Raw genomic sequence first — 42176 nt, forward strand, 5'->3', positions numbered from 1 at the left:
AAGCGCGTGGGGGACACGCCGGCCCACGCGGTGAACAGCCGCTGGAAATGCGCCTCGCTGTAGCCCACGTGCCGCGCGACATCGGCCAGACCGGGCTGCTCCGCCGAGCGCTCACGGATGAAAGTGATCGCCTGCGCCACGGTTTCGTAGAAAAAAGGCTCGGACCGGGCCGGGAACCCGGCGGCTGCCTCAGACGGCCAACGGTTCATGCGACGCTCCAGGATGCGGGAAACCTCAGCCTATCCCAGCAATCCCAACCCGGCCACCCGATTCCTGCGCTTGCCCCCACCTGCGCGAACGATCCTGGGCACGCCGATTCGGTTGGCGTGCTCAGCCCGGCGCCTCGGTGGCGTAGGCATGCAGCGCCAGCGTACCGAAGACCCAGTTGCGATGAATCCGCTGCATGCCCTGACCGCCGGCAGCACCCAGGGCCACCAGAAAGGGCAGGTAGTGCTCCAGTGTGGGATGTGCGCGGCGGCCGTGGAGAAAGTGCCACGGGTCGCACAGCGCGGCCACATCGTTGGCCGCCACTGCCTGCTCCAGAGCGGTCATGAACTCGGCCGCCCAAATCGCCGCCTGGCCTTCGGCAGCGTGCCAGTCGATCTCGCGCAGATTGTGGGTGATACCGCCACTGCCGACGATGAGCACGCCGGCCTCGCGCAGCGACGCCAGCGCCTCGCCCAGCTGCAGGTGCCATGCAGCATCCTGGCCGGCGCTCAGGGAGAGCTGAAACACCGGGCAGGGCGGTCCTTCGGGCCACATGGCCTTAAAGGGAACCCACAGGCCGTGATCGAACGGCCGCTCGACGGCGGCGACTGGAACGCCACGGGCCGCGAGCGCATCGCGCAGCCATGCGCCGGTCATCGCATCGCCGCGGGTTTTCCACGTTTGCGCGTACAGCGCCGGCGGAAAGCCGTAGAAGTCGTGCTGGATCGCCGGCGCAGGCACAGCACCGGCGAGCGCCAGCGTGTCTGCTTCCCAATGGGCGGAAACGCACAGCACGGCGCGCAGTGCGCCCGCATACGACGGATCGAGCTGCGACCAGTACGCGGTCGTCCGGTTGGGTTCGGTCAGAAACGTCGGTGCGCCATGGGACAAGAACCAGACCGGTTGCCGCATATTTCCACTCCTCGGTTGATCTACCGCGCCTGCTCGCCCCCGCCCGCGTGCGATTAGCGGTCCTGCAGCGCTCGAACGCCGCGCCACTCATTGCGCAGGTACCCCATCATGCCGCGCAGCGGCCCCATGGCGGGATCGGGCGCCTGCCCCCGACCAATGCGCAGCAGTTGGACGCAGTACCACCCTTGCGCGTACATGTGGTTGAAATTGCGAATGCGGTTGATCGAGCTGGCCGGGCCCAGGACGCCGGGACCGATATTCAGCCGCTCCTCGTAGCGCGGCGCCTCGGTGCACTGCCCCGCGAGCAATCGTTTCGGCAGATCGGTCTGCACGCACATCGGTCGGCCCAGCCCGATCAGATCCAGCGCGTCTTCCGCCAGGGCCTGGTTCATGCCGGCCAGGCTGCGAAAACCACCGGTCACCATCAGCGGAATCCGGCACACCTGGCGCAAGCGCTCCGCATAGTCGAGAAAGTAGGCCTCACGAGCCAGGGTGCTCTGCGCCTTGGCCGGCGCCTTGTCGCCCTCCGCGCCGGTCCCGAAAAAGGAAAGCTGCTCATAGGTACCGCCTGAAATCTCGAGCAGATCGACGCCCGCCTCCTGCAGCCACTGCGCGACCTGCTGGGAATCCTCGTGACTGAAGCCGCCTTTCTGGAAATCGGCGGAATTGAGCTTGACGCAGATCGGAAAGGCCGGGCCCACACGCGTGCGGATCTCGCGCACCAGCGTGAGCAGCAGACGGGCACGGTTCTCGAGGCTGCCGCCCCACTGATCGGAGCGCAGATTGGCCTTCGGCGACAGGAACTCGCTCAGCAGATACCCATGGGCGGCATGCAGCTGAACACCGGTGAAGCCGGTCTGCTGCGCCACCGCGGCCGCCCGGACGAAGCGTTCGATCACCCCCTCGATATCTGATTCGCTCAAGGCACGCGGCTTGCCAAATGCGCCGCCGGGCAGCTTGACGGGAACCGCTGAAGGGCCCACCGGTTCGGCGTTGAGATAGCGGATGGTCTGGCGACCGGCGTGACTGAGCTGCATCCACAACTGGTTGCCGCCCACGGTGCCGGCATGGGCCAGAGCCGCCAGCGCCTCCTCTCCGCCGTTGTTGTCGATAGCGATGTTGCCGGGACGTTCCAGGTAGCGTCGGTCGACCTGTACGTTTCCGGTGATGACGAGCCCTGCACCGCCCTCGGACCATGCCCGGTACAAGCGCTGGTGCGCCTCGGTCGCCCGATTCTGGCCGTCAGACAGGCCTTCGGTCAGCGCCGCCTTGGCCAGTCGATTGGGTAAGGTAACACCGCATGGCAATGTCATCGGTGAGGCGATGGTCGTGGTCATGAATCCCCCTCCACATTTGGATCGGTGTGCCCCGGCATATCGGAGCCACTTGTGTTCACCTTGTCTTAAACGGATACACGAAAACGCCGGTCAGTCCGGGATGATCTTGCGGGATCGCGCCTGCAGCGCGCCCATATCGATCAGAAACGAGAGCAAAACCAGCGTCAGACCCACCCCCGCCATGGCCTGTACCCAGGCCGCTGAGAACACGGGCGCGAAACCCGCTGTGAGCAGGGCCGCATTGGTCACCCCGAAGACGGCGCGCCGCCGGCTTGGTGGCAAGGCACGGGACAGCGCCGGTTGCCATCGGCCAGCCAGCAGATAGCCATAACGCAAAAGGCCGCTGATGAGCACCCAGGCGCCCACCTGCCCGGTGCGCAGCAGCAAAAGGCCTGCCACCAGAACGAACAGCGCATCGACCTCCAGGTCGAAGCGCGCGCCGAAGGGCGACGCCGTTCCCTGGCGGCGGGCGATGGTGCCATCCAGTCCGTCGGCCAGTAGGAAGGCCGTTCCCAAAGCCACCGATTCCCATCCCAGAACCGGCTGCTCCCAGCCCCAGACCAGCCAGATCAGCAGCACGCAGCCCCGCCCCGCAGTCACGTGGTTGGCCCAGCCCCAATGGACATGCGGGGCATGCGCCGGCAGCTGGCGCCAGACCCAGATGGCCGCCGGTACGAAAGTCATCAGGAAGCGCACGGCCAGGGGTAGGGCATCCATCACCGTCGGCGCAGCCAGCGTCAGAAAGGTCAGCGCCAGCACTCCGGCGCCGAGCGCGCTACCCATCACCTCCCGGTGCAACGGCGCCGCCGATCCGATCAAGTTCGCCATGCCAGCAGATCACCATGAACGATGCGGATCCGCAGTGCGCCACTTGCGAGCTGGGCCCGCCGCTCACGCAGCCAGGCGCCCGCCTCCTCAGCCAGGCGCGGATTCTGCTCGCAGGCAGCCTTGACGTACCCCTCCAGCCAGGCTGCGGTCAGCAATGGATAGGCGGGCCCCAGTGACCACGCACTGCAGGCTGTATCCACCCGGTAGCCCGCCCGGGACAACGCCGCCGACCAACCGGGCAGAGCCCCGCCGCCCAGCGCTGGCCCGAAGCCCTTGTCGCGCCGCATGTGCGCAGAGAAGGCGCGGTCCAATGCGCGGTCCAATGGCTGTTGCGGGAGGCATTGCGCGCCATCGATCACATTCAGTGCGAGGTAGAGCGAATCCGTACCCGTTGCCGCGGCTTGCGCTGCGAAATCCGCAGCCCAGCGCCACGACACCAGATCGCCCCAAGCACTGGCGGCGATGGCGGAGACGCCTGCCAGATTCGGCTGCTCGCGCGCCAGATCGATGGTCTGCCACTCGAGCTGGCAATGCCCCTGCGGTCCGCACAGTCGGGTCACCTCGCCCATCTCGAAACGCCAGCCCGGATGACTCACGGCCCAGCGACCGAAGCGCTCCGCGCCCCGCGCGATCAGGTCCGAATCGACTTCCAGGGCCTCCCAGCGCAGCGGCCGACGCAGATAAGGCAAACAGGCGCGGAGCAGCGACCCGGTTCCCGCACCCAGCTCCACGACCCGGCCGTCGGCCGACAAACCGTCGAGCCAGCGCGCCAGCAAGCCCGTGTCACGGGCCTCGGTGTCGGCCGCCTCGCGCCAATACAACCAGTCGGCGTCGAATCCCGCTCCCATGGCGCGCGCCTCACTCATGCCGTGTCGATCGCGCAACAGCGCTGCACATGGCTTGCTCGAACACCGCGGTCGTTTCGCACCAGCCCCCCAATCGCCGGGCCTGCCGGCGCGCTTGCTTTGTCCAATGACGGCGCCGCCCGGGCTGTTCCATGGCCTGAGACAGCGCGCGGCGCAAATGGCGGGGCGCTGCACCGTGGATGCGCAGTCCGGCCGTAGGCGGAACGGTCTGAGCAATGGCACCGCCCCGGGTGGTCACGATCGGCAGGCCATGCATCAGCGCCTCTGCCAACGCCATCCCGTACCCTTCCAGACGGGATGCAGATACAAACAGATCCGCTTCATGATAGTGCCGCGACAGGGCGGCCGGATCCACCTCGCCGGTGATCCGGACGCGGCGGCGCCAGCCCGCGCGATCGCGTCGGGCGCGAATACGCCGCGCGTAGAGCTGATCACCACGGTCGCCACCGACACACACCAATTGCCACGCCACCTGCCGAACACCGCTCAAGGCGGCCAGCAACCGCAAATGCCCCTTGCGGGGGGTGAGGGTTGCCACGCACAGGAGGCGGACCGGGCCGGGCCGGGGCCGCTTCGGCAGGCGCCGCGTCACGCGCGCAGTGCCCGGTCGGGCCACATGAAGACGCGCCGCATCCAATTCCCCGCCGGCCAGCAGGGCGCGGGTCGCGGCGCTGGTGACCACCACTGCATCGACCCTGCTCAGCGCGGCGTGCTCGGCTTGGGCCAGATGCCGCGCGCGGTCGGGGTCGAGCCCGGTTTCCAGCGCCAGCGGATGATGAATCAGGGCGATGACGGGCCCGCGCGGATCGCTGCGAGCAAGCAGAGGCGCGAACGCGGGCAGCGCCAGGCCGTCGATGATCAGGCCGGCGCCCGCCGCAGCGCTGCCGGTCCAGGTGTGCGCCGCAGCGACCTGCGCCGATCCATCGGCATCGGGATGACGGCCGGCCAGCGCGTGGACATCCAGTGCCACGCCGCGCGCGCGCAGGCCAGACACCACCTCGGCATCATATCGATACCCGCCCGTGTACTGCGCCAACGGGCCGGGGACCGCCCAGTGCCACCTCATGGATGGAGCGGTCCCTCGAAGCTGGCCCAGGCCTGGGGATTTTCCCGCAGCACCACGCGCACCTGCCGGATCCGCTCGAGCTCGTCACGCCCCAGAGCACCCGCACGCAACTGCGCGCAGACATCGGCGTGAATCGCGGCCGCCAGGACTTCGCTGGTGGTGTTGCGTCCGGCAAAGCGAGGCAATTCGTCCAGATCACGATAGTTCAGGGGCGCCAGAACGGCGGCAAGTAACTGGGCCACCTGACCCATGTCCGCCACCACACCATCACCATCAAGCCGCTCGGCGAACAGGCTCAACTCCACCTCGAAGGTCGCGCCGTGCAACCGCTGCGCCGGCCCGAAACGTTCGCCGCGCATGCGGTGGGCGATCATGAGGTGGTTCGTCAGGGTCATTCCATACATCGGGATCGCTCCGTTTCGCAGCTCGAGTCATATCGTGGTTCGCGCGTCACTCGTAGGTGAGCACCTGGCACAGTGCACCGGGCGCCTCGCAGACCTTTGTCAGCGCACGCGGTGCATCGGCAAATGGCCAGTCCGGCTCGAGCAATCGGTCCAGGCGCGGATCGCGAAGCAGCGCCAACGCCAGCGCCAGCCTCCGCCCAGTGCCCCAGCGCGCGCGCCGCGAGGGGGCAACGTGGCCGACCTGAGAGGCCACGATGGCAAGCCGCTGGGCATGGAAAGCCGCGCCCAAGGGGAGCGGTACGGTCCGATCGCCATACCAGCTCAGCTCCAGCACCCGTGCCTCGAAGCCGGCCGAGGCGAGCGCGAATGCCAGTCCCTCGGGCGTACCGCTGGCATGGAACACCACGTCCGCCCCTGGCTGCGGCTCGGTGTCCGCGCCCATCCACGTCAGCCCCAGATGCCGCGCCAACGCCGCGCGCGCGGGATTCGTATCCACGAGGCTCACCTGCGTTCCGGCGATTTGCGCGCTGAGATACGCCACCAGCAGCCCGATGACACCCCCGCCCACGACCGTCACCTGATCGCCGATGCGCACGCCCGCATCCCAGAGTGCGTTGACCGCGGTTTCCATGTTGGCCGCCAGCACTGCGCGCCGGGGCGGCAGGCCCTCCGGCAGCCAATGTAAGGCATCGGGCAGCAGACGGCACCAGTCCTGGTGCGGATGCAGCGCAAATGCCCAGCGTCCCTGATCCGGTCCACTCTCCACCTGCCCGACCAGGCTGTAGCCGTATTTGACCGGGCCGGGGAATTCGCCTTCCTGATGCGGGCAGCGCATGCGTGTCCATTCACTCGCGGGGACACGTCCCTGAAACACCAGACTTTCGGTACCCCGGCTGATGCCGCTGAAGCGGGTCCGCAATGTCAGCGCATCGGGCGACGCGTGCGTGGCCGCCTCGCGCAGCGCCGCCTGCCCGGGCGCAAGGACCCACAACGCGGTCGGCCGGCTCAGGGGCACGACACGTCCAGCTCGAAGAGCACATCCCGACCCTGCAGATAGCGCGTGGCCTGGGGACGCCGCTGGCTCTTGCACACCCCACCGGCCAGATCGATCCCCAAGCGCCCAGCGCCCAGCAACACCGGCGCAACGGTGATCTGCAACCGGTCAAGACAGCCTTGTGCCAGAAAGCGCGAGACGGTGACGCCGCCGCCCTCGATGAGAACGCGCGACCAGCCGCGTTCGGTCAGGACGTTCAGCAGATCGGCCAGATCCAGTCCTTGCGGCCCACGACGGACCGGGAGCTGCAGCACATGTGCGGGAAGGTCGGGGTTGGGCGCGGTATCGTGCGCCCGGCAGTAGACCACTGGCGCGAGCCCGTCGCTCAGCATGCGATAATCGCCGCGCAACCGGGCCTCGGTATCGATGACCACCCGAACGGGATGACGGCCCGGCACTCGCCGCACGGTCAGTCGAGGATCATCGGCATACACGGTGCCGGCGCCCACGATGACCGCATCGACCAAGGCGCGCAGACGGTGCATGTGATCATAGTTCTCCGGCCCGGTCAGGCCGGCCGAGCGACCTCGTGCGGGGGCAATGCGGCCATCGAGGCTCTGGCCGAGATGGGCCACGACGAAGCGCCGCCCCGGTGGGCAGGCGGCCAGCGGAAGATACAGGTCGAGCAGCTGGGCAACCGCGCCCGGCAGCCCGGTCTCACTGCGCCAGCGACCATCAGCGAGCACCCGGATCCGCTCCGGATGCAGCCTGGCCATTGCATCGACTGGCTGCGCTGCATGCGCGCTCAGATCGAACGCCGCAGCCGAACCGGCCGCATTCAGCTGCGCGCGGAGTTGGCGAATCGCCGCCCAGGCCTGTTCCATGTTCCACGATCGGACCGGGTCGCAGGTCGGCAACAACATCCTTAACCCTCCCTGGTAATGGACGATGACCGCACTTTGGAAAATCGGCCAGACAGCACACTTCTGTCAAGAGCGCTGCGACCGAATGCATCCCGTTACGCGTCGCGGAAGCCGCGATGGGGCGGCGCTGGACGCTACATCCAGCGTGCGAGCATCCGGTCACGCCAAGGTCGCGGTCCCTAGAACACGCCGAGTGCCTGCAGACAGGCTTTGCCTAATGAGATCCGCCGGTCGGCATCCTGCTGGGTACGCACATCGAGATTCAGGGCAAAGGCATAGATGGCCCCGTCGTGCTCAACCCAACCGACCCACCAGCCGATACCCGGCCGGGGGGCATTTTCCCAACCCGTCTTGCCGTAAAGCGAGCCGGTATCCCGTTCTTCCAGAAGAAGAATTTCGCGGACAGACTGCTGCACGCCGGGATCCATCGGCAGCGTCCCCTTCGCCAATCTGGCCAGGAAAAGCACTTGTTCGACGGCGCTGATTTCAAGCGGCCCGGTTAACCAGAATTGGTCCACTTGAGTGCCGAGTCGGCGGTTTCCATACCCCAAACGATCCACCCCCGCCTGCATCCGTTTCAAGCCGATCCGGCGAGCCAGTTCCTGGTAAATGGCCACGTTCGACAGGCGAATCGCTTCTCGCAAACCCATGTCACGCTGCCATTGGGGATAGGGCTGCGGCTGACCACCGTACGGGAGCACCGCATCGACACTGGGCACACTGCCGGTTGACAATCCAATCAGGCTATTGGCGATCTTGAAGGTCGAGGCCGGGACGAAGCGGGTGTTCGCCCGCACCCGATTGTGCCCGATCAGCACATCGGCATCGACGTCATAGAGGACAAAGCTGCCCTCCACGCCAGCCGCCCGGAAGCATTCGGCCAGTATCGGACTCTCTTCCCAGATCCGACCGCAAGCGGTCTGACTGAACAAAACCATGCACAGAACGAGCGCGATGCGTTTCATGGCGGTTCCTGTGATATCGGGGGCTCAGTCGGTGGGCGTGTGCTTGCCGTTCAGGCCAGCGCAGTCCGGGATATCCGTTCAATACAGAAGGTCGAAAAACGAACAAGCCCATGTTTCATAAGGCGTCATTTTTGGATCAGCGTCATCATGGGTACAAATCTGGGTACAAATATGAGTGGATGCCTGCGGAACAGGCAAGAGCGTTGCGGAACAAAAAGCCTGCATTTACGCGGGCTTAGATCGTTATCGCGGAATATTTCAGACCGTTCCGGAAGGCATGTCATTTGCCGATGCAGAAACTGGAGAAGATGCGACCGAGAAGATCGTCGCTGGTGAAGGCGCCGGTAATCTCGCCCAACGCCGCTTGGACGAGGCGCAGCTCCTCGGCCGCCAGCTCGCCGGCGCGCTCCTGGCGCAGGCGCGCATCCGCCGCTTCCAGATGGGCCGCAGCATGATCGAGCGCATCCAGATGCCGGCGCCGCGCTGAAAAAACGCCCGAGCCAGCGCTGTACCCGGCGCAGGCCTTGAGATGATCACGCAAAGCATCGAGCCCCTCGCCGGTCGCCACCGAAAGACCGAGGTAAGGCGCCTCGCCGGGCACATCCCACAGGCCGGGCGCTGCCTGAGTGAGGTCGATCTTGTTGTACAGCACCGTCACTTTCAGATCGGGCGGCAAGTCATGCATGCCCAGCAGGTCCGCAGGCTGAGGCAAGGCCGCTTGCGGTTGGGTGCTGTGATCCAGCATCAGCAGCACCCGATCGGCGCTGTTCACGGCGGCGCGGGCACGGCGGATGCCTTCCTGCTCCACGGCATCGCCACTCGCATGCAGACCCGCCGTGTCGATCACATGCAGGGGCAGGCCGTCGATCGCGATGTGGGTCCGCAGGACATCGCGCGTGGTGCCGGCCTGTGCGCTGACAATGGCGGTTTCCTCGCCACTGAGCGCGTTGAGCAGACTCGACTTGCCCGCGTTCGGGGGACCGGCGATAACGACGGTGTATCCATCCCGCAGCACTCGACCCTGACCGGCATTGACGCGAAGGTTCGCGACGCTCGCGCGCAGCGCATCGAGCTGCCGGAACAGTTCGGCATCGGCGAGAAAATCGACTTCTTCTTCGGGAAAATCGATCGCCGCCTCGATATGGACGCGCAGCGTGATGACCTGCTCCGTCAGGACCTCGACCTGCCTGGAGAAGTCACCCTGCAGGGAGGCCATGGCCGCACGCGCGGCAGCCGCCGACCCGCTGGCGATGATGTCGGCGACCGCCTCGGCTTGGGCAAGATCGAGTTTCCCGTTGAGAAAGGCGCGTTCGGAGAATTCACCTGGACGCGCGAGGCGGGCGCCGAGCGCCAGAGCGCGGGCGAGCACCAGATCCAGCACCACCGGGCCGCCATGGCCCTGCAACTCCAACACGTGTTCCCCGGTAAAGGAATTTGGCGCCGGGAAATAAAGCGCTAAGCCTTCGTCCAGCGCCACGCCGTCATCACCGCGGAACCGCGCATAGTGTGCGTGGCGTGGAGATGGCAATTGGCCCAACAGGGCGCGAGCAAGATCCGGCACACCGGGGCCGGAAATACGGACGATACCCACGCCGCCGAATCCCGGCGGTGTGGCAATGGCGGCAATCGTCTCGGTGGCGGCGGGCATTGAACCCGATCAGGCAGCCGGCGCGGTCCGGGCTTTCTCGCCTTCCACCTTACGCGTGATGTACCACTGCTGAAGAATGCCCAGGGTATTGCTGACGACCCAGTACAGTACGAGACCCGCGGGGAACAGGGCGAAAAAGACGGTCATCAGGACCGGCATCATCATCATGACCCGTTGCTGCATGGGATCCATCGTGCCTTGGGCCGTACTCAGCTTTTGCTGGATCAGCATGCTGATGCCAAACAGGACCGGCAGCACGTAATACGGATCCTTGGCCGACAGATCGTCGATCCACAGAAAAAACGGTGCCTGACGCAACTCGACGCTCTCCAGAAGCACCCAGTACAGCGCGATGAATACCGGCATCTGCACGAAGATGGGGAGACAGCCGCCGAGTGGATTGAATTTTTCCTTGCGGTACAGCTCCATCATCGCTTCGTTGAGCTTTTGCTTGTCCTCGCCGTAGCGGTCGCGCAGGGCCTGGATGCGCGGCGCGAATTCTCGCATCTTGGCCATGGACCGGTATTGCGACTCGGACAATTTGTAGAACGCCAGCTTGATCAGCACAGTCAGTGCGATGATCGCCAAGCCCCAGTTGCCGAACAGCACGGCATGCAGCCAGGACATGACCCAGAACAGCGGCTTGGCGATGATGGTGAGGAAACCGTAGTCCACCGTCAGCTCCAGCCCGGGTGCGACGTCGGCCAGGATGTCCTGCTCCTTGGGCCCGAGGAACAGTTCGGTGTTCAGGGTCTGAACTGCTCCCGGGGCCAGCTCCACCGTGGGTTCGGTCAGACCGAGAATGATCTGACCCCCCGGAAGGAGTTTGCTGTAGTAGCGGTTTTGCGACGCCGCATCCCCCAGCAATGCGCCCAGGAAATAGTGGTCGACGAAGGCTGACCAGCCTCCCGTCGGGCGCAAGTCGATGGGCTCGGCCGTCAGCTTATCGAAGGTGCGCTTGTTGTAGCGCTCGCCGTCATAGAAGCCGGTGCCGGAAAAGGTATGAGGCATCAGGAAATTGCGCTTGGGCTGTGGTGGCGGAATGCGCTGCAGCTGGCTGTAGAGGCTACCGCTCCAAGCGGTGTCGCCACGGTTCTCCATGTCGAAAGCCACCTGGACCACATAGCTTCCGCGTTCGAACCGGTAGCGCTTGGTGACCGTCACCCCGGAAGCGTCGGTCCAGGTCAGCGGGATTTCAAGGCTGTCCTGTCCGTCCTGGAGTACGTATCGATCCGCCGCAGTTTGATAGCGCGTCCGGTGATCCGGGGCCGGGCTGTTCTGCGAGATGAGCCCGCTTTGGGCGATGTAAAACTGCCCATCCCGGTCACCCAGCAACTGAACCGACATGCCGGGGTTATCGGGGGAAACCGGATATTCGAGCAAGGCCAACTGCCGAAGGTCCCCGCCGAGCGCATCGATTTCCCCACGATACAGATCCGTTTCAAAGACGATGCGTTCGGCGCTCGCCATGACCGGGGTCGGTTGCTGGCTTTCACCCGGCGGCGGCGGATTCAATGTCGGCGCATCGAGCGCGGGCAAGTCCTGCTCAGCCGGCTCGGCGGGCGCGGTCACCGTGGGCGGCGACGGAATATCGGCCGTCTGGATGGCCGAATCCTCGATCCAGGCCTGCCAGATGAGAAACACGATGGCCGCGAGCACGGCATAGAGGGTAAAACGGATATTTTCCATGGCAAAAGGCCTAATGGCGCGCGGGAGTTGTCGAGACCGGCACTTTAGCCCGTGACGCCAGCCGTCGCCAGTGCCTGACCAAGGCACGGTGGAGATCTGCTCGTGCGAGCTGGCCTGCGCCATACCGAGCCATGATCATGACATCCCAGCCCGACAGCTCATCGTAGTGATGGCGGAAGCTTTCGCGGCAGATGCGCTTGAGTCGGTTGCGCGCCACGGCGTTTCCGGATGCCTTGACAGAGATCGCGAGACCAAGCCGCGCATAACCCACCTCATTCGGGCAGGCCAGGACGACGAATTCGGGGCTCCCCTGACGTTGACCCGTAGCGCGCACGACGGCGAACTGGGCAGAACGGGTCAATCGGTTGGCGGGGGGGAAGGTCCGCCTGCCCGAAGACGCGCCGCTCAATCAGACCGTCAGGCGATGACGACCCTTGGCGCGCCGGGCCTTGATTACCAGACGGCCATTCTTGGTCGCCATTCGGGCGCGGAATCCGTGGGTACGTTTGCGACGCAGTTCACTGGGCTGATAGGTTCTTTTCATGGCGGTAACCGTGTTCCGGCAAGTCGTTCGGCGTCCAGCGGGGCAGACGCAAGGGCTGGAGATGCTACTGCTCCAGCGGCGTGACTGTCAATCTCGGCGCCTGTGGCTTGCGGCTACAAAGCGGTATAGACTGGTTTGCCCGCGACGAAGCGGCGGGGATTCTTTGCTATTTACTTCTGTAATTACAATAAATTGGATCCTCTTGTGTCTGTGTGGAAAACCTGTCTTGATGCCTTGCAATCTCAACTTCCGGAACAACAGTTCGGAGTTTGGATCCTGCCACTGCAAGCGGTGGAGGAGAATGGCCGGCTGCGGATACTCGCACCCAACAGCTTCGTTCAGGAATGGGTACAAGCGCATTACCTCAACCTGATTCAAGACATCGTAGGCAGTCTGGCGCCAACTACGACGCCGCCGCGATGCATTGAAGTCGGCTCGGTCAAGCCTGTCACCCCGCTCTCGGCGCCGTCCGCTACGCCAGGCGAACCGGTCCGGTCGTCGCTGATGGCCCGCAGCGAACCGCTGACCGGAAATCGGATCAATCCGGCATTCACGTTCGACACCTTTGTGGAAGGCAAGTCGAACCAGCTGGCCTTCGCTGCCGCGCGCCAAGTCGCCGAGAATCCGGGAGAATCCTATAACCCATTGTTTTTGTACGGGGCAGTCGGTCTCGGAAAGACGCACTTGATGCATGCGGTTGGAAATGACCTGCTCCAGAAACACCACGGCGCGAAGGTAGTGTACCTGCACTCCGAACGATTCGTGAATGATATGGTGCATGCTCTGAAGAACCATAAAATAAATGAATTCAAGAACTTCTACCGTTCCTTGGATACCTTGTTGATCGACGATATCCAGTTTTTCGAGGGCAAGGAACAATCCCAGGAAGAGTTCTTCCACACCTTCAATGCCCTGCTGGAAGGACAGCGGCAGATCATTCTGACCTGCGATCGCTACCCCAAGGAGGTGCAGGGCCTAGAGGAACGCTTGCGATCCCGCTTTGGGTGGGGCCTGACGGTTGCGGTCGAACCGCCCGAACTGGAGACCCGAACGGCAATCCTGATCAAAAAAGCCGAGCAGATGGGTGTCGACCTTCCGGATCAGGTGGCTTTTTTTATCGCCAAACAGGTGCGCTCGAACGTTCGTGAACTCGAAGGTGCACTCCGGCGTGTCATTGCCCATAGTCAGTTCAAGGGTCTGACCATCAGCTTGGACGCAACCCGCGAAGCCTTGCGGGATCTCCTGCTCCTGCAGGAAAAACTGATCACGATTGAAAACATCCAGCGCACAGTCGCCGACTACTACAAGCTCAAGGTGAGCGACCTGACATCGACCCGACGCACACGGACCGTTGCACGGCCCCGTCAGATGGCAATGGCACTGGCCAAGGAACTGACGGCCCACAGCTTGCCGGAGATCGGCAAGCACTTCGGCGGACGCGATCACACCACTGTACTGCACGCCTGTCGCAAAACGACCGAGTTGCGGGAAAGTGACCTTCGGGTCAACGAAGACTACCAAATGCTGTTGCGTATCCTCTCGGCATGAAGACCGGGAAAACAGTGTGGATAAGCTGTCAGGAATCAGTGGACGAATCGGCGAAGAATCCGAAAAGCGAAGTTACCCACAGCTCCTCCACAGTCGATTCACAATCGTACTCAAATGGAAAATGCGTTAAAACCCATTGAAAGATCAGGGAAAATGAGCGTTTCTCCACTTATGCACATGCTCTACTACCTCCACAAGAAAACTCAAGACTTAGATTTAGATACACCCTCTGCCCGGGATGATGCGACATGAAATTCGAGTTGCTCCGTGAGGAATTCCTCAAGCCTCTGCAAACAACCATCGGCGTTGTCGAACGACGGCAAACCATGCCAATCCTGGCCAATGTTCTGATTCAGATCGAGAACGACGCGTTCCAGATCACTGGGACTGACCTGGAAATCGAGATGGTCGCTCGTGGCACCTGCAAGACCATCAGCCCAGGCAGTGCCACGGTGTCAGGACGCAAGTTGCTCGACATCGTGAAAAGCCTACCTGACGGCGCCAAGCTGCAGTGCGCGCTAACAGAAGACCGCATCGCTATCCGGACACAGGGAAGCCGATTCTCGCTCGCTACGCTGCCGGTTTCGGATTTTCCAGTCAGCCGCGGACAGGATGGCGGTGTGCGGCTGATGCTGGACCAGAGCAAGCTAAAGAATCTTCTCGATCTGACTCAGTTCAGCATGGCACATCAGGATGTTCGCTATTACCTCAATGGCTTGCTGTTTGATCTACGCCCGGGGTTGCTGCGGGCCGTAGCCACGGACGGACACCGCCTTTCGATGGCAGAGACCCGATTGGATACCGCGGGGGGAGTCACAGGACAACAGATCATCATTCCCCGAAAAGGCATCCTGGAATTGCAGAAATTACTGACGGAAGGCGAGATCGAGCTCGAAATCACCTCGAACCAGATCACGGCATCAATGGAAGGAATTCGATTCACCAGTAAACTTGTCGACGGCCGATTTCCGGACTACGAAAAAGTCATTCCACCAACCTTACCGCGATCGCTCGAGGTTGATCGGCTGGAACTCCGCCAGAGTCTTTCTCGAGCAGCAATCTTGTCGAACGAGAAGTTTCGGGGGGTTCGGCTCAGTCTCGACGCGCATGGCGTCACCATTCGTGCCCACAATGCCGAGCAGGAAGAAGCCGAAGAATCGTTAGCTGGAACGTACATCGGGGAACCGATGGAAATCGGATTCAATGTTGTCTATCTACTCGAACCGTTAGCTGTTTTGCGCACCGACACGGTACGCCTGCAATTCTCAGATGCAAACGGAAGCTGTTTGATCACCGCAACCGACTCGGAAGACGACAGCACACCGAATCAGCACGTGGTGATGCCAATGCGCCTTTAAGGGATTCGGATGACCATCCATGTGCTGAAAGGCCTTAATTTTCGGCGATTTGAGGCATTTCACCTGGAATGTCATCCGCACTTCAACGTCGTCATTGGCCCCAACGGCGCGGGGAAGACGTCCTTGCTTGAAGCCATTTATGTGTTGAGCCGGGGAAAGTCGTTTCGCACGACCCGTCGCCACAGGCTTTGGCGACATGGCGCAGACGCCTTTTCGTTACGCGCCGAGCTTTCGGATCCGCTGGGGCGACGACTGAAGCTCAAGCTGGATGCAGATGCCCAGGGTTTGAATGTACGGTTGCAGGACGAGCCGATCCGGGTTTTGAGCGCCATCTCGCCGCTGCTTCCAGTGCAACTCCTTGATCCGCGTGAAACTCCCCTGGTGGCTGGGAGTCCGCGGGACCGCCGGCGATTTCTGGATTGGGGATTGTTCCACGTGGAACCTCGGTTTCACCACCACTGGCAGATGTATGAGCGCGCACTCGGGCAGCGCAACGCCGCACTTCGGGCCGCAGCATCCGAATCGGTTCTGATTGGTTGGGAAAAAACGATGGTCACCCATGGCGAGGTGCTCGATCAGATGCGGCGTGCCTACCTGACCGAGTTGATGCCGCTGATGGACACGTATCGCGAGAAACTGGCATGTACGGCATCGCTCGAATGCCGTTACCAACCGGGGTGGCCGCGCGAACGCAGCTTTACGGAGTCGATTCATAGTCACCGTGCGCGGGATCGTCTTCAAGGATTTTGCTCGATAGGCCCGCACCGTGCAGACATCGACATTCGAATCGATGGTATAGCTGCTGCACATCACCTTTCCCGAGGTGAAGAGAAGCGCTGGACGTATGCCTTCTTATTGGCACAAATTGCCTATATGAAACACAAAACGGATCGGGAACCCATCGTTTTGATCGACGATCCGGTCTCCGAACTGGACGAACAGCATTGGGCGCGGTTGTCGGAGCTGCTGACCTCCCTTCCAGCCCAGCAATTCATTACGTTGATCGATTCCCGCTACGTTCCCAGAACCGCAGACTACGGTGTGTTCCACGTGGAACAAGAGCCGGCATCAAGAATGGTATGATGTGCTTTTCCCTAGGTATTCCCCTCGTATGAGCGCAACAAGCTACGACTCAAGCAGCATCAAAGTGCTGCGCGGCCTCGATGCGGTTCGCAAACGCCCCGGCATGTACATCGGTGATACAGATGACGGCTCGGGCCTGCACCATATGGTGTTTGAAGTCGTGGATAACGCCATCGACGAGGCTTTGGCCGGACACTGCTCGAACATCCTGGTCACGATCGAAACCGACAATGTCATGACCATTTCCGATGACGGTCGTGGAATTCCGGTAGACGTTCACGCGGAGGAAGGCCGATCGGCTGCGGAAGTCATCATGACCGTCCTGCATGCGGGTGGGAAATTCGACGACAATTCGTACAAGGTATCCGGAGGCTTGCACGGCGTCGGCGTATCGGTCGTCAATGCGCTCTCGGAGGTGCTTGAACTCACCATTCACCGCGACGGGAAAAGCTATTTCCAGCGCTACCACCTCGGCGTGCCCGACGCGCCGCTCGCGGTCATGGGCGAGACGACCCTGCGCGGCACCACAATTCGATTCAAGCCAAGCCCGTCCATCTTCAGCAACATCGAATTTCACTACGACATTCTAGCCAAGCGCCTGCGTGAGCTGTCGTTCCTGAATTCAGGCGTACGCATCGAGCTGCGCGACGAACGCGGCGAGGGCCGGAGCGCGACATTCGAGTATCAAGGCGGAATCCGCGCCTTTGTCGAGCACCTCAATCAGAAGAAGACACCGCTGCACGCAAAGATCTTCTACTTTTCCGGTGAACGCGACGGTATCGGCGTCGAAGTCGCCATCCAATGGAATGATTCTTACCAAGAGACCATGTTCTGCTTTACCAACAACATCCCCCAAAGGGATGGTGGTACGCATCTCGCTGGATTCCGGGCTGCGTTGACGCGCACGGTCAATGGGTACATCGACGAAGCCGGTCTCAATAAAAAGGAAAAGCTCAACTTGACCGGTGACGACGCACGCGAAGGATTGACTGCCGTGCTCTCCGTTAAAGTGCCGGATCCCAAGTTCTCATCGCAGACCAAGGACAAGTTGGTGTCTTCCGAGGTGAAGGCTGTTGTGGAATCACTGATGGCTGAGAAACTTCAGGATTTCCTGTTGGAACACCCGCATGACGCCAAAGTCGTCATTGGCAAGGTGCTTGATGCGGCGCGCGCGCGCGAAGCCGCGAAGCGCGCGCGAGAGATGACTCGCCGGAAAGGCGCGCTTGACATCGCTGGATTGCCGGGAAAACTCGCCGACTGTCAGGAGAAGAATCCCGCACTCTCCGAGATCTTCCTCGTCGAGGGTGATTCAGCGGGCGGCTCAGCCAAGCAGGCACGTGACCGTCGTACCCAGGCCATCTTGCCGCTGAAAGGTAAAATCCTGAACGTCGAAAAAGCCAGGTTCGATAAAATGCTTGCATCACAAGAGGTTGCAACGCTTATCACGGCGCTTGGCTGTGGCATTGGACGGGACGATTTTAACCCCGACAAGTTACGCTACCATCGAATAATTATCATGACCGACGCCGACGTGGACGGTTCCCATATCCGGACGCTGCTGCTGACGTTCTTCTATCGGCAGACCTATACTCTGGTGGAGCGCGGACATGTCTACATTGCGCAACCCCCACTGTACAAGGTAAAGAAAGGCAAGCAGGAGCAGTACCTGAAGGACGATGCAGCCCTGAATAGCTATCTGCTCAACATCGCCGTGGATGGCGCATCGGTCTGGCCGGCACCGGATCTTCCGGTTCTTCAAGGCGAACCATTGGCCCGGCTGGTCCTCATGCATCAGGACGTGGAACATGCAATCGAACGTTTGTCGCGATCTTATGATCCGCATGTCCTGACGGTACTATCGGAGGTGGAGCCGATCTTGCCGGTGCTGGCGGACGAGGCCGCGCGCAATCAGTGGCGGGAGATGTTCGAAGCCCGGCTCAATGCGACCGCTCCGGGTGCGAATCGCTATGTTGTGCCAACCAGTGAAGTCGATGGACTGTTCGTCATTCGCTATCGGCACGGCTTGGAGCACACCTATCACGTGAGCCACGAGCAACTCGAGAACGCGGAATTTCGCCCGCTTCACAAACTAGCCCAAAACCTGTCCGGGTTGTGGAGCGATCAGGCCCGTGTCGGCCGCGGAGAACGCAGTCAGAGCGCTCCGCGATTCCAAGATGCCGTGCGTTGGCTGATGGACGAGGCACGACGCGGCATGACCGTTCAACGGTACAAGGGATTGGGCGAAATGAATCCCGACCAGCTCTGGGAAACGACCATGGATCCCGAAACCCGGCGACTGCTGCGGGTAACCGCCGAGGATCTCGTGGCCGCCGACGACATCTTCACCACCCTGATGGGCGATCAGGTCGAGCCGCGCCGGGATTTCATCGAACGCAATGCCCTGCTGGTCAGCAATCTCGACGTGTGATTCGTGGTATGAAGCCCGAACATGACGCCGGCGCTGCGCCGATCTTCCTGTTCACCGATTTTGGATTGCCGGCGCCCTACGTGGGCCAGATGAAAGCGGCGATTCACCGCACCGCGCCAGCGGTTCAGGTAGTCGATCTCTGTCAGGATCTCACGCCGTTCCAACCCCGTCCGGCGGCCTACCTTCTGGCCGCACTGGTGCCGTATCTGCCGGTTGGCGCCAGTGTCGTCGCGGTCGTCGATCCTGGAGTCGGCACGGAACGACGGGGATTGGTGCTGAAAGGCAGCGGGATACGGCTGATTGGACCGGACAATGGCTTGCTGGCCATTACGGGACACCGACTGGTCGATGCCACCTGGGCCGCCTTGCCGGATCCGGAAAGTGATGCCTGCGCGACGTTCCACGGTCGGGACTGGTTCGCCCCCGCGGCCGCCCAATTGCACACCGGCCAGCCACAGATGTTGCACGATCTGGGTGACATCGCACCGGTGGGTGCGCCCTGGCCGGAAGACTGGGCGGCGGTGATCTACGTCGACCGATACGGCAATGCCATGACGGGTCTGCGTGCCGATCGGGGCATGCGCCAAGACCAGACCCTGAAAATCGGCGGACGGACGGTGCGCCCTGCGCGAACCTTCGCGGATGTTCCGGTGGGCGAAGCGTTCTGGTATGCCAATTCAATCGGCTTGATCGAGATCGCGATCAACCAAGGGAATGCAGCTCACCAACTCGGGCTGGAAGTGGGTCGCCCGCTTTTCGGCGGATGACCCGCTTCCGGCCCGAGGTCAGGCTATTTCAAGTGTTGTTTGACGGCATCTTCTAGGGTGGTAAGACCAGCGGCTTTTCCGAATTCGAGCGCTTGCTCGGCCGACTTGCCCTCGATCGCATGAGCCCGGATCGCCAGCAGCGCACCCACACGATTTCCGCTGGCGCAGTGGATCATCACCGGTCCAGGTTGCGCGTTGGCGAGCGCACGATCCAATCGGTGTGCATTTTCCTTCGACAAGTCAGCGGCGCCGCCGACCGGGATGCTGATGAAATCCATTCCCAGGGATTGAACCAAGCCCGACTCTTCGATATCCGGCAATTCCGAACTTGGACGCAGGTTGATTACGGTCTTGTACCCGGCCGCGGCTGCGGCGCGGAGATCCGCCTCCGTCGGCTGACCTCCGGTCAGCAGGTTCGGTGCGGGCTGTTTGGCGTTCGGAATTTGGATCAGCTTCGCTTGGTCGCTCACAGAAATGACTCCCTGTTGTGAGGTGTTTTGGGCCAGTAGTCCGGGAGAAAACGCCACGCAGACCAACAGAACCCAGCCAGAAATCGGCGTGCGAAGGATTGTAACGGTCATAAGCGGCCCTTTGGGAAGTCCGTTGGTTCACCAAGGCAGGCGACGCAGTCCATCCAGCGTCGTGGCTTGGAATGAAACCTCCAAATCAGCGTCCGGATGAGGCGTCTTTTGGCGGGATTCGATCGCCCATCGCGCCATCAGTCCCATCTCTCGCCCCATGCGAAAATTGATCACGGCCGGCGAGCGATGGCGATGACGAATGGGCCGATTCACTTGGCTGCGGCAGGCCGCCAGCACCAACGGCAGGGGAATCCATTGCCCAGACAGGGCCGAAACCGCTTGTTCAATGCATAGTTTAGCGCTGCACAGCGATTCGATCACCTCGGCAATCTCATGCGTAGCGATCAGGGGGAAGGCGTCGTCGCGATGCTGGGGAAAAGGCAGGATGCCGCGCCGAATCGCCTTGCGCATCGGGGTATTGAGCCAGCGCTCCAGAACCAGCGCCGTGGGCAACGCGATAACTGGACGATCGGTACTGGACCGCAGGCAGCCACGCGGTGATCCGGCCGGTACCAACTGAACAACCCGCCCGGGTAGGCGAGGCCAATAGCTCGTAGGCACCAGTCCGAGGTTAGGCGGCTTGGCCCCCAGGCGGTTACCCGGGAAAATCAACAGCCAATCCAGGGCGGGCACCTGCACTGCGGCGCTGGCTCGGGCTGCCTTTCTCGAAAGCGCGTGAATCGTCACGCCGCGGCGAGAGAGGCGCTTGGCCCATGAGGAATCACGATTGCGCGACCACGCGGTAATCGTCGCCCCCGCCTCCAGCAGGACCTGCAGGGTGGCTGCGGCTTCGGGCCCGTGGATCCCCACCATCCCGATCCGCATTGCACTGGGTAACGGTTTGCGTGCCGTCACATCATCCATGGTGTTCTCCGCCAAGCAGTCGCTGCTCGGCTCTTTCGATTTGCGAAGCGGTACCGAGCAATACCAACGTGTCATCGGCCTTGAGTTCTACATCTGGAGACGGATCCTGCCCGGTCACGGTGCCCCGCCGCAACGCTTGAACCCGGATTCCGATCTGCTCCAGATTGAGATCGCCCAAACGGTGGTTGACCGCATGGGCCGTCTCCGGCAGTGCCACCGGATGAACCACTTCAAGCGGCTTACCGGTCTCATCGGCAATGCGGGAGCGTTCGCCATGGAGATAACCATGCAGCAGGCGGTAGCGCTCCTCACGCGCCGTACGAATGTGTTCCTGAATTCGCTCGGTGGGCGTGCCGAGCAACTCCAGCACGTGGGAAACCAACATCAGACTGCCTTCCAGCGTCTCCGGAACGATCTCGGTCGCTCCGGCGGCCTGCAAGGCCTCCCAATGCCGGTCATCAGCTGTGCGCACCAGTACTGGCAGGTCCGGCCGCAGTGCACGGACCTCTTCCAGGATGCGTTGGGCATCACCGAATCCATCGAAGGCGATCACGACCAGACGGGCTTTGTCCAATCCAGCCTTGCGCAGCAGGGTGCGCTGGCGGGAGTCGCCATACAGCACGGGTTCGCCGGCCAGCAGCGCCTCGCGGACACGCAGGGTATCGCTGTCGATCGCGATATACGGAATCTGCTCGCGTTGCAGGAATCGCGCGATGGCCTGGCCGACCCGACCAAATCCGCAAAGAATGACATGCGGCTCGTCCGAATCTGCAGCCTGGGACAATGGAGGCGCGGATCCGGATCTGCGGTCTGCCCAGCGCGCCCAATGGGGATTCATTTTCAACAGTAGCGGGGTCAGCATCATGCTCAGCATGATGCTCGAAAAGACCAGGGACTGCTGCGCGGGCGCCACCAGATCCAGCGCGCCGGCCAAGGTCAGCAGCGCGAACCCGAATTCCCCGCCCTGGGCCAGGGCGAAACCGGCCTGCCACGCATTGCGCCGCTCTTCGCCGACCAACCAGGCCAGGGCAACCACGATGACCCACTTGATCACCATGAAGCCAATGGTCAGCAGGATGATCCAATGCAGCTTTTCCACCATGGGGACAGGGTGAATGAGCATCCCCACGGCCACGAAGAAAATGCCCAGCAGGACGTCCCGGAATGGCCGGATCTCCGCTTCGATCTGATGGCGGAAATGGCTTTCACCGAGCAGCATGCCAGCGACGAATGCGCCCAATGCCATCGACAACCCCAGCAATTGGGTCAGGGCGGCCGCAGCCAGGATGATGACCAGAACCGCCAGCACGAAAAGCTCTTCAATACGGGTTCGCGCCACCAGCGTGAACAGACGCGGCAGAATCCGGGGCCCCAAGATCGTCAGTCCGACCAGCAGGAGGGCCGATTTCACCAAGGTCCAGGCCAGCGACGACAGCAGCTGGTCCGTCTGGCCGCCCAGAGACGGTAGAAGCGCGAGAAAGAAAACAGACGCCATGTCCTGAAACAGCAGCACAGCGACGGCGATCTGACCGAAGCGCAGATGGAGCTGGTGATTTCGAGACAGCTCCCGACTGACCACCGCAGTCGATGAAAGTGTTAAGGCGGCGGCCAGAACCCAGCTGGTGGTGACCGAAAGATTCAATAACCAGCCAATGAGCCAAAAGCTCAACAAGGTCACCAGAACCTGCCCCAGACCGACGCCCAGCACCAGCCGGCGCATGGCCAGCATCTTGGGCAGTGCAAATTCGAGACCCAGGGAGAACAAAAGGAAGACGACCCCGAACTCGGCCAGCTGAGCAACCGATTCGGGGCTTGAAATCCACCCGAGTCCTCCCGGCCCAATCAGCAGACCGACGACGATGTAACCCAGGATGGGCGGAATCCGCAACGGATAGCACAGAGAAAGAACCACCAGCGAACTGGCCAGCAAGATCAGCAGTTCGAGGAAGAAACCATGAGCCATATCGGGCACCGACCGGAGATCAGGGGATGTTCGAACTATACCATCCCCGGTCGGCACGCCTTTTGTAACGCACTTACTTCTGGGCGGATTTTTGTTCCTTGGCCACCAGGAAATCAATGACCTTGAGCGTCTCGGTCAGCTTGTCTTCCTTGCGCGAGACATGCTGCTGGAAACCTGGAGAAACTACATACTTGCCATTGACCACGAAGGCGGGCGTGCCCAGCAGGAGGATCCCGAAACGCTGCCACTGTGCTTCCGCCTGTTTCAGCTTGGTGCGAACGGCGAAGGAATCGTAGGCCGCCGAAAAGGCCTTCTTATCGACGCCATATTGCGTGACGAATTTCGCCATTCTGGACTCGCTGTCGAGTCGTTCTTTGTCCTCGTGAATGGCCTTGAACAGGGGGGCATTCAGCTTCTCCGCCGCCCCGAGGGTTTCAAGCGCATAGAAGGACTGCCCGTAGACGCCCCAGCTGCGGCGAAAGAAATCCGGACCATGGGTCACGCGGACGAACGTGACCTGATCGGCGTTGGTTTTTTGCCAGGACTCCAGATATGGCTCAATGTCGTGGCAAATATGGCAACCATAGGAAAAGAATTCGGCCACCTCGACCTTCGCGCCGGGCGTAATGCGCTGGGGATTTTCCACCAGCCGATACTGTACGCCCTCCTTATAGCTCGGCGCAGCGCCGACGCTGGTTGCCACGAACCCCAGGCAAACCGCGAGGAAGATCCATGGTAAAAGCCGCAATCGATACCCCATGAGTCGTACTCCCTCGTTGGGTCGGTGTCAGTGTAGTCCTTCGATATAGGAAGAGACCGCTTCGATTTCCTGGTTGCTCATGCGCTTGGCCACGCTCTGCATGATTTGACCCGTGGGAGAGCTGCCACGTTCCCCACGACGGTAAGCTTCCAGTTGCATCTTGGTGTACTGCGCATGCTGGCCCGCCAGTTTGGGATATCCGGCCGGACCGTTTCCGGCGCCTCGAGGACCGTGGCAAGCCATACAGGCCGAGACCCCGGATTCCTTGTTGCCGCCCCGGTAGAGTTTACCGCCGGCTTCAGCCAAGGCCGGGTCGGCACCGCCGATCTGAGGGCGCTGCTTGGCGAAATACGCGGCCAGGTCGGCCATATCCTCTTCGCTCAATCCCATCGCCATGGGTGCCATCACGGGATTTTGCCGGTTTCCGTTCTTGAAGGCCTGGAGCTGGGACATGGTGTATTCGGGGTTCTGTCCTGCCAGCTTCGGCCATTGTGGATTGGTGCTATTGCCGTCGAGCCCGTGACAGGCCGCGCAGGGAGCGGCCTTTTGCTGTCCCGCTTCGGGATTTCCCGCGGCTGCCGCCGCGCCGGAAACGCACAACCCGATGAGCATCAAGCTCACGGCAAACAGTCTGTTCATAGGAAAGGTGCCTCCTGATCTGGCATGCTGGATGGCCGTGAGCCGGGAAAACGCGGCGTTCCAGACGAACGCGCCGGAGAACCGGACTCGCAAGCGCGCAATTCTACAACGTTGACACCAAACGGGGTCAACCGAAACGGTCAAGAGGACATCGGGCAAATCTCATGCGGGACTACAATGGCGCCGTTTTTGTCAAGAGTGTGGCTCAGCTAGTCCAGTTGCCAGCGGACGATCAGGCCGAAATCGCTTTCGCCGGCCGCTCCAACGCGGGCAAATCCAGCGCCCTCAACGCCATCACTCAACGGCGCGCGCTGGCGCGCACCAGCCGCACCCCTGGCCGGACTCAGCTGCTCAATTTCTTCGTGCTGCCCTGCGGCATGCGTCTGGTCGATCTGCCGGGCTATGGCTATGCGAGCGTGCCGCTTGCCGTACGCCGGGAATGGGCGGCGCTCGTCGAGGGTTATCTGCTTGCGCGCGCGAGCCTCAGGGGTGTCGTCCTGGTGATGGATGTGCGGCATCCACTGACCGAGTTCGATCGGCAGATGCTGGCTTGGTGCACCGCGGCCGGTGTGGCCTGTCATGTCCTGCTCACCAAGGCCGACAAACTGGGTCGTGGCGCCGCCGGCAACACGTTGCTAGCGGTGCGACGCAGTCTGGCACAGGAAGCGCCGGGGGCAACCGTGCAATTGTTCTCGGCCATCTCGCGACAGGGCGTCGATGAGGCCCGGGCGCAGCTGGAGCACTGGTTTGATGATCCGGTTCTTGCGGAATAAAAAAAACCGCGACAGCCGAAGGGGGAGCCATCGCGGTTACCGCGGGCTGCGGCTTTGGGGGTAGCCAGCGCGCCCACTTACTCAGGGTAGGAAGAGTATCGTTGCGATACTCGAATACATAGACTATGAAGACTTCCCGGAAGTTCCATCGAAGCCCTGATTTTTATCCCGGTGCCCTCGTGCCTGCGGTACCGCAGGCACGGGAATGCCCGGTGAAACGGCAGCGGACGTGTCGAAATCCACGGGTGCGGGCAGACCGGATCGGAGGCGACCGGGGCCGGCGATCTCGATGATTGCGAGAGAGGAAGTAATGATACGTGACTGGCTGAAACAGACATTCGCTGATCGGCGGATCGTGATGCTGATCGGCATGGTATTCCTGTTCATGGGGTTCATCATCTGGACGGCGCAGATGATGGCGCCCGTCTACGCCAGCGTAATCATTTCATTTCTGCTCCACCCCCGCGTGCGATGGTTGGAGCGCCGCCGCTTTCCGCACCTGCTCGCCGTCCTGTTGATCTTTGTCGTCTTCCTGGGCGGGCTGGTGTTGACCTTGTTCGCGTTCCTGCCGCTGTTCCTTCAGCAGCTGACGACGTTTGCCCAGCAGATTCCGTCGCTGATCTCCGCGGCGCAGACGACCCTCATGGACCTGCCAGAACGTTATCCGAGCCTGATCTCCACTTCGGAAATCGATGAGATTCTGGCCCAGTCCCGGGCGCAGGGCCTACAGTTGAGCCAGCGGCTTCTGGGATATTCGTTTTCCTCACTGGTGGGGGCCGCAACGCTGATCGTCTACATCTTCCTGGTGCCGTTCCTGGTGTTCTTCCTGCTCAAGGATGGCGATCGTATTCTCGCCTGGTTCGAGCGTTTCCTGCCGGATGATCGCGAGCTGGCCGTGCGCGTCTGGCACGAAGCCCAGCATCAGTTCAGCAACTACATCCGCGGCAAGTTCATCGAGATCCTGATCGTCGCCATGGCCACGTTCGTCATATTCAGCCTGATGGGTCTGAACTACGCCGTGCTGCTCTCGGTGATTACCGGCCTGTCGGTGCTCATTCCCTACGTCGGCGCGACGGTCGTGACCTTGCCGGTGGCGATGGTGGCGTACCTGCAGTGGGGCATGTCCCAGGAATGCCTGCTGGCGATCCTGGCCTACGGTGTCATCCAGTTCGTCGACGGCAATATTCTCGCCCCCGTCCTGCTCGGCGATGCGGTCAAGCTGCACCCTGTCGCCATCATCGTGGCCATCCTGTTCTTTGGGAACATCTGGGGATTCTGGGGCGCATTTTTCGCCATTCCCCTGGCCACGGTGGTGAATGCGGTGATCAACGCCTGGCCGGCTACCACCGCAGTCATCGATCGCGCACCGGAGGGCCCGCTCTGACCCGAACGGCGGTAAACCGGGGCGGGGCTGCCCCGAGGGTCAGCTCCCGTGGGCGGCGTCCCAGTTCTCACCGACCCCCGCGTCCACTTCAAGCGGAACGGCCAGCGCCGTCGCCCCCTGCATGCGCGCCAGAACCCCGGCCTTGACGGTATCGATGGCGTCGAGTGGAATCTCGAAGACCAGTTCGTCGTGCACCTGCAGGATCATTCGCGCCGGCACGCCGTCGCGCTCGATCCATTCGTCGATGGCGATCATGGCCCGCTTGATGATGTCGGCGGCAGTGCCCTGCATGGGGGCATTGATGGCGGTGCGTTCGGCGTACTGACGCTGGTTGCCGTTGCGGGCGTGGATGTCGGGCACATACAGCCGGCGGCCGAACACTGTTTCCACATAGCCTTGTTCGCGGGCTTTGGCGCGCGTCTGGTCCATGAATACGCGCACGCCCGGATAGCGTTCGAAGTACAGATCGATGTAGCGCTGAGCCGCTTCCCGCGCGATTCCGAGCTGACGCGCCAGCCCGAACGCCGACATGCCGTAGATCAGGCCGAAGTTGATGGCCTTGGCCGCCCGGCGCTGCTCGCCTTGCACCTGCTCCAGCGGCACGCCGAACACCTCGGCTGCGGTGGCCCGGTGCACGTCTTCGCCCTCGGCAAATGCCTGACACAGTCGGGCGTCGCCGGACAGATGCGCCATGATGCGTAGTTCGATTTGCGAGTAGTCCGCCGAGAGCAGGACGTGGCCCGGATCGGCGATGAACGCCTGGCGGATGCGACGGCCCTGGGCAGTGCGCACCGGGATGTTCTGCAGGTTGGGATCGGACGACGACAACCGCCCGGTAGCCGCGACCGCTTGATGATACGAGGTGTGGATGCGCCCGGTCCGCGGATCGATCTGAGCGGGGAGCTTGTCGGCATAGGTCGACTTGAGCTTCGCCAGGCCGCGATATTCCAGGATAAGGCGCGGCAAGGGGTAGTCGGCGGCAAGCTCCTGCAGCACGTCCTCGGCGGTCGATGGCTGTCCCTTCGGGGTTTTGCGCACCACCGGCAACCCCATCTTTTCGAACAGGATCTCCTGAAGCTGCTTGGGTGAATCGAGGTTGAAGGCGCTGCCGGCTTCGGTCTGGGCGGCCTCCCGCAGCCGGTCCATCTCGGCCGAGAGCTCGGCGCTCTGGGCCTTGAGCTGCGCGGCGTCGACGCGCACGCCTGTGCGTTCCATCCGGCCCAGCACCGGAAGCAGCGGCATTTCGAGGGTGGTATAGATGGACGCCAGCGTCGGGACCGCCTGCAGTCGCGGCCACATCGCCTGGTGCAGGCGCAGTGCGATGTCCGCGTCCTCGGCGGCGTAGCGCGTGGCCGTCTCGATCGGCACGGCGGCAAACGGAATCTGCTTGGCACCCTTGCCCGTCACGGACTCGTAGGCGATCGTCGAGACGCCGAGTTCGCGCAGGGCCATCGAGTCCAGATCGTGCCGCACCGTACTGTCCAGCACATAGGACTCGAGCAGAGTGTCGTGGCGGATGCCGGCCAGGCGGATGCCGTGGTTTTCCAGCACCGCGCGGTCGTATTTCAGGTTCTGCCCGACTTTGAGCCGCGCCGGGTCCTCCAGCAGGGGCTTCAGCCGCGCCAGCGTCTCCTCGCGGTCCAGTTGCGGCGTGGCCTCGAGCCCTTCATGGGCGAGCGGGATATAGATGGCTTCGCCCGGCTCGATGGCAAAGGAGAGGCCCACGATGCGGGCTTCCAGGCTGTTCAGGCTGGTGGTTTCGGTGTCGAGCGCGATGAGCTCGGCCTTCTCCAGTCGCGCCAGCCAGTGCTCGAAGTCGGCGGTTTCGCGGACGCTGTGATACGTCACCGCGGCACCGGGGTCTGTGCTCGGATCCGAGGCCACTGCCCCCGCGGTCGGATCGCCTTCACGGTTGAGTTCGCGCAGCAGTCCGCCCAGTTCCAGATCCTGCGCCAAGCCCAGCAGGGTTTCGGTATCGGCCGGCTGCGGTTGCAGATCGTCGAGCGATTGCGCCAACGCCACATCGGTGCGGATACGTGCCAGTTCGCGCGACAGGGCGAGCTGTTCGAGATTGTCGCGCAACGATTCGCCCACCTTGCCGGCGATCGTGTCGGCTGCCGCCAGGAGTGCGTCCAGGCTGCCGTGGGCGCTCAACCATTTGGCCGCCGTCTTGGGGCCGACCTTGGGCACGCCCGGGATGTTGTCGCTGCTGTCGCCGACCAGAGCGAGGTAGTCGATGATGCACTCAGGCGGCACGCCGAACTTGGCCACCACCCCGGTGCGGTCGAGCCAGGTGCCGGACATGGTGTTGACCAGGGCGACGTACCCGTCGACGAGCTGGGCCATGTCCTTGTCGCCGGTGGAGATGATGGTCTCCATCTGCTGTGCGGCGGCTTGTCGGGCCAGGGTACCGATGACATCGTCCGCTTCCACGCCGGCGACTTCCAGCAGCGGCACGCCCATGGCGCGGATCAGAGCCTTGAGCGGGTCGACCTGACGGGCGAGATCGTCCGGCATGGGTGGACGATGCGCCTTGTAGGCCTGGAACAGCTCGTCGCGGAACGTCTTGCCGCGGGCATCGAACACGACTGCCAGCCGCTGCGGTTGCAGCTCCTGGATCAGCTTGCGCAACATGTTGTAAACGCCCACCACCGCGCCGGTGGGCCGGCCGTCGCGCGTGCTGAGCGGCGGCAGCGCATGGAAGGCGCGGTAGAGATAGCTCGAGCCGTCCACTAGGACCAGTGGCACGGGCGGTGTGGGCGGAACCGTCATGTCGCCGTCAATCCGGCAGCAGGCTTTCGCCGGCCCACAGATCGTTGATCGATTCGCGCGCTCGCGCCACGTGGATGCGGTCGCCGTCCACCAGAAGTTCCGGCGGCCGGGGGCGGGCGTTGTACTGCGAGGCCATCACGAAACCGTAGGCGCCGGCGGAGCGCACTGCGAGCAGATCCCCTTCGGCAATCCTCAGCGGCCGCGCTTTGCCCAGGAAATCGGCGGTTTCGCACACCGGCCCGACCACATCGTAGACCGCCTCGGGCCGGTCGGGATGCTGCTGCACCGTCACGATCTCCTGCCAGGCTTGGTAGAGCGCCGGACGCAGCAGGTCGGTCATGCCCGCATCGACGATGGCAAACTGCCGTTCGCTCTGGGTTTTGAGATATTCGACCCGCGTGAGGAGAATGCCGGCGTTGCCGACCAGCACGCGGCCCGGTTCCAGGATCAGTTCCAGCGTCCGGCCGCCCAACCGCTCGCGCAGCGCCGCGGCATACTCAGCCGGGTCCGGTGGCGTTTCGTCCCGGTAGCGGATGCCCAGTCCGCCGCCGACATCCAGGTGCTGCAGTGCAATCCCCTGCTCCGCCAGGCGGTCGACCAGCTGCAGCACGCGATCCAGGGCGTCGACGAATGGGGCAGTCTTGGTGAGCTGCGAGCCGATGTGGCAATCCACACCGACCACCCGGATCCCGGGCGATTCGGCGGCCCGTGCATAGGCAGCTTCGGCCTCGGCGATGGCGATGCCGAACTTGTTGTCCTTGAGCCCGGTGGCGATATAGGGATGGGTCTGGGCGTCCACGTCGGGATTGACGCGCAGCGACACTGGCGCGGTGACGCCGTGAGCGCGGGCGATGCGGTCGAGGCGGTCGAGTTCGGCGATCGATTCGACATTGAAGCAGCGGATGCCGACCGACAGCGCGTGTTCCAGTTCAGCGGTGCGCTTGCCGACCCCGGAAAACACCACTTTGGCGGGGTCGCCGCCAGCCTGCAGCACCCGCGCCAGCTCGCCGCCCGAAACGATGTCGAATCCCGAGCCCAGGCGGGCCAGCACGTTCAGCACCGCCAGATTGGCATTGGCCTTGACTGCGTAGCAGATCAAATGCGGGTGATCGCCCAGCGCCTCGGTCATGATCCGAAAATGGCGGGTCAGCGTGGCGCGCGAATAGACATAGGCCGGCGTGCCATAGGCGGCGGCCAGCGCTTCCAGGTCGACATCCTCGGCATGCAGCCGGCCGTTGCGGTAGAGAAAGTGATCCATGGGTCAGCGGTTACTCGGTGGCAGGCGGGGCGATCACGGCGGGCGGCCCTTCGTCCCCATCATTGGCGGGTGCCTCGGCCGGCACGGCTTCCTCGCTCCGGTACAGCGGCCCCTTCTGGCCGCATGCGGTGAGCAGCATCAAGGCGAGCGGCAGCAACAACCATCGGGAGCGCGGCATGGGGACGATCCGTAGCGGTGGGTAACAGACAGGCGGCCAGTATAGTGCGCGCGTTCCGGCTTGCCCATGCACAGGTCGGCCGGCGCGCTGCGCACGCGGGGATGCTTCAGGTGGCGTAGGTGCGTTCCAGATAACCGAGGATGGCGGCCGACTCCAGGATCTGCATGCCGGTGTTCGGATCTTCCAGATAGGGCACCTGCATGTGGCCGGTGCGGGCGAAGTGCGCCGCACGCTTGCCGCCGGGAACCGGTGTGTAGGGCGCGGGATGGCGCTGGCGCGCACGGCCGAATTCCGACCGCTGTTCCTTGGCCACGTTGTGCAGCACATAGGGCAGTTCCAGCTCGGTGAGGCGTTCGCGCACCAGCCGGCAAAAAGGGCTGGCCTCGAAACTCCAGAGATGCAGCGGCTGTTCCGGCGCGTGCGAGGGCCGCACGCGCACGCCCTTGCCGGCCCGAATCAAACTGCCCAAGGCGTTACCGACCTGTTTGAGCAGCGCGCCGCGATAGTGCAACGGCACCGGACCGCTGCCGTAGGTGCGGAACAGATAGGCGACGATCGTTTCGGACTCGTAAAGCGCAGTGCCCGTATTGGGATCGACGAGATAAGGAAATTGCGCCTTGCCGCCCTGCGCCACCACCTCGGGCCGAAAGCGCGTGCCGCCCTTGGGGCAGGGGTAGACCTCGACATCCAGATGCAGCGCCGAGAGCGCTTCGCGCGCCGAGCGACAGAACGGACAGCCTTCCATGTCATAGAGCTTGAGGCGCTGCGCCGGAGGCGGGGCGTGAACCGCTCCGGGCTGCGCCATCATGCCGCGGCCGAGGCCCAGCAGCGTGGCGAGGAAAGAACCGATCACATCGAACCGCTGCGACAGGGAAGAGGACATGGCGCGCTCCAAGGCCGCGGGAAGGCATACCCGCTCATCCTAGCCGGCTCATGCACAGACGCAAGACTGTCTTGGGCACAGCCTCAGTGGGTGTTCAGCTCAGATTCCTGAATCGTGCGATCACCGGCGCATGGTCCGACGGCCGCTCCCAGCCTCGTGGCGTGGCATCTATCCGGCTCTCCTCGCACAGCGTCGCCAGCGCGGCACTGACCAGGACCAGATCGATGCGCAAGCCGCGCTTGCGGCGGAACGCCATCATCCGGTAATCCCACCAGCTGTAGATGCCACCAGCGGACTCGTGCAGGCGCAGGCTGTCGGTAAGCCCCAGATCGAGCAGCACCTGCAAGGCCTTCCGTTCCGGCTCGCTGCACAGCACCTGCCCGGCCCAGGCAGCCGGGTCGTGGACATCCCGGTCATCGGGCGCGATGTTGAAATCTCCGACCACCGCCAGATGCGGGTGTTCGGCCAGTTCGGCTTGCAGGTAGTCGCGCAGTCGGGCGAGCCAGTCGAGCTTGTAGACATACTTGTCGCTGTCCACCGATTGGCCATTCGGCACATAGAGATTGATCAGCCGCAGCGGCCCGATGGTGCACGCCAGAACGCGCTGCTGCGGATCGTCGAAGCCGGGCAGGCCGGTGCGCACCGCCGTGATCGGCGAGCGGCTGAGCACCGCCACGCCGTTATACGCCGATTGGCCGGCGAAAACTGCCGCGTAGCCGGCATCGCGCAAGGCCTCGACCGGGAAGTTCTCATCCTTCAGCTTGGTTTCCTGCAGGGCCAGTGCATCCACGGGATTCTCCCGCAGCCAGTCGAGCACCTGCGGCAGGCGTACCTTGAGCGAATTGACGTTCCAGCTGGCGATCTGCATGGGTTTTCGGAATGGGGTCAGGCGGGTGGTGGATCGAGGGTGAATGACGCTTCGGTTTCGGCTCACTCTACACCACTCGAACATCCGACCCAATGACGGCTGCGGCCGCAGTTCCGGGCCGCTAGACTGGCGGGATACTTGATCGCTCCATTCGTGCCGCCATCAGGGCTCAACCGAAATAATAATAGGGGGGAAGTCCATGGAGGATCCGCTAAACAACTGCAATGCCGCATCCAGGGCCGCGATGACGGCCTTGTCCGCCGATCGCCCCTGCACTGATCCCAAAGACGATCTTTTCGGACACGCACCCTTCGCGCGTCACTTGGCCAAGAGTATCCGCTGCCACCGAGGCGGCGATGGTCTGGTGATTGCCCTGCATGGCCTCTGGGGTTCTGGCAAGACGACGATCCTGAACTATGTGTGTCACTACCTCGAAGCGGAGAAAACTGAAGACGCTGACCCGCCCGTCGTGGTGCATTTCAATCCCTGGTGGTTTTCCGGCCGCGAGGATCTGGCTCAGACATTCCTGCGGCAACTCCAGGCGGCGCTGCCGGCGAAAAACGCCAAATTCAAGCGGCTTGGCGAATTACTGGACAAGTACGGTGAAAGTCTCGGAGGTTTTGTCGGAGCAGCGGTCGATGCGACGGGGATGACAGGAGGTTACGCCAAAGATGCAGGCAAGACTGTTGGGCGAATGTTGCAGAGAAAGCCGAAGGATGTCCCTGCCTTGAAAGCCCAGATTGCAGACGAGCTGCGCGAAGCGAAGGTCCGCATCCTGGTCATCATCGATGACATCGACCGCCTGGATCACGACGAGGTGCGCCAGCTTTTCACCGTCATCAAGGCGCTGGCCGATTTCCCCTTTGTCACCTACCTGCTCGCCTTCGATCGCAAGGCCGCCGTTCAGGCCATCGAACGCGACAGTGGCCTGCCCGGCGCGCGTTACCTCGAAAAGATCATTCAGGTTCCCTTCGAGATCCCGCTCATCGATCGCACCACGCTTCGCGATGTGGTGCTTCGGCGCTTGGACGAAGAAGTGTTGAATTGCGTACCGGATGATGCTGTCGATCAGGGCCACGGCGCAGCGGTCCTTGTCGGCGGGATCGAGCGACTGGTTTGCGTGCCTCGCGATGTCATCCGTCTCGTGAACACACTCTCGGTCACCTTTCCGGCCGTGGCCGGTGAGGTGAATCCAGTTGATTTCATCGCCATCGAGATGCTTCGGGTTTTCCTGCCGGAGCTCTACGACACCATTCGTTTGAATGAAGAAAAGTTCACGGGGTCACGTGCGGCGTCTGGGGCAACGTCGGTCGAGAATGAGTTTCACGAGCGATGGGCCAGCGAATTGCCTGAACCATTGCGCGACGGCATGCGGGAGATGATGGGGCGCCTTTTTCCGAAGATCGCTGCTGTCAGCCATTCGGGTGGCCCGCCATCGCAATGGCGTCGTGATCTTCGGATCTGTCATCCGGAACTGTTTCACATGTATTTTCGACTTTCGCTATTGCCCGGCGCGGTGAGTCACGGGGAAGTGATGGCGCTCATCGCAGCCATCGCGACACCGGAGAACTTCAAGGGCATCCTGCTCCGCGCGAAAGAGGAAACCGCCCTCGGCGGAATCTCGAAGTCGCGGGCGTTGATAAAAAGGGTGGGAGATCACGTCGCATCCGACATTACGGAAGGAGATGTCCCACGCCTCATCGCACAAGTTTTAGATATCGGCGACGAGCTGATCGGCCCTGAACTTGCGCATAGGGTTCTGTTAAGCGAGGGCGAAGAACGGATGAGCGACGAAGTGCTGATGAGGGATCTGGTATGCCGTTCGCTCAAACGGATGAAGATGGAGGATCGGCCCGGAGTGCTCTTTCAAGCCATTGAACACGGGCACGCACTCGTGATCCAGGAATACGTGCTGCACGAGCTCGATCCCGCGACGACATCCGGCGCCGGCGGGGAGGCATTGATCGGCACCGATGATCTCGAACGGCTCAAGAAGTTGTGGTGCGGGCGGGTGCAGGCGCTGTCAGCTCAGCGTGTCTTCTTGACGCGCCCCAGATTGCCTGGGACGCTGGCCAGCTGGGGGCAGTGGGGCGACGCCGCCGCGCCGCGGGGCTGGTGTGAAGCGGTGGCATCGACGGACGAGGGCCTGCTCGCGCTGCTGATGCAGTTTCTTCGCCATGATCTGGCATTGGAAGATCGTGTTCGGCCATGTCCCCGACTGAATCCGAGGTCGCTGGAACCCTATTTGGATACGCGCCTCTGTTTCGATCGGTTGTTGCCATTGCGCGATCGCGGCGCGATCCCATCCGAGTTTCAGCCCGCCGCGAATCAGTTCATCCTCGAATACGAACTGCTGGCGCAGGGTAAAAATCCAGATGCTCCCTGATGACTTTTTGAAGCCGAGGCAGGCTCTTCTGGATGTTGGCGGCCGTAGCGGTGCTCAGGACGGCGTGCCGGCCAACCATTGCGTCCGCGACAGGCGGTAGAGGACAAGCCGTCGCAACGGGCTGTCCGGCGCGATGGCGGGATGATCGAACGGTTCGTGGGCATCGTGCATGCCCAGGCGTGTCATGACCGCTCGCGAGCGCTGGTTGCCGACCGCGGTAAAGGCGACGATCTCGGTCAGCGCGAGCCGCTCGAAGCCGAAGTTCAGCGCGCAGAGCGCGGCTTCGGTGGCGAAACCCTGCCGCCAATGCGGGTGAGCGAAGCGCCAGCCGATTTCCACGCAGGGCGAACAAGGCAGCTCGGCCGACGGGACATTCAGGCCGGTCATGCCCAGAAACGCGCCGGTTTGCCGGTGTTCTACCGCCCAGAATCCCCAGCCCTGCGTGTCGATGAGCCGCTGGCAGCGATCGGCCAAGGCATCACTGTCCGCCCGGTCGAGCACGGTGGGGAAATATTCCATGACGCGGGGATCGGCATTGAGCGCGGCGAACGGCGCCCGATCCGCTGGCCGCCATGGGCGCAGCAGCAGGCGCTTCGTGGGCATGGTGACCGGTGTGCGCGTCATCGTCCGCGCGCCGGGTCACGGGCAACGTCCGGCCCCGCCATCGGCGCCTCTTCGCGCAGGGCGAGGGCGGCGTCGAGCAGCCCCCGGTTGGCGCCGGCGACCAGGCCCATTTCCACCCGATCCCAGACCAGCGGCCCGCCATCGGGCGCACAGGTCTGCCCGCCTGCTTCGCAGATGATCAGGGCCGGGGCCGCGAAATCCCAGATCCGGCCGCCGCGCAAGTTGATGTACAGGCCGGTGACACCGCTCAGCAGCTCGTGGGTGCTGGCCGCCGAACAGGCCGTGGCGCGGACGGCCCGCGTCGCCCCCACCAGTCGCTGCAACCATGCCCATTCCTCTGGGCGCAAGCGTTTGTTGAATTCGGCGCCGAGCAATGCGTCGCCGAGCGCGTCACCGCCGCGCAGGGTGACACGATCGCCGTTCAGCCAGCAGCCCTCGCCCCGTGCTGCGGTGAGGGTGACGCCCAGGTCCGGCAGGTGGATCACGGCGTGGCGTGGCGCCGGGTCCATGCCGGCCAGCATCACTCCCCATTGCGCCGATCCAGCCGAAAACGGGGCGGTACCGTCGATTTCATCCGCCACCAGGAACGAACCGTCCGGAACATCGTGGCGCGGACTTTCCTCGGTCAGCAGGGGCAGACCGGGGAAGTGGTGGGCGAACGCCGTCAGCAGGCCGACGTGGACGGCCCGATCGGCCGAGGTCACGATCTCTCCCTGGGCCTTGGCGGTGACGGCAAGGCCTTCGGCGCGGGCGGTTTGCGCGATGGTGCCGGCCTCGCGGGCGATTCGTTCCAGCGCCTCGAGGGTCTGCATGAGCGTTGCTCCACGGGATGGGTTGGCGGGAGCCGGCCGGCGCTCCGGCTTGCGGTGACGCAGGGCGGCCGCGACGGGATAGGGTACGCTAGAGCCTTGCCGCTGTTCAGCCTTGTTCAACGCCGACCGAGATGTTCGACGATGTCGTCACCCGACGCCCCCTTCGAGGCCCCCGACTACCTGCAGGATCCGGCTTTCATCGCAGACCTGCGCCGCCGGATGCTGAAATTCGCCCACCTGCAGCTGGGTGATGCGCATCTGGCGGAAGACGTCGTACAGGAAGCCTTGGTGAGCGCGCTGAAGAACGTGGCGGGCTATCGCGGACAGGCGGCCTTCAAGACCTGGATGTTCGGGATCCTGAAGCACAAGATCATCGATGCGCTGCGTCAGCGTCGGCGCTGGGTCGAGCCAAGCCGTGTGAGCGATGATGAAGCCGGCGGCGACGAGTGGCTCGATCAGCTGTTCGATGAGACGGGGCACTGGCGCGCCGAGGAACTGCCCCGGAAGTGGGGTGATCCCGAGGGCAGCTTCCAGGACGATCAATTCTGGCAGATTTTCGCCGTCTGCCTGGACGGCCTGCCGCCTCGCCAGGGTCGGGCTTTCATGATGCGGGAATTTCTCGGGCTGGATGCCGATGAGATGTGTAAGGTGCTCGGGATTTCGCAGACCAATCTGCATGTGACATTGCACCGCGCGCGGCTGCGGCTGCGCGAATGTCTGGAAAACCGCTGGTTCGGGGAGGCGCAGCCATGTTGAGTTGCCGGGAGAGTACCCGTCTGATGTCCGAGGCTCGGGAGCGACCGCTGTCGTTCGGCGAGCGCATGGCCTTGCGCATGCATCTGGCCATGTGCAGCGGATGCCGCCGCTTCAACCGGCAGATGGATGTCCTGCGCGAAGCCTCGCGCCGGTTCTCGCCCCTGGATGGCGACTTTTCCGCCCCCGACGACAAGGACCCGCTGCCCTGAGCCAAGCCGGGCTTAGCCGGTCCGGCCGTATTGGCGGGCGATCCAGGCATCAATCGACACCTTACCGGGCCCCTTTGCGATGAGATACAGCAACACCGCGGCCCACACACCGTGGGTCGGATAGGCGCCGGGATAGACGAACAGCTGGATCACCAGCGTCATGCCCAAGAGACCCAGCGCCGAGAAGCGGGTGGCCAGCCCGATCAACACCAGAATCGGCAACACATGCTCGGCCACCGTGGCCATGATCGCCGCCCAGAGTGGCGGCAGCAGCGGCAGCGCGTATTCCTCCTGGAACAGAAACAGTGCCGAATCGGACAGTCGCGGCCAGCCCAGGCTGAACTCGCCCTGCACCAGATTGATGGTCAGCCCCTCGATCTTGGTCTGTCCGGACAGCCAGAACACCGCGGCGATGGAAAACCGGCCGAGCAGGGCGATCAGGCTGTCCGGAATGCGTCCGAACAGATCGATCAGTGCGGCCAGCGGCCGGGCGGGCCATGGCAGTGGCGCGATTGCAGATGCGGGCTTCATGCAGCGGTTTCTCCAGGGGGATCAAGGGAAATCAGGGCGCGGGCGCGGATCAGGCCGGCCAGCGCAGCGGACAGATCGAGGTTCAGCCCCGCCTCGTGCACCGCCCCGACAGCGGCCGCGAGCGAGTCCCCCGCGAGCAGCCGCGCGGCCAGTTCGCCCGTCGCGGTATCGACCGGAATGACGTCCACTTCCAGCTCGGGACGCGTCACCCAGGCGCTCTCGCCCGCACTCGGGTCGATCTCGGCGAGTGAGCCCACGCCCTGGTGCGCCGCCCAGATGGAGACGGCGGCGTGGTCCGAGCGCAGCACGGCGAAGGCGGGATGCAGCCGCACGTGCCAAGCACCCAGATCCGGCTGATCGGCCAGCAGGGTCGCCAGGCGCTCGGCGGGCATCGGCTCGGCATCGGCGGCATGCAGCGCCGTCAGGCGCAGCCACTCCAGGCGCGCGACATCGGGCAGATAAGGCAGCGTGCGGGCCGGCGCGAAGGCCGCGATGAAATCGGCAAATCCCGCGCCGTATTCGGCCATGACCGGACTTTGTGGTGGCTGCGCGCGCACGAAGCACTGACCCATGGCGCGGAAGAATGCCTCGCCGACCAGTTCGCGCGTGACCGGAAAGGTATCGGCCAGCACGCCCAGCAGCGAGACCATGACGTTGTTGCGATAGATCGCAAGACGCGTGGCGGGGTCGGAGCCGTTCCAGGTCGTCAGGTCGGTGGGTGGCGGCCGCTCGGGATCGAGCAGCGCGCCGGCGAATTCGGGCTGATCCATCATGCGTGTTCCACCCGTGCATCGCCTCGGGCGGCTTGCAGGATGCGCTCGGCCTGGCGCGCTTCGGCCAGGAGCACATCGAAGGCGGGAATGTCGTTGTCCCGTTCGATCAGCGTGGGTACGGGGCCGAGCTGCGCGATGGCCTGGGCATACAGATCCCAGACTGCGGTGGCGACCGGCGCGCCGTGGTTGTCGATGAGCAGCGGATCGCCGGCGCCATCCACGGCCTCGGCATGACCGGCAAGATGGATTTCGCCCACGGCCTGCAGCGGCAGGGCGGTCAGTTCGGCCTGCGGATCGCGATGGTGATTCACGCAGGAGACGAACACGTTGTTCACGTCGAGCAGCAAGCCGCAGCCGGTGCGGCGGACGATCGCGGTGATGAATTCCGCCTCGGACAGCGTCGAGGCGCGGCTTTCGAGATAGGTGGCCGGATTTTCCAGAAGCATGCGCCGGCCCAGGCGCTCCTGGACGTGGTCGACGTGATCGCAGACCCGCGCCAAGGTAGCGGCGTCGTAGACCACCGGCAGCAGATCGTTCAGGCACACCGCGCCGTGGCGCGACCAGGCCAGATGCTCGGAAAACCACTCGGGTTCGTAGCGCGCCAGCACGGTCGCCAGGCGCTCGAGGTGCGCCGGATCGAGGTCGCTGCCACCGATCGACAGCCCGACGCCGTGTACCGACAGGGCGTAGTGCTCGCGGATACGGCTGAGATAGTGGTGAAACGGGCCACCCGCGCCCATGTAGTTTTCGGCGTGGATCTCAAAGAAACCCAGCGAGGGGCGCTGGTCCAGAATCTGCCCGAAATGCTGGGGCTTCAAGCCCAGTCCGGTACAGGCGCCGGTGCGGCAGGCGGACGCTGCATGCCACGAGGGACTGTGATGGGAAGAGACCGTCATGGATGCGCTCCGCCTGCCTGTCATGCGTCAAACAGTATTACTTTTCAGCAAATGCGGCGAGTTGGCCCTTGCCCGTTGGCGAGGTGGGCGAGTCCATCGAGACGCAGGTGCCTGCCGGGACATATTTCCAGGCGTTGCCCTGATAGTCCTTGACGGAAGTGCCGGCGCAGGTCGTGCCCGGTCCGGCCGCGCAGTCGTTCTTGGCTTTCAGGGACACGCCATAGCATTTTTCCTTGTCGGCGGCGCCGGCAACGGCCGGGGCCGCGGCCAGGGTCACGGCCAGGCCAAACGCGGCGGCCAGGCCGGCACCGGCGAGGGTCAGGGGTTGGGCTTTACGGGTCATCGGTTCATTCCTTGATGAGTATGGGTAAAACGCGGCAAGCGGCCGCGGGCGCTGCGACCGGTTCTGCGGGCCGGTGGGCCCATCTTCGGGTCGCATTGCCGTAGTCGCGGTGCGGAGAAAATTCTTACACTTGCCGGCAGATAATTTTCAAAGCGCTGATCGCAAAAAGAATTTTTTGCATCGCGTGGCCCTGCGCGCATTGTGCCGGCCGGGCCTTTATGATGAATCGGCCGCCCGTCGGCCGGCGTTCCCTTCTCTTCCCACCCTCGAGGAGCTTGCGATGAGCGATGAAAACCCCGCCGAGTACGTCCCGCCCCGGATCTGGAAATGGGATACCGAAAGCGGCGGACGCTTCGCAGCCATCAACCGCCCCGTTGCCGGCCCCACCCACGACCGCGAACTGCCGGTGGGCCAGCACCCGCACCAGCTCTATTCACTCGCGACACCGAACGGCGTGAAGGTCACCGTGATGTTCGAGGAGCTGCTGGAGGCAGGCATCACCGGGGCCGAGTACGACGCCTGGCCCATCAACATCCTGGACGGCGAGCAGTTCTCCAGCGGCTTTGTCGCCGTCAACCCGAACTCCAAGATCCCGGCTCTGCTGGATGTCAGCACGCCGACCCCCACCCGTGTGTTCGAGTCGGGCGCGATCCTTCTCTATCTGGCGGAAAAGTTCGGCGCCTTCCTGCCCGAAGCGGGGGCCGGACGAGCCGAATGTCTGTCCTGGCTGTTCTGGCAGATGGGCAGCGCGCCGTTTCTGGGCGGCGGCTTCGGTCATTTCTACGCCTATGCGCCGGTCAAGCTCGAATACCCCATCAACCGCTTTGCGATGGAGGTGAAACGCCAGCTCGACGTGCTCAATCGCAACCTGGCCGACCGGCGTTACCTCGCCGGCGAGGCCTACACGATCGCCGACATCGCGGTGCATTCCTGGTATGGCGCGCTGGTGCGCGAGAACTTGTACGAGGCGGGCGAGTTCCTGCAGGTGACGACCTATCAGCATGTGTTGCGCTGGGCCGAGGAAATCGCCGCGCGACCCGCCGTTCAGCGCGGCCGTCGCGTCAATCGCACCTGGGGGCCGGAGGCCGAGCGCATACCCGAGCGCCACGGGCCGGAAGACTTCACGCGCTGATGGCGCTGGCCGCGCCCCCGGGCTCAGCCGGCCCCGATCAGCCGGGCGTGTTCGATCTTGATGCAGCGGTCCATGACCGAATCGAGCCCGGCTGCGCGCGCCAGCCGGTCAGCCTTGATGTTGGCAATGCCGAGCTGCTGCCACAGGCAACGGGCGCCGATGGCCACGGCTTCCTGTGCGACTGGCAGCACGTCTTCCGTACGCCGAAAGACGTTCACCAGGTCGACAGCGTGCGGAATGTCGGCGAGGCGGGCATAACAGCGCTCGCCGAGCACCGAATCGAAGCGCGGGTGGACCGGAATGATGCGATAGCCATGCTGTTGCAGATAGCGGGCGACCTGATGGCTCGCGCGGTGTTCCTTGGCCGACAGGCCCACTACCGCGATCGTGCGGCATTCGGTCAGGATTCGGCGCAGGTCGGTGCTTTCGTCGGTCATGGCAACATCTTCACTCCCCAAAGTTGGTGACCCGCCGTCTGCGAAGGTTCAGCGATCGGCGGCCATGACGGAAGCACGCGCGCCGGTCACTCGCGGTCGCTCGGCAAATCATCTGCGCATAGCATATACGCATGCGCACGCACCGCCGTGGCCACATCCGACGACCACCAAACCGCCAGGCGCCCCGCCAACCGGAGCATCTATGCCGATCTCCTCGCCAAGGTCCGGGACCTGAAGATCAATCTTACGGCCACCTTGGAGCAGGCGCTGGTCGAGAGGCTCCGGCAGCGCCAGCGCGAGCAATGGCTGGCGGCGAACCGGGACGCCTTCGACGCTTCTAACCAGAAGGTTGAGACTCGGGGTCTTCGGCGATGACCGGAGATCCTTTTGATGCCCCCGTTCTCGCTTCACAGGAACATCCATCCCGAGTCCTTCGCCGCCTGTCCCGATCTCCTGGATATCCAGAGCGACTGACGGCCGATCTCGGCACCCGGGTGGAGGTGCCTTTAGTGCCGGCGACTGTGATACACGGCACGGCCATCGAGACGCTGATGCCGGTCTTCAAAATCGACGGCAACGGTTCACGAAGGCGGCATATGCACGTCTCATTCGACCAGCCAATCGTGTCTAAACATTACGTCAAAACAGGTAATACCGCTGCGCCAGCGGCAGCACTTCCGCTGGCTCACAGGTGAGCAGCATGCCATCGGCGCGGACCTCGTAGGTCTGTGAGTCCACTTCCATGACCGGCGCGTAGTCGTTGAGCACCATGTCGGACTTGGTCACG

General features: G+C 63.3%; 43 protein-coding genes (1 of these 43 cut by a window edge). 12 read left to right on the top strand and 31 right to left on the bottom strand.

From position 1 onward, the window contains the following. The 14 genes from E4680_RS05630 to rpmH all read right to left on the bottom strand — a co-directional run. Positions 1-209, bottom strand: partial view of a methylated-DNA--[protein]-cysteine S-methyltransferase gene (locus E4680_RS05630; protein ID WP_135281413.1) — the 5' end (the start) only. It extends 676 nt beyond the left edge of the window; the window shows 209 of its 885 coding nt (coding positions 1-209); it begins with the start codon at positions 207-209; its stop codon lies beyond the left edge, outside the window. A 121-nt stretch (positions 210-330) separates the two neighbouring features. Further along, complete coding sequence (locus E4680_RS05635) at positions 331-1119, bottom strand: DODA-type extradiol aromatic ring-opening family dioxygenase (protein ID WP_135281414.1); 789 nt, start codon at positions 1117-1119, stop codon at positions 331-333. Positions 1120-1172: 53 nt separating this feature from the next. After that, entirely contained in the window at positions 1173-2456 is a 1284-nt protein-coding gene (locus tag E4680_RS05640; protein ID WP_135281415.1) for an NADH:flavin oxidoreductase/NADH oxidase family protein, read from the bottom strand. A gap of 90 nt (positions 2457-2546) precedes the next feature. Further along, a complete protein-coding gene (locus tag E4680_RS05645) occupies positions 2547-3284 on the bottom strand; it encodes a CDP-alcohol phosphatidyltransferase family protein (RefSeq protein ID WP_135281416.1) in 738 nt (245 codons plus the stop codon). Next, complete coding sequence (locus E4680_RS05650; protein ID WP_135281417.1) at positions 3272-4150, bottom strand: hypothetical protein; 879 nt, start codon at positions 4148-4150, stop codon at positions 3272-3274. Before E4680_RS05650 ends, E4680_RS05645 begins: the two co-directional genes overlap by 13 nt. Continuing rightward, positions 4143-5216: a glycosyltransferase family 4 protein gene (locus E4680_RS05655; RefSeq protein WP_135281418.1), complete on the bottom strand. Its 1074-nt coding sequence runs from the start codon at positions 5214-5216 to the stop codon at positions 4143-4145. The genes E4680_RS05650 and E4680_RS05655 overlap by 8 nt, the downstream gene beginning before the upstream one ends. Then, positions 5213-5611 carry a 6-pyruvoyl trahydropterin synthase family protein gene (locus E4680_RS05660; RefSeq protein ID WP_240696133.1) on the bottom strand — a complete coding sequence of 133 codons (399 nt, stop codon included), beginning with the start codon at positions 5609-5611 and terminating at the stop codon, positions 5213-5215. The genes E4680_RS05655 and E4680_RS05660 overlap by 4 nt, the downstream gene beginning before the upstream one ends. 55 nt (positions 5612-5666) lie before the next feature. Further along, positions 5667-6635, bottom strand: a complete 969-nt coding sequence (locus tag E4680_RS05665) for a zinc-dependent alcohol dehydrogenase (protein WP_205688767.1) — start codon at positions 6633-6635, stop codon at positions 5667-5669. After that, a complete protein-coding gene (locus E4680_RS05670; RefSeq protein WP_135281420.1) occupies positions 6626-7537 on the bottom strand; it encodes a RibD family protein in 912 nt (303 codons plus the stop codon). Before E4680_RS05670 ends, E4680_RS05665 begins: the two co-directional genes overlap by 10 nt. A gap of 179 nt (positions 7538-7716) precedes the next feature. Next, positions 7717-8502: a class D beta-lactamase gene (gene blaOXA, locus E4680_RS05675; RefSeq protein WP_135281421.1), complete on the bottom strand. Its 786-nt coding sequence runs from the start codon at positions 8500-8502 to the stop codon at positions 7717-7719. 280 nt (positions 8503-8782) lie between these two features. Beyond that, the gene (mnmE, locus tag E4680_RS05680; RefSeq protein WP_135281422.1) at positions 8783-10150 is read right to left on the bottom strand and encodes a tRNA uridine-5-carboxymethylaminomethyl(34) synthesis GTPase MnmE; all 1368 of its coding nucleotides are present in this window, start codon (positions 10148-10150) and stop codon (positions 8783-8785) included. A gap of 9 nt (positions 10151-10159) precedes the next feature. Next, entirely contained in the window at positions 10160-11839 is a 1680-nt protein-coding gene (gene yidC, locus E4680_RS05685) for a membrane protein insertase YidC (RefSeq protein ID WP_135281423.1), read from the bottom strand. Positions 11840-11849: 10 nt separating this feature from the next. After that, positions 11850-12248: a ribonuclease P protein component gene (gene rnpA, locus E4680_RS05690; protein ID WP_135281424.1), complete on the bottom strand. Its 399-nt coding sequence runs from the start codon at positions 12246-12248 to the stop codon at positions 11850-11852. After that, positions 12249-12383, bottom strand: a complete 135-nt coding sequence (gene rpmH, locus E4680_RS05695) for a 50S ribosomal protein L34 (RefSeq protein WP_135281425.1) — start codon at positions 12381-12383, stop codon at positions 12249-12251. It lies immediately after the preceding gene. A gap of 204 nt (positions 12384-12587) precedes the next feature. Between rpmH and dnaA the strand changes: the two genes are divergently transcribed. From dnaA to E4680_RS05720, 5 genes are all read left to right on the top strand, one after another. Beyond that, a complete protein-coding gene (dnaA, locus tag E4680_RS05700; protein ID WP_135281426.1) occupies positions 12588-13931 on the top strand; it encodes a chromosomal replication initiator protein DnaA in 1344 nt (447 codons plus the stop codon). 248 nt (positions 13932-14179) lie between these two features. Then, on the top strand, positions 14180-15289 hold the full coding sequence (gene dnaN / locus E4680_RS05705; RefSeq protein WP_135281427.1) for a DNA polymerase III subunit beta: 1110 nt from the start codon (positions 14180-14182) through the stop codon (positions 15287-15289). 9 nt (positions 15290-15298) lie between these two features. Continuing rightward, complete coding sequence (gene recF / locus E4680_RS05710; RefSeq protein ID WP_135281428.1) at positions 15299-16372, top strand: DNA replication/repair protein RecF; 1074 nt, start codon at positions 15299-15301, stop codon at positions 16370-16372. 28 nt (positions 16373-16400) lie between these two features. Beyond that, positions 16401-18800, top strand: a complete 2400-nt coding sequence (gene gyrB, locus E4680_RS05715) for a DNA topoisomerase (ATP-hydrolyzing) subunit B (protein ID WP_135281429.1) — start codon at positions 16401-16403, stop codon at positions 18798-18800. 8 nt (positions 18801-18808) lie between these two features. Beyond that, a complete protein-coding gene (locus E4680_RS05720; RefSeq protein ID WP_135281430.1) occupies positions 18809-19567 on the top strand; it encodes an SAM hydrolase/SAM-dependent halogenase family protein in 759 nt (252 codons plus the stop codon). A 23-nt stretch (positions 19568-19590) separates the two neighbouring features. On the opposite strand, the gene E4680_RS05725 is transcribed toward E4680_RS05720, so the two are convergent. The 5 genes from E4680_RS05725 to E4680_RS05745 form a co-directional block, all read right to left on the bottom strand. Continuing rightward, positions 19591-20094 (bottom strand): protein tyrosine phosphatase family protein, encoded by a 504-nt coding sequence (locus E4680_RS05725; protein WP_167792400.1) that lies wholly within the window; start codon positions 20092-20094, stop codon positions 19591-19593. Between the two features lie 81 nt (positions 20095-20175). Then, positions 20176-21012 (bottom strand): hypothetical protein, encoded by an 837-nt coding sequence (locus E4680_RS05730; RefSeq protein ID WP_135281432.1) that lies wholly within the window; start codon positions 21010-21012, stop codon positions 20176-20178. Further along, positions 21005-22975, bottom strand: coding sequence for a monovalent cation:proton antiporter family protein (locus tag E4680_RS05735; RefSeq protein WP_135281433.1), 1971 nt, complete (start codon positions 22973-22975; stop codon positions 21005-21007). The genes E4680_RS05730 and E4680_RS05735 overlap by 8 nt, the downstream gene beginning before the upstream one ends. A 73-nt stretch (positions 22976-23048) precedes the next feature. Further along, positions 23049-23735 carry a thiol:disulfide interchange protein DsbA/DsbL gene (locus tag E4680_RS05740; protein WP_135281434.1) on the bottom strand — a complete coding sequence of 229 codons (687 nt, stop codon included), beginning with the start codon at positions 23733-23735 and terminating at the stop codon, positions 23049-23051. A 27-nt stretch (positions 23736-23762) separates the two neighbouring features. Then, complete coding sequence (locus tag E4680_RS05745; protein WP_135281435.1) at positions 23763-24374, bottom strand: c-type cytochrome; 612 nt, start codon at positions 24372-24374, stop codon at positions 23763-23765. 164 nt (positions 24375-24538) lie between these two features. Between E4680_RS05745 and yihA the strand changes: the two genes are divergently transcribed. Next, positions 24539-25147, top strand: a complete 609-nt coding sequence (gene yihA / locus E4680_RS05750) for a ribosome biogenesis GTP-binding protein YihA/YsxC (protein WP_135281436.1) — start codon at positions 24539-24541, stop codon at positions 25145-25147. Between the two features lie 310 nt (positions 25148-25457). Next, the gene (locus E4680_RS05755; protein ID WP_135281437.1) at positions 25458-26531 is read left to right on the top strand and encodes an AI-2E family transporter; all 1074 of its coding nucleotides are present in this window, start codon (positions 25458-25460) and stop codon (positions 26529-26531) included. Between the two features lie 39 nt (positions 26532-26570). Here the strand turns inward: E4680_RS05755 and polA are convergent, their stop codons facing one another. From polA to xth, 5 genes are all read right to left on the bottom strand, one after another. Then, positions 26571-29303, bottom strand: coding sequence for a DNA polymerase I (polA, locus tag E4680_RS05760; protein WP_135281438.1), 2733 nt, complete (start codon positions 29301-29303; stop codon positions 26571-26573). Between the two features lie 7 nt (positions 29304-29310). Next, positions 29311-30561 carry a diaminopimelate decarboxylase gene (gene lysA / locus E4680_RS05765; protein ID WP_135281439.1) on the bottom strand — a complete coding sequence of 417 codons (1251 nt, stop codon included), beginning with the start codon at positions 30559-30561 and terminating at the stop codon, positions 29311-29313. A gap of 10 nt (positions 30562-30571) precedes the next feature. Continuing rightward, complete coding sequence (gene lptM, locus E4680_RS05770; RefSeq protein WP_135281440.1) at positions 30572-30739, bottom strand: LPS translocon maturation chaperone LptM; 168 nt, start codon at positions 30737-30739, stop codon at positions 30572-30574. Positions 30740-30845: 106 nt separating this feature from the next. After that, positions 30846-31622 carry a glutathione S-transferase N-terminal domain-containing protein gene (locus E4680_RS05775; RefSeq protein ID WP_135281441.1) on the bottom strand — a complete coding sequence of 259 codons (777 nt, stop codon included), beginning with the start codon at positions 31620-31622 and terminating at the stop codon, positions 30846-30848. Between the two features lie 94 nt (positions 31623-31716). Next, positions 31717-32490 (bottom strand): exodeoxyribonuclease III, encoded by a 774-nt coding sequence (gene xth / locus E4680_RS05780; RefSeq protein ID WP_135281442.1) that lies wholly within the window; start codon positions 32488-32490, stop codon positions 31717-31719. A gap of 199 nt (positions 32491-32689) precedes the next feature. On the opposite strand from xth, the gene E4680_RS05785 reads away from it, so the two are divergent. Further along, positions 32690-34876 carry a KAP family P-loop NTPase fold protein gene (locus E4680_RS05785; RefSeq protein WP_205688768.1) on the top strand — a complete coding sequence of 729 codons (2187 nt, stop codon included), beginning with the start codon at positions 32690-32692 and terminating at the stop codon, positions 34874-34876. 54 nt (positions 34877-34930) lie between these two features. Here E4680_RS05785 and E4680_RS05790 read toward each other — a convergent pair whose 3' ends face one another. Together E4680_RS05790 and E4680_RS05795 are read right to left on the bottom strand one after the other, a co-directional pair. After that, on the bottom strand, positions 34931-35500 hold the full coding sequence (locus tag E4680_RS05790; RefSeq protein WP_135281443.1) for a GNAT family N-acetyltransferase: 570 nt from the start codon (positions 35498-35500) through the stop codon (positions 34931-34933). Next, the gene (locus tag E4680_RS05795) at positions 35497-36312 is read right to left on the bottom strand and encodes an inositol monophosphatase family protein (protein ID WP_135281444.1); all 816 of its coding nucleotides are present in this window, start codon (positions 36310-36312) and stop codon (positions 35497-35499) included. Before E4680_RS05795 ends, E4680_RS05790 begins: the two co-directional genes overlap by 4 nt. A gap of 141 nt (positions 36313-36453) precedes the next feature. Here E4680_RS05795 and E4680_RS05800 point away from each other — a divergent pair, with 141 nt between their 5' ends. Further along, positions 36454-37068: a sigma-70 family RNA polymerase sigma factor gene (locus tag E4680_RS05800; RefSeq protein ID WP_135281445.1), complete on the top strand. Its 615-nt coding sequence runs from the start codon at positions 36454-36456 to the stop codon at positions 37066-37068. Continuing rightward, entirely contained in the window at positions 37062-37277 is a 216-nt protein-coding gene (locus tag E4680_RS05805; protein ID WP_135281446.1) for a zf-HC2 domain-containing protein, read from the top strand. Before E4680_RS05800 ends, E4680_RS05805 begins: the two co-directional genes overlap by 7 nt. Positions 37278-37289: 12 nt before the next feature. On the opposite strand, the gene E4680_RS05810 is transcribed toward E4680_RS05805, so the two are convergent. The 4 genes from E4680_RS05810 to E4680_RS05825 are packed head-to-tail and all read right to left on the bottom strand — an operon-like array spanning position 37290 to position 39820. Beyond that, positions 37290-37808, bottom strand: coding sequence for a DoxX family protein (locus E4680_RS05810; RefSeq protein WP_135281447.1), 519 nt, complete (start codon positions 37806-37808; stop codon positions 37290-37292). Further along, positions 37805-38578, bottom strand: coding sequence for an HvfC/BufC N-terminal domain-containing protein (locus tag E4680_RS05815; RefSeq protein ID WP_205688769.1), 774 nt, complete (start codon positions 38576-38578; stop codon positions 37805-37807). The genes E4680_RS05810 and E4680_RS05815 overlap by 4 nt, the downstream gene beginning before the upstream one ends. Further along, on the bottom strand, positions 38578-39477 hold the full coding sequence (bufB, locus tag E4680_RS05820) for an MNIO family bufferin maturase (RefSeq protein WP_135281449.1): 900 nt from the start codon (positions 39475-39477) through the stop codon (positions 38578-38580). Before bufB ends, E4680_RS05815 begins: the two co-directional genes overlap by 1 nt. A 37-nt stretch (positions 39478-39514) precedes the next feature. Next, positions 39515-39820 carry a BufA1 family periplasmic bufferin-type metallophore gene (locus E4680_RS05825; RefSeq protein ID WP_135281450.1) on the bottom strand — a complete coding sequence of 102 codons (306 nt, stop codon included), beginning with the start codon at positions 39818-39820 and terminating at the stop codon, positions 39515-39517. A 280-nt stretch (positions 39821-40100) separates the two neighbouring features. On the opposite strand from E4680_RS05825, the gene yghU reads away from it, so the two are divergent. Next, positions 40101-40952 (top strand): glutathione-dependent disulfide-bond oxidoreductase, encoded by an 852-nt coding sequence (gene yghU, locus E4680_RS05830; RefSeq protein WP_135281451.1) that lies wholly within the window; start codon positions 40101-40103, stop codon positions 40950-40952. Between the two features lie 23 nt (positions 40953-40975). Here yghU and E4680_RS05835 read toward each other — a convergent pair whose 3' ends face one another. Beyond that, positions 40976-41389: a CoA-binding protein gene (locus E4680_RS05835; RefSeq protein WP_135281452.1), complete on the bottom strand. Its 414-nt coding sequence runs from the start codon at positions 41387-41389 to the stop codon at positions 40976-40978. A 147-nt stretch (positions 41390-41536) separates the two neighbouring features. Here E4680_RS05835 and E4680_RS05840 point away from each other — a divergent pair, with 147 nt between their 5' ends. Continuing rightward, a complete protein-coding gene (locus E4680_RS05840; protein WP_135281453.1) occupies positions 41537-41764 on the top strand; it encodes a type II toxin-antitoxin system CcdA family antitoxin in 228 nt (75 codons plus the stop codon). Positions 41765-42176: the final 412 nt, after the last annotated feature.

Origin of the sequence: Candidatus Macondimonas diazotrophica (genome assembly GCF_004684205.1) — a bacterium.
In the GTDB taxonomy this organism is placed as follows: domain Bacteria; phylum Pseudomonadota; class Gammaproteobacteria; order UBA5335; family UBA5335; genus Macondimonas; species Macondimonas diazotrophica.

Coding starts and splice junctions, on each gene's coding strand:
- E4680_RS05635 (WP_135281414.1), bottom strand. CDS start 1,119: ATGCGGCAACCGGTCTGGTTCTTGTCCCATGGCGCACCGACGTTTCTG.
- E4680_RS05640 (WP_135281415.1), bottom strand. CDS start 2,456: ATGACCACGACCATCGCCTCACCGATGACATTGCCATGCGGTGTTACC.
- E4680_RS05645 (WP_135281416.1), bottom strand. CDS start 3,284: ATGGCGAACTTGATCGGATCGGCGGCGCCGTTGCACCGGGAGGTGATG.
- E4680_RS05650 (WP_135281417.1), bottom strand. CDS start 4,150: ATGAGTGAGGCGCGCGCCATGGGAGCGGGATTCGACGCCGACTGGTTG.
- E4680_RS05655 (WP_135281418.1), bottom strand. CDS start 5,216: ATGAGGTGGCACTGGGCGGTCCCCGGCCCGTTGGCGCAGTACACGGGC.
- E4680_RS05660 (WP_240696133.1), bottom strand. CDS start 5,611: ATGACCCTGACGAACCACCTCATGATCGCCCACCGCATGCGCGGCGAA.
- E4680_RS05670 (WP_135281420.1), bottom strand. CDS start 7,537: ATGTTGTTGCCGACCTGCGACCCGGTCCGATCGTGGAACATGGAACAG.
- blaOXA (WP_135281421.1), bottom strand. CDS start 8,502: ATGAAACGCATCGCGCTCGTTCTGTGCATGGTTTTGTTCAGTCAGACC.
- mnmE (WP_135281422.1), bottom strand. CDS start 10,150: ATGCCCGCCGCCACCGAGACGATTGCCGCCATTGCCACACCGCCGGGA.
- yidC (WP_135281423.1), bottom strand. CDS start 11,839: ATGGAAAATATCCGTTTTACCCTCTATGCCGTGCTCGCGGCCATCGTG.
- rpmH (WP_135281425.1), bottom strand. CDS start 12,383: ATGAAAAGAACCTATCAGCCCAGTGAACTGCGTCGCAAACGTACCCAC.
- dnaN (WP_135281427.1), top strand. CDS start 14,180: ATGAAATTCGAGTTGCTCCGTGAGGAATTCCTCAAGCCTCTGCAAACA.
- recF (WP_135281428.1), top strand. CDS start 15,299: ATGACCATCCATGTGCTGAAAGGCCTTAATTTTCGGCGATTTGAGGCA.
- gyrB (WP_135281429.1), top strand. CDS start 16,401: ATGAGCGCAACAAGCTACGACTCAAGCAGCATCAAAGTGCTGCGCGGC.
- E4680_RS05720 (WP_135281430.1), top strand. CDS start 18,809: ATGAAGCCCGAACATGACGCCGGCGCTGCGCCGATCTTCCTGTTCACC.
- E4680_RS05730 (WP_135281432.1), bottom strand. CDS start 21,012: ATGGATGATGTGACGGCACGCAAACCGTTACCCAGTGCAATGCGGATC.
- E4680_RS05735 (WP_135281433.1), bottom strand. CDS start 22,975: ATGGCTCATGGTTTCTTCCTCGAACTGCTGATCTTGCTGGCCAGTTCG.
- E4680_RS05740 (WP_135281434.1), bottom strand. CDS start 23,735: ATGGGGTATCGATTGCGGCTTTTACCATGGATCTTCCTCGCGGTTTGC.
- E4680_RS05745 (WP_135281435.1), bottom strand. CDS start 24,374: ATGAACAGACTGTTTGCCGTGAGCTTGATGCTCATCGGGTTGTGCGTT.
- yihA (WP_135281436.1), top strand. CDS start 24,539: ATGCGGGACTACAATGGCGCCGTTTTTGTCAAGAGTGTGGCTCAGCTA.
- E4680_RS05755 (WP_135281437.1), top strand. CDS start 25,458: ATGATACGTGACTGGCTGAAACAGACATTCGCTGATCGGCGGATCGTG.
- polA (WP_135281438.1), bottom strand. CDS start 29,303: ATGACGGTTCCGCCCACACCGCCCGTGCCACTGGTCCTAGTGGACGGC.
- lysA (WP_135281439.1), bottom strand. CDS start 30,561: ATGGATCACTTTCTCTACCGCAACGGCCGGCTGCATGCCGAGGATGTC.
- lptM (WP_135281440.1), bottom strand. CDS start 30,739: ATGCCGCGCTCCCGATGGTTGTTGCTGCCGCTCGCCTTGATGCTGCTC.
- E4680_RS05775 (WP_135281441.1), bottom strand. CDS start 31,622: ATGTCCTCTTCCCTGTCGCAGCGGTTCGATGTGATCGGTTCTTTCCTC.
- xth (WP_135281442.1), bottom strand. CDS start 32,490: ATGCAGATCGCCAGCTGGAACGTCAATTCGCTCAAGGTACGCCTGCCG.
- E4680_RS05785 (WP_205688768.1), top strand. CDS start 32,690: ATGGAGGATCCGCTAAACAACTGCAATGCCGCATCCAGGGCCGCGATG.
- E4680_RS05790 (WP_135281443.1), bottom strand. CDS start 35,500: ATGACGCGCACACCGGTCACCATGCCCACGAAGCGCCTGCTGCTGCGC.
- E4680_RS05795 (WP_135281444.1), bottom strand. CDS start 36,312: ATGCAGACCCTCGAGGCGCTGGAACGAATCGCCCGCGAGGCCGGCACC.
- E4680_RS05800 (WP_135281445.1), top strand. CDS start 36,454: ATGTCGTCACCCGACGCCCCCTTCGAGGCCCCCGACTACCTGCAGGAT.
- E4680_RS05805 (WP_135281446.1), top strand. CDS start 37,062: ATGTTGAGTTGCCGGGAGAGTACCCGTCTGATGTCCGAGGCTCGGGAG.
- E4680_RS05810 (WP_135281447.1), bottom strand. CDS start 37,808: ATGAAGCCCGCATCTGCAATCGCGCCACTGCCATGGCCCGCCCGGCCG.
- E4680_RS05815 (WP_205688769.1), bottom strand. CDS start 38,578: ATGGATCAGCCCGAATTCGCCGGCGCGCTGCTCGATCCCGAGCGGCCG.
- bufB (WP_135281449.1), bottom strand. CDS start 39,477: ATGACGGTCTCTTCCCATCACAGTCCCTCGTGGCATGCAGCGTCCGCC.
- E4680_RS05825 (WP_135281450.1), bottom strand. CDS start 39,820: ATGACCCGTAAAGCCCAACCCCTGACCCTCGCCGGTGCCGGCCTGGCC.
- yghU (WP_135281451.1), top strand. CDS start 40,101: ATGAGCGATGAAAACCCCGCCGAGTACGTCCCGCCCCGGATCTGGAAA.
- E4680_RS05835 (WP_135281452.1), bottom strand. CDS start 41,389: ATGACCGACGAAAGCACCGACCTGCGCCGAATCCTGACCGAATGCCGC.